Annotated in this window: 36 protein-coding genes, 5 tRNA genes and 1 pseudogene; 31 read left to right on the top strand and 11 right to left on the bottom strand. The window is 39.6% G+C overall.

Annotation, left to right across the window (positions count from 1 at the left end):
- From ATS71_RS16235 to purF, 7 genes are all read left to right on the top strand, one after another.
- Positions 1 to 3,094: FimV/HubP family polar landmark protein (locus ATS71_RS16235; RefSeq protein ID WP_327078263.1), on the top strand; the 3,094-nt coding region annotated here is incomplete at its 5' end.
- 158 nt (positions 3,095 to 3,252) lie between these two features.
- The gene (gene truA, locus ATS71_RS16230; RefSeq protein WP_058405743.1) at positions 3,253 to 4,047 is read left to right on the top strand and encodes a tRNA pseudouridine(38-40) synthase TruA; all 795 of its coding nucleotides are present in this window, start codon (positions 3,253 to 3,255) and stop codon (positions 4,045 to 4,047) included.
- Positions 4,048 to 4,200: 153 nt separating this feature from the next.
- Complete coding sequence (gene accD / locus ATS71_RS16225; RefSeq protein ID WP_058405742.1) at positions 4,201 to 5,076, top strand: acetyl-CoA carboxylase, carboxyltransferase subunit beta; 876 nt, start codon at positions 4,201 to 4,203, stop codon at positions 5,074 to 5,076.
- Positions 5,077 to 5,101: 25 nt separating this feature from the next.
- Complete coding sequence (folC, locus tag ATS71_RS16220; RefSeq protein ID WP_058405741.1) at positions 5,102 to 6,367, top strand: bifunctional tetrahydrofolate synthase/dihydrofolate synthase; 1,266 nt, start codon at positions 5,102 to 5,104, stop codon at positions 6,365 to 6,367.
- Positions 6,368 to 6,378: 11 nt separating this feature from the next.
- Positions 6,379 to 7,068: an SPOR domain-containing protein gene (locus ATS71_RS16215; RefSeq protein WP_058405740.1), complete on the top strand. Its 690-nt coding sequence runs from the start codon at positions 6,379 to 6,381 to the stop codon at positions 7,066 to 7,068.
- Between the two features lie 184 nt (positions 7,069 to 7,252).
- On the top strand, positions 7,253 to 7,747 hold the full coding sequence (locus tag ATS71_RS16210) for a CvpA family protein (protein ID WP_006793890.1): 495 nt from the start codon (positions 7,253 to 7,255) through the stop codon (positions 7,745 to 7,747).
- Positions 7,748 to 7,765: 18 nt separating this feature from the next.
- Positions 7,766 to 9,292: an amidophosphoribosyltransferase gene (gene purF / locus ATS71_RS16205; protein WP_058405739.1), complete on the top strand. Its 1,527-nt coding sequence runs from the start codon at positions 7,766 to 7,768 to the stop codon at positions 9,290 to 9,292.
- Between the two features lie 101 nt (positions 9,293 to 9,393).
- Here purF and ATS71_RS16200 read toward each other — a convergent pair whose 3' ends face one another.
- Positions 9,394 to 9,993 (bottom strand): Yip1 family protein, encoded by a 600-nt coding sequence (locus tag ATS71_RS16200; protein ID WP_058405738.1) that lies wholly within the window; start codon positions 9,991 to 9,993, stop codon positions 9,394 to 9,396.
- Positions 9,994 to 10,197: 204 nt separating this feature from the next.
- On the opposite strand from ATS71_RS16200, the gene miaE reads away from it, so the two are divergent.
- From miaE to ATS71_RS16185, 3 genes are all read left to right on the top strand, one after another.
- The gene (gene miaE / locus ATS71_RS16195) at positions 10,198 to 10,956 is read left to right on the top strand and encodes a tRNA isopentenyl-2-thiomethyl-A-37 hydroxylase MiaE (RefSeq protein WP_058405737.1); all 759 of its coding nucleotides are present in this window, start codon (positions 10,198 to 10,200) and stop codon (positions 10,954 to 10,956) included.
- A gap of 166 nt (positions 10,957 to 11,122) precedes the next feature.
- Positions 11,123 to 13,351: an EAL domain-containing protein gene (locus tag ATS71_RS16190; RefSeq protein ID WP_058405736.1), complete on the top strand. Its 2,229-nt coding sequence runs from the start codon at positions 11,123 to 11,125 to the stop codon at positions 13,349 to 13,351.
- On the top strand, positions 13,338 to 15,251 hold the full coding sequence (locus tag ATS71_RS16185) for a sensor histidine kinase (protein ID WP_058405735.1): 1,914 nt from the start codon (positions 13,338 to 13,340) through the stop codon (positions 15,249 to 15,251). Before ATS71_RS16190 ends, ATS71_RS16185 begins: the two co-directional genes overlap by 14 nt.
- Before the next feature lie 74 nt (positions 15,252 to 15,325).
- Here ATS71_RS16185 and ATS71_RS16180 read toward each other — a convergent pair whose 3' ends face one another.
- Both ATS71_RS16180 and ATS71_RS16175 read right to left on the bottom strand, forming a co-directional pair.
- Positions 15,326 to 16,063 (bottom strand): UDP-2,3-diacylglucosamine diphosphatase, encoded by a 738-nt coding sequence (locus ATS71_RS16180; RefSeq protein ID WP_058405753.1) that lies wholly within the window; start codon positions 16,061 to 16,063, stop codon positions 15,326 to 15,328.
- 90 nt (positions 16,064 to 16,153) lie between these two features.
- The gene (locus ATS71_RS16175) at positions 16,154 to 16,645 is read right to left on the bottom strand and encodes a peptidylprolyl isomerase (RefSeq protein ID WP_058405734.1); all 492 of its coding nucleotides are present in this window, start codon (positions 16,643 to 16,645) and stop codon (positions 16,154 to 16,156) included.
- A 132-nt stretch (positions 16,646 to 16,777) separates the two neighbouring features.
- Between ATS71_RS16175 and cysS the strand changes: the two genes are divergently transcribed.
- Positions 16,778 to 18,157 (top strand): cysteine--tRNA ligase, encoded by a 1,380-nt coding sequence (gene cysS / locus ATS71_RS16170; RefSeq protein WP_058405733.1) that lies wholly within the window; start codon positions 16,778 to 16,780, stop codon positions 18,155 to 18,157.
- Between the two features lie 67 nt (positions 18,158 to 18,224).
- On the opposite strand, the gene folD is transcribed toward cysS, so the two are convergent.
- Positions 18,225 to 19,079: a bifunctional methylenetetrahydrofolate dehydrogenase/methenyltetrahydrofolate cyclohydrolase FolD gene (folD, locus tag ATS71_RS16165; protein WP_058405732.1), complete on the bottom strand. Its 855-nt coding sequence runs from the start codon at positions 19,077 to 19,079 to the stop codon at positions 18,225 to 18,227.
- A 349-nt stretch (positions 19,080 to 19,428) separates the two neighbouring features.
- Between folD and ATS71_RS16160 the strand changes: the two genes are divergently transcribed.
- The 11 genes from ATS71_RS16160 (at position 19,429) to ATS71_RS16110 (ending at position 28,907) form a co-directional block, all read left to right on the top strand.
- Positions 19,429 to 19,505 (top strand) — tRNA-Pro (locus tag ATS71_RS16160).
- A 58-nt stretch (positions 19,506 to 19,563) separates the two neighbouring features.
- A tRNA-Arg gene (locus ATS71_RS16155) sits at positions 19,564 to 19,640 on the top strand.
- Between the two features lie 23 nt (positions 19,641 to 19,663).
- Positions 19,664 to 19,739: transfer RNA gene (locus ATS71_RS16150), tRNA-His, on the top strand.
- A 14-nt stretch (positions 19,740 to 19,753) separates the two neighbouring features.
- Positions 19,754 to 19,830: transfer RNA gene (locus ATS71_RS16145), tRNA-Pro, on the top strand.
- Positions 19,831 to 19,899: 69 nt separating this feature from the next.
- Positions 19,900 to 19,976: transfer RNA gene (locus ATS71_RS16140), tRNA-Pro, on the top strand.
- Positions 19,977 to 20,336: 360 nt separating this feature from the next.
- The gene (gene tig / locus ATS71_RS16135) at positions 20,337 to 21,641 is read left to right on the top strand and encodes a trigger factor (RefSeq protein WP_058405731.1); all 1,305 of its coding nucleotides are present in this window, start codon (positions 20,337 to 20,339) and stop codon (positions 21,639 to 21,641) included.
- Positions 21,642 to 21,806: 165 nt separating this feature from the next.
- Entirely contained in the window at positions 21,807 to 22,424 is a 618-nt protein-coding gene (gene clpP, locus ATS71_RS16130) for an ATP-dependent Clp endopeptidase proteolytic subunit ClpP (RefSeq protein ID WP_008126622.1), read from the top strand.
- 133 nt (positions 22,425 to 22,557) lie between these two features.
- Positions 22,558 to 23,841, top strand: coding sequence for an ATP-dependent protease ATP-binding subunit ClpX (gene clpX / locus ATS71_RS16125; RefSeq protein WP_058405730.1), 1,284 nt, complete (start codon positions 22,558 to 22,560; stop codon positions 23,839 to 23,841).
- A gap of 149 nt (positions 23,842 to 23,990) precedes the next feature.
- The gene (gene lon, locus ATS71_RS16120) at positions 23,991 to 26,351 is read left to right on the top strand and encodes an endopeptidase La (protein ID WP_058405729.1); all 2,361 of its coding nucleotides are present in this window, start codon (positions 23,991 to 23,993) and stop codon (positions 26,349 to 26,351) included.
- 192 nt (positions 26,352 to 26,543) lie between these two features.
- On the top strand, positions 26,544 to 26,834 hold the full coding sequence (locus ATS71_RS16115; RefSeq protein WP_157849304.1) for an HU family DNA-binding protein: 291 nt from the start codon (positions 26,544 to 26,546) through the stop codon (positions 26,832 to 26,834).
- Between the two features lie 171 nt (positions 26,835 to 27,005).
- Positions 27,006 to 28,907, top strand: a complete 1,902-nt coding sequence (locus tag ATS71_RS16110) for a SurA N-terminal domain-containing protein (protein ID WP_058405728.1) — start codon at positions 27,006 to 27,008, stop codon at positions 28,905 to 28,907.
- Between the two features lie 102 nt (positions 28,908 to 29,009).
- Here ATS71_RS16110 and ATS71_RS16105 read toward each other — a convergent pair whose 3' ends face one another.
- From ATS71_RS16105 to pspF, 7 genes are all read right to left on the bottom strand, one after another.
- Complete coding sequence (locus ATS71_RS16105; protein ID WP_058405727.1) at positions 29,010 to 29,492, bottom strand: VOC family protein; 483 nt, start codon at positions 29,490 to 29,492, stop codon at positions 29,010 to 29,012.
- 73 nt (positions 29,493 to 29,565) lie between these two features.
- Positions 29,566 to 30,327, bottom strand: coding sequence for an ATP-binding cassette domain-containing protein (locus ATS71_RS16100; RefSeq protein ID WP_058405726.1), 762 nt, complete (start codon positions 30,325 to 30,327; stop codon positions 29,566 to 29,568).
- Positions 30,327 to 31,319, bottom strand: coding sequence for a peptide ABC transporter ATP-binding protein (locus ATS71_RS16095; protein WP_058405725.1), 993 nt, complete (start codon positions 31,317 to 31,319; stop codon positions 30,327 to 30,329). Before ATS71_RS16095 ends, ATS71_RS16100 begins: the two co-directional genes overlap by 1 nt.
- Positions 31,320 to 32,213, bottom strand: a complete 894-nt coding sequence (locus ATS71_RS16090; protein ID WP_058405724.1) for an ABC transporter permease subunit — start codon at positions 32,211 to 32,213, stop codon at positions 31,320 to 31,322. It lies immediately after the preceding gene.
- Positions 32,200 to 33,234, bottom strand: a complete 1,035-nt coding sequence (locus ATS71_RS16085) for an ABC transporter permease (RefSeq protein WP_058405723.1) — start codon at positions 33,232 to 33,234, stop codon at positions 32,200 to 32,202. Before ATS71_RS16085 ends, ATS71_RS16090 begins: the two co-directional genes overlap by 14 nt.
- Positions 33,234 to 34,841, bottom strand: a complete 1,608-nt coding sequence (locus ATS71_RS16080; protein WP_058405752.1) for an ABC transporter substrate-binding protein — start codon at positions 34,839 to 34,841, stop codon at positions 33,234 to 33,236. Before ATS71_RS16080 ends, ATS71_RS16085 begins: the two co-directional genes overlap by 1 nt.
- 15 nt (positions 34,842 to 34,856) lie before the next feature.
- Positions 34,857 to 35,921 (bottom strand): phage shock protein operon transcriptional activator, encoded by a 1,065-nt coding sequence (gene pspF / locus ATS71_RS16075; RefSeq protein ID WP_058405722.1) that lies wholly within the window; start codon positions 35,919 to 35,921, stop codon positions 34,857 to 34,859.
- A gap of 186 nt (positions 35,922 to 36,107) precedes the next feature.
- On the opposite strand from pspF, the gene pspA reads away from it, so the two are divergent.
- The 9 genes and pseudogenes from pspA to ATS71_RS19235 form a co-directional block, all read left to right on the top strand.
- Positions 36,108 to 36,767, top strand: a complete 660-nt coding sequence (gene pspA / locus ATS71_RS16070) for a phage shock protein PspA (RefSeq protein WP_058405721.1) — start codon at positions 36,108 to 36,110, stop codon at positions 36,765 to 36,767.
- A gap of 66 nt (positions 36,768 to 36,833) precedes the next feature.
- Positions 36,834 to 37,067 (top strand): envelope stress response membrane protein PspB, encoded by a 234-nt coding sequence (gene pspB, locus ATS71_RS16065; protein WP_058405720.1) that lies wholly within the window; start codon positions 36,834 to 36,836, stop codon positions 37,065 to 37,067.
- Positions 37,064 to 37,465, top strand: a complete 402-nt coding sequence (gene pspC / locus ATS71_RS16060) for an envelope stress response membrane protein PspC (RefSeq protein ID WP_058405719.1) — start codon at positions 37,064 to 37,066, stop codon at positions 37,463 to 37,465. Before pspB ends, pspC begins: the two co-directional genes overlap by 4 nt.
- 55 nt (positions 37,466 to 37,520) lie before the next feature.
- Positions 37,521 to 38,945, top strand: coding sequence for a YcjX family protein (locus tag ATS71_RS16055; protein ID WP_058405718.1), 1,425 nt, complete (start codon positions 37,521 to 37,523; stop codon positions 38,943 to 38,945).
- A complete protein-coding gene (locus ATS71_RS16050; protein WP_058405717.1) occupies positions 38,942 to 39,970 on the top strand; it encodes a TIGR01620 family protein in 1,029 nt (342 codons plus the stop codon). Before ATS71_RS16055 ends, ATS71_RS16050 begins: the two co-directional genes overlap by 4 nt.
- 140 nt (positions 39,971 to 40,110) lie before the next feature.
- Positions 40,111 to 41,298, top strand: a complete 1,188-nt coding sequence (megL, locus tag ATS71_RS16045; protein ID WP_058405716.1) for a methionine gamma-lyase — start codon at positions 40,111 to 40,113, stop codon at positions 41,296 to 41,298.
- Between the two features lie 231 nt (positions 41,299 to 41,529).
- Positions 41,530 to 42,327: a phenylalanine 4-monooxygenase gene (gene phhA, locus ATS71_RS16040; protein ID WP_058405715.1), complete on the top strand. Its 798-nt coding sequence runs from the start codon at positions 41,530 to 41,532 to the stop codon at positions 42,325 to 42,327.
- Positions 42,328 to 42,365: 38 nt separating this feature from the next.
- On the top strand, positions 42,366 to 42,710 hold the full coding sequence (locus ATS71_RS16035; RefSeq protein WP_006793641.1) for a 4a-hydroxytetrahydrobiopterin dehydratase: 345 nt from the start codon (positions 42,366 to 42,368) through the stop codon (positions 42,708 to 42,710).
- Positions 42,711 to 42,914: 204 nt separating this feature from the next.
- Positions 42,915 to 43,124 (top strand): annotated as a pseudogene (locus ATS71_RS19235) (DUF2804 domain-containing protein); the annotation flags it as partial.

Genomic DNA, 43,124 nt, shown 5'->3' with positions numbered 1-43,124 from the left:
CACAGCCGATGCGTTAGTTGAAGAAAGCGATGACTTTGATTTAGACGACATTGATAGCTTAATTGATGACGCTGGTGATGATTCAACGCAAGAAATTACAGTCGATACGTTAGTTGAAGAAAGCGATGATTTTGATATTGATACTGCTCTAGCTGATTCCGTTGATGATTTAGCTGAGGCACAAGAAGAGTTAAATGTTGATGATGTCGAGTCTTTAGCAACCTCATTAATTGACGAGTCAGAATTAGAGAGCAAGCAAGATCTTTCCGATACGCCAGAGCTTGATGAAGAGCCTGAGCTTTTAGATGAGCCAGAACTTGAAGAAGAGCCAGAACTTGTAGAAGAGACAGAACTTGAAGAAGAGCCAGAGCTTTCAGATGAGCCAGAGCTTGAAGATGCGCCAGAGCTTGAAGAAGAGCCAGAGCTTGCAGAAGAGCCAGAGCTTTCAGAAGAGCCAGAGCTTGAAGAAGAGCCAGAGCTTGCAGAAGAGCCAGAGCTTGAAGAAGAGCCTAAACAAGTGCTTGAAGACCTTGGGTCAGATGATTTTACAGACACATCAGACACGCTTTTAGATCCAGAAGATTTACTAGATGAATATAACGATGATGCGTTGCAAAGTGTAGATGAGCTTTTAAATGAATTACAACAGCCTGAAGATCCAGAATATATAGAAAGCCCTGAATGGACATTGGACGATTTAGATAATGAAATCGAAGAAGTCGAGATTGATCTAGGTGATGATCCATTAGCAGAAGACACTGATTCTGATCTATCCCTTGAGGATGAATTACTAGAAACAGAATCAATAACGCCTAGTCAAGAATTAGACGATTACCCTGAGTTAGAAATAGCAGAAGATCAGAGCGCAGAAACAAACACAGAAGCTCTTTTAAATGAGGATGACTCAGAAACACGAGAGTCTACTAACAACAATGGCGAAAATGTTGTTAGTCAAACAGAAAAAGACTTAGCTGAGTCGATTTCTAAGGGCGCGGAGTTGGGTGACCTTAATGAGGAAATTGATGATGAGACTCATATTAATCCTGATTTTGATGCAACCTCAGTAATTGATGATAATGAACCATTGCAATCAGGCGATGATGACGAAGTAGCCTCAACAGAAGAGCATAATGAATTAGATGGTAACGAAGAACTTGCTGACCTCACAGCTAAAGAGGAGGTTTCAGACTTTTCGGATGATGATACTCAAGTGTCGGATGATGAAGAGCTAGAACCAGAGCTATCACTAAGCCAAACAGAGCAAGAATTATCACAAGCGCTCTCATCAAATATTGATTTAGATAGTTTGGAAGATGACTTTGATGATGAACCATTAATTGATAATGAGTTTGATGAATCACATTTAGAGCCTGAAATTAATGACGATGCTAACGTTTTAGTACCAGAGGGCACGGACGAAGATTCATTATTAGACACTGATTTAGACGTTGATTCAGTTGGTGAAGAAGGTATTGAAGAACTGATTTCAGATACGCCACAAAGCGACACTGAGAAAGCAGATAATAAGGAACTTGAACAAGACTTAGATGATGAAAGCGCCAGCGCGATTGATCAGGAGCTCGACGCTGAGCTTGAACCAAATTTATCATCAAGCCAAACAGAGCAAGAACTATCAGAAGCGCTCTCATCAAATATTGATTTAGATAGTTTGGAAGATGATTTTGATGATGAACCATTAATTGATAATGAGTTTGATGAATTAGATATAGAGCCTGAAACTAATGACGAACCTAGCTCTTTAGCTACTGACTTGGATGAAGTGCCTGTTTCAGGTGATGCAGTTGATAGCACAGATTTACCTGATAGCGCAGAGTTTGAATCATCTGATTTAGGTATCGAGCCAACCGTTGATAATGAGCTAGGTGAAGTAGATACAGAGCTTGCAACCAATGACGAGGTTGAAAGTTCAATTGCAGACATTAATGATGAGGTTTCAGCAGAAGAAGAGTTCGCAGAGCCACAAAACAATACAGTTGAATCAAATAACGATTTAGACCCTGACTCTGTTATAACCGAAGATGGTGAAGAGCTACTTCCTGATATATCGAATAACGACACTGATTTATCAGGTTTAGATGAAGTCGATAGTCAAATAACAAGTGACGAGGCGCTAGTTTCAGAGCTTGAAGCTGAACTATCATCAAATGACACTGAGGAAGCGTTTTCTACTGACGTTAATTTAGATAGTTTAGAAAATGACTCTGATAATGAGTTTGATGATTTAGAGCTCGATGCTAATGAAGTTGAGAATCAAAATTCAGCTGAAGATGATTTAGATAGCTCGGAAACGGACTTTAATGACGATTTGTTAATTGATGAGTTTAATGAACTGGATACTGAGCTCGACGATTTAAACGATGATACACTCGATGATTTACTCACAGAGTTGAATGACATTGATGAGGACTCTTTAGCGCTTGATAACAACGATGAGCTAAACAATCCAGCATTTACAACTGTATCGAACGATTTAATCAATGAACAAACCAATGTTGACCGTGAAGCCGAACTAACTCAAGTAGAGTCACAAGACGATACTAATCTTGTATCAGATGAAGCACTTGATGATGAATTCATGGCAGACTTAAGTGAAACCGATTTCGATTCATTGCTTAATGAGTTAGCCGCTCCCGATGAGCTTGATATAGAAGATAGCAGCGAGTTTGATGTTGACTTTGATTCTTTATTAAAAGAAGACTTAGTTGATGAAGAAGTGTTCAATCATGAAGAGCCAGCGCCTGAAGCCGAAGACGCTAGACCGTTAGGTGAAGATGATTTTGTAGATATTGATTCATTACTCGAGCAAAGCGACGATGCCGAGCTTGAGCATGAGCCTTACAATGATGTAAATATTGATTTGGGCTTAAGTGAGTTTGATGCGTTGCTTGCAGGTGATAACCCAACAGACGTTGATGCTGAAAGTGGAGGTTACTCTGCTAAGTTAGATTTAGCACGCGCATATATTGAAATTGACGATTTCGACTCAGCGCTTAAAGTAATTGAAGACGTAATAGCTAAAGGTCCTCAAGAGGTTCAAGAAGAAGCGCTCAGTTTGCAAGCCAAATTGCAATAATCGTTTTTATGTAAATTTAAATGCTATAAACCCATAATTAGTGATGCTAGTTATGGGTTTTTTATTGTTTTTATATGATTACATCACGGTTGCTTTTATTGCGCTGCGAGATAGCATAAAATGCGCCGTTAATTAGTACAGTAGGTAAAGCGATAAATATGCGAGTAGCACTTGGGGTTGAATATAATGGTGCACGTTATAGTGGTTGGCAGCGTCAATCACACGTAAATAGTGTACAGCAAGAAGTAGAAAAGGCATTGTCGAGTATCTGTAACCATCCAGTTGAAATTGTGTGTGCAGGGCGAACTGACGCAGGTGTTCATGGAACAGGCCAAGTTGTTCACTTTGAAACTAGTGCATCTCGTGAAATGGTTGCGTTTACTATGGGTATGAATACGTTACTGCCTAAAGATATTGCTATTCGATTTGCCCAGCCTGTTACAGAAGACTTTCACGCCCGTTTTAGTGCAACTGCTAGAAGGTACCGTTACGTTATTTACAACTATCCATACCGTGGAGCGGTTATGAATGAGGGGGTTACTCACTTTCATCACAAATTGGACGAGGTTGCCATGCAACAGGCTTGTCAGTACTTAATAGGTGAACATGACTTTACATCGTTTAGAGCTTTACACTGCCAAGCTAATACCGCAACCCGAACCATTCATCATTTATCGGTACAGCGCCAAGGTGATTACGTTGTAATTGATATTAAAGCCAATGCATTTTTACATCACATGGTACGAAACATAACCGGTTGTTTAATGGATATTGGCCTACACAAGCATCAGCCTATATGGTTAAAAGAACTTTTAGATGTAAAAGAACGTGCAAAAGCAAGCGCAACCGCAAAAGCCGCGGGCCTTTATTTAGTTGATGTTGATTATCCAGAGCAATTTAATATCCCTAAAACGCCCTTAGGGCCATTATTCTTGCCTGATGTTGAAATTTAGTTAGAATTATTAATTGCTTAATTTGAGTGCTTCTAACTACTAAGACCAGTTTTTTATACCGTGTTAGTCTGATTCATGTTTTAATTGAAAAAATCTGTCTGTTAATTGTAATTATCAGGCTCGCGACACAGAACAGCATTAAGAGAGTTGCAAATGAGTTGGTTAGAAAAAATCTTACCTAAAACGACGAAATCATCAGGTCGTAAAGAAATCCCAGAAGGTGTATGGGCTAAATGTACATCGTGTGATTCAATTTTATATAAAGCTGAATTAGAAAAATCTTTAAACGTGTGTCCTAAATGTGACCATCATATGCGCGTAAGCGGCCGTAAACGTCTTGAGCATTTTTTAGATGACGGCGAACGCCAAGAGTTAGGTACTGAGCACGAACCTAAAGATGTTCTTAAATTTAAAGATTCTAAAAAATATTCAGATCGTATTAGTGCAGCTCAAAAAGCTAGCGGTGAAAAAGATGCATTAGTTGCAATGAAGGGCCGCTTAAAAGGTATTCCTGTGGCAGCAGTGGCGTTTGAGTTCTCATTTATGGGTGGCTCGATGGCATCGGTTGTAGGCGCACGATTTGTTGATGCTGTTGACCAGTGTTTAGAGCATAACATGCCGCTTATTTGTTTTTCAGCCTCTGGTGGTGCACGCATGCAAGAAGCGCTAATGTCGCTTATGCAAATGGCTAAAACCAGTGCGGCATTAGCAAAAATGACTGAAAAAGGCCTTCCGTTTATTTCAGTGATGACTGACCCAACAATGGGTGGTGTTTCTGCTTCGCTGGCAATGCTTGGTGATATTAATGTTGCTGAACCTAAAGCCTTAATCGGATTTGCGGGTCCTCGTGTAATTGAACAAACCGTTCGTGAAACATTACCAGAAGGTTTTCAGCGTAGTGAGTTTTTACTTGAACACGGCGCAATAGACATGATTGTAGACCGCCGTGAAATGCGTGATACCTTGGCACGTATTTTAGCCAAGTTTATGAACTTGCCTTCTACTGAACAAGAGCATAGAGTAGCGTAAATTTAAGCTTTTCTGATTTAACGCTATGACAAAAACAATTCCTAGCCAATCATCAAGCCTTGATGATTGGCTTTTTTATTTAGAAAGTGTTCACCCAGCCAATATTGCAATGGGGCTAGAGCGAGTTGCCGATGTTGCCAATAATATCGGTTTATTAAATACCCCTAGTAAAATAATTCTAATTGGTGGCACAAATGGCAAAGGCACTACTGCCCGTTGTTTAGAGTCGCTACTTTTGGCACAAGGCTTTAGTGTTGGTACTTATGCGTCTCCTCATTTAATCCGTTATAACGAACGCGTGCGTATTAATGGCAGCGAACTTGACGATCAGTTTCATGTAGATGCATTTCATCAGTTAGAGCAAGGTCGTAAAGACACTCAGCTTACTTACTTTGAATATGGTACCTTGGGTGCACTCGCTATTTTTAAACGCTTTAGTGTTGATTATGTGTTATTAGAAGTTGGTTTAGGCGGACGTTTCGATGCTACAAACATAGTAACGCCTTACGCAAGTGTTATTACAACCATCGATTTAGATCACAAAGAATACCTTGGCGATACCAGAGAGCTGGTGGCGTACGATAAAGCAGGGATATTCCGTGAAGGTACCCCGGCAATTATTGGGGATTTAAATATTCCTCATACAATGACAGATTACGGTCATGAAATTAATGCTAATATGACATTATCAGGCACTGACTTTACTTTTAAAGAACATGACACAACGTTTAATTGGCAGTTTGAAACACATAACCTTACGCTTAATAAACCTGCAATACCCGCTCAGAATGTAGCAACGGCATTAACAGCGTTAAGCGTATTAAATTTATTACCGAGTGTTGAGGTAATACGCAATTGCTTAGCTAAATTAGTTGTGGAAGGGCGTTTTGAACAATTAAGCACAGAGCCATTGGTATTTACAGACGTAGCTCATAACCCTGAATCAGCCCGTTATTTAGCCAATAAGTTATTAAGTTACAAAGATAAAGGCTTTAAAGTTCACGCATTAGCCGCTATGCTTGCTGATAAAGATAAAGCCGCGGTGCTCAAAGAGCTAAGCCATTTAGTTGATAACTGGTTCCTTGCAAGCTTAGGTGGCCCTCGTGGTGATAGTGCTAATAATTTAAAAGAAGCCCTACAAAGCGTATCTACTAATAACAAGGTACAAAGCTTCGACAGCGTTGCGCAAGCACTTAGTGTTATTTTACCTAAGCAGCAAAGCAATGTTATTTTGATTGTATTTGGTTCATTTTTTACAGTAGCAGATGCTATTCATTATTTTAAAAAATAGAGAGGATATCGGTGAACTCAAGTTTTATTAATCGCTTAGTTGGAACAAGCATAGTGGTGATCGCAGCGATTGTGTTTATCCCGAACATACTTGATGGCGAAAAAGTGCATTACAAGGAAGGCTTTAAAGCGATCCCAGAACGACCTGAGTTCAAAACCATTGACTTGCAAGACTCAATTAATGATCAAGTAGCGATAGCTGAGCCATTAAAGCAAGACAAAATTGAAGATATTTCCCCCGATGATGACATTTTAAAACAAGACGATACGATTGCACAAAGCGATTATGCCAGCGAAGAGAAAATTGTTGAAGCGTCAGCCATACCATCAGCTATAGAAACTGAAGTTGTTGAACCGCAAGTTGCTAAAGCGAAAGAAGAGACTGAAGTTTCCGAACAAGTGGTTAAAGTGGCACCAAAGCCTATCGCACCGCGTAAAAGTGATGAAAACCTAACTGATATGGCTTACGTAGTGCAGTTAGGCAGTTTTTCTCATGCTGCAAATGTAAAAGCATTACAGGCAAAGTTAACTTCAAAAGGCTTTAATACGTTTACTAAACCTGTAAAAACACCTAACGGAACGCTAACAAAAGTGTTTGTTGGCCCGTCACTTGATAAAACGGAGTTGGAAAAACAATTACCAGAGCTTAAAAAGCTCACTAAGCTCAATGGTAAAATAACCCAATACGAAGTGACTAACTAAATAAAAAGGCCTTAAATAACAAGGCCTTTTCATTTGATATAACACAATTCCTTGAGCCACTTTATTACCAGCAGCAATGTTAATTAAATGTTTCATGCCCTCAGCGGTTATCTCCCGTTTAAACTTGCATATTTAGGATGTTTGGGTATAGAATGCGCCCCAAAATAGCGACTAATTGGTTATTATGATCTGGGTTGATTACGCCATTCTAGGCATCATTGCACTGTCTACCATCATCGGTTTAATACGCGGTTTTGTAAAAGAAGCCATGTCATTAGCGGTATGGGCAGGCGCCTTTATCATCTCAAGTTTATTTTACCAATATTTAGCTTCCTTCCTAACAAGTATTTCTGAACCCCTTTTAAGAAATGCGGCGGCCATTGCCATACTCTTCTTTGCGACGCTCCTGTTAGGCGGTTTACTAAACTATATTTTAGGTCAGCTTGTACTTCGTACTGGCTTATCGGGTACTGACCGTGTCTTTGGCATAGTGTTTGGTGCTCTACGAGGCGTGTTGGTCGTGAGCGCGTTACTCTTCTTTCTTGATGCTTTTACTGGTGCACCCAACACGCACTGGTGGGGTAATTCTATTTTGATTCCAGAATTTGGCTTTGTTGTTGAATGGTTTTTTTCATACCTTGAAAACAACTCCAGCTTTTTAAATTCAGTAAACCGTTAATCGGCGAGGATAAATTACATGTGTGGTATCGTTGGAATAGTCGGAACGTCTCCTGTGAATCAGGCGATATATGATGGCTTAACTGTTTTGCAGCATCGTGGGCAAGACGCCGCGGGTATAATTACCATTGAAAATAATACGTTTAGCTTACGTAAAGCAAACGGCTTAGTGAAAGATGTATTTCACACACGTCACATGAAGCGACTTCAAGGTACCATTGGTATTGGTCATGTACGTTATCCAACAGCAGGCTCTTCTAGCTCATCTGAGGCGCAGCCTTTTTATGTAAATTCACCATTTGGTATTGCCCTTGCGCATAACGGAAACCTTACAAATGCTGAAGAATTAAAAGAACAGTTATTTTCAGAAGCACGACGACATGTTAATACCACGTCTGACTCTGAGATATTGTTGAATATTATGGCGCATGAGCTTAGTCGCTCTGATAAATTGCATTTAGACCCTGAAGATGTATTTACAGCTGTTGCAGAGGTGAACAAAAAAGTAACGGGTGGTTATGCAGCGATTGCTATGATTATAGGCCATGGCGTTGTAGCGTTTCGTGATCCTAACGGTATTCGCCCACTTGTTTTTGGTAAACGCGAGACTGAAAAAGGCACCGAATACATGTTTGCTTCAGAAAGCGTAGCACTAAAACCAGATGGTTTTGAATTTATTCGTGATGTAGCCCCAGGCGAAGCCATTTTTGTAACTGAAGATGGACAATTTCACTCGTTAAACTGTGCTGATAAAGTGTCTTACTCGCCTTGTATTTTTGAATTTGTTTATTTTGCACGCCCTGACTCAACAATAGACAGAATGTCAGTGTATGCAACACGCGTAAACATGGGTACTAAGCTTGGTGAAAAAATAGCACGTGAGTGGGCAGATAAAGACATTGATGTGGTTATCCCTATTCCAGAAACTTCGTGTGATGTCGCGCTTGAAATTGCTCGCGTACTTGATTTACCGTACCGCCAAGGCTTTGTTAAAAACCGTTACATTGGCCGTACGTTTATAATGCCTGGTCAAGAAATGCGTAAAAAGTCAGTACGACAAAAACTAAACGCAATTGATCGTGAATTTAAAGGTAAAAATGTATTACTTGTAGATGATTCAATAGTGCGCGGTACTACATCAGCGCAAATTGTCGAAATGGCACGTGAGTCGGGTGCTAAAAATGTTTACTTTGCATCAGCAGCTCCTGAAATACGCTTTCCAAATGTTTATGGGATAGATATGCCATCTGCGGCTGAGCTTATTGCTCATGGCCGTGAAGTTGAAGATATAAACGCAAGTATTGGTTCTGACGGATTAATTTTTCAATCATTAAAAGATCTAATGGCTGCTGTAAGACAGGAAAACCCTGAAATAACACAATTCGAAACGTCGGTATTTGATGGGCAATATATCACCGGCGACATAGATCAAAACTACCTAAACCGAATTGATAAACTGAGAAATGATACCGCTAAAAGTACACGCGAAAGTGCCATGTCATCGGGTTTAGAAATACATAACCAAGAAGAAAACGAGACCGATTAATACTTAGTGTAAACAGGCCGCGTATCTTAATTATAAAAAAGGAGCTTGTTAGCTCCTTTTTTATTGGTTGAACATAGCTTAATTGGCTTGCTTAAAGCACATTATGTAAACATAGGGCTCACAATGCCGTTAGTCCAAAGAATTGCAGTAGCGGCTAAAATAATAACCAACAATATAAGCCCACAAGTCACTACTGAGCTTGCATAAATAAATCCGCGTTCTTGGGGTATATGCATGAGTATGGGCACGCCTGTATAAAGTAAATATACTGAATACGCGAGCGCAACAATACCAGCACACACAACGAACCAAAGTACCGGCCAAAAAGCAGCAAGCGCAGACATAAACACAGGTGTTGCCGTGTAAGCAGCTAGTTCAAGAGTTTGAGTAAAGGTTGGTTTCGAGCCAAAAGTAACCGCCATCCAATGTGCTAGGTATGCAAGTGCAAATACACCGATGATAAGTGCAACATACATGGCTATTGCAATCAGTAAGGCACTGTCGTGGGTTAAAAATACGAGATCTCCAGTACCAATGCTCCAGCCCAAGTAAACGGATGAGTAATAACCCATTACTGACGGGAATAATGCGATGAGTAAAATATGTGACAAGCTATAGGTTAAACTTTCGTGTCGGTTATCAATTGTTTGCCACTCTTCGAGTGGATGAGCATATAAGCCCCATAGGTGGTTTAATATCATAGTGTGCACTCCGTGTAGGAAGATATTACTGTTTTTGTTGTAGTGTGTTTTTTATACAGTTCATCTACAGTTATGAGCTACATAGTTTATAAAGTCAAGTTAACTAATTTTTAACAAATAAATGAAAGAAGGTTTGATTTAATCAACCTATTAATTCGTGTTAAAATATTTGCTCTGTAAATTTATTAGCAATGAGTATTAACCGTGCCATATAGCCAGCTTTTAGAGCCTATTCATAACTTTTTATTGTGTAAAACACCAACTGAGTGGGTAGATAAGGCAGTTGAAAAAGAAAATTTGCCAGTTATTTTGATAGATCACTTAATTTGTGAATTAAAAGCCGCTCAGTCAGCGATGTTTTTAATTCGTAAATATGCAGTAGATAAAGAAAGCGGTGATGAACTTTTGGCTTGGTTGAAGCCATTTGAAACACTTATTTATAAACGTGAAGGTAATTGGCGTGATTTAGCAGCAAAAAATAGGCTTACAAAATCAATCATTCCTAAGTCTAACTCGCCTTATGGACAAGACTTAATAGATAAAATGGTGTTGTTAATAAAAGAAGAGCTACATCATTTTTATCAAGTGTTAGAGATAATGGACGAGTATGGGGTTGAGTATCAAAGTATAACGCCATGTCGTTACGCAAAAGGGATGTTACGTAATGTAAAAACATTTGAGCCTAATGCACTCGTTGATAAATTAATTGTTGGGGCTTATATTGAGGCTCGCTCATGTGAGCGATTTGCAAAATTAGCACCGCATGTAGATAAACGTTTAGGTGACTTTTATATTTCATTACTGCGTTCTGAGGCGCGTCACTACCAAGATTATTTAGCCTTAGCCCAAGAAATTGCTGACTTTGATATTACAGAACGAGTAAAAGAATTTGGTGAAATTGAAGCTCAATTAATTTTATCAGCAGATGAAGACTTTAAATTTCACAGTGGTACCCCTGCATAACCCTCCTTGTCACACTACTTTCATGGCTGTAGTTATACAGTCATGAGGCTTAAAATTAGACGAATTTCAAACCAGCTTCTACTATATATAAAGTACTTTGGTACATACAAAAATATTAACTATATTTATTAATTTATCAGATGTTTTTTTATATAGGCGGTGAAGGATGTCCGACAGCAATAGTTTGTTTGTATTTGATGAAGAGCTGGAAATAGATGGTTCAAATATAGTAAAAAAAATCAAAGTGCTTACCGTTGAAGACGATCTTAATTATCAGCATGCTTTAACTAATAGTTTAAAAGAAATGACGCCAGAGGATAACTGTGAAATAGAAATACTCACGGCGAATTCAGTCTCTCAGGCTGCATTAGTGTTGAGCTTGCATCCAGATATAGCACTTACCTTTATAGATGTTGTTATGGAGGATGACGACTCAGGTCTTAGGCTTGTGAGTACCATAAGGGAAGCGATTGGTAACGCAGACATGCGTATTGTTTTGTTGACCGGTCAACCTGGATTTGCACCCGAACAGCAAATAATGAAGTCGCTAGATATAGACGAATACTGGAATAAATCGGACGTTTCGGCTGAAAAATTGCAGTCAATTGTGACCAGTAACCTTCGCACTTGGAAATACATCACACAAATTGCCTCAGCCAGAAAAGGCCTTCAATTAGTATTAGATGCCTCAAGAAGTATAAACAGCAAACACGATATGCGGTCTTTTTCTAAGGCTGTTTTAGAAGAAATAAGTAATATTTTAAACGTAACTGAGGGTGGGGGTATTATGTGTTCCACTCAAACTAATGGCGAGATTATTAAAGCGCATATCTCTACTGCTAACGGATGTTTTGATGGATTTGAAGGGAGGCTTGTTGACGAGAAAATTTTGCTTCCACAAATTTATAGTGATTTTGAACGTGCTTTAGATGAAAAAAGGCATATTTTTTCTGAACACCACACTGTATTTTATTTTTGTAACAAAGAAATAGCAGGCGAAAGTTACATAACTATTGTTCAGTCAGATAATGAAATATCTGAACAAAACGAGTATTTATTAAAAGTTTTTAGCGAAAATGTAAGTACGGGCTTTAGTAATATTGCCTTGCTTAATAAACTTACAGAGCTTGCGTATACCGATGTATCGTTAAACATGCATAACAGAAACTGGCTTACGCGTGAAATAAAAAATATGAACCTTCACGAGCAGTATCAAACACGTTTACTTGTTTTTGAAGTCGAACAGTTTGAAGAAAAAGCCTTTACGTTTGGTCACGACTTCTGTCAAAAACTCTTAAAAGAGGTTTACAATAATCTAATTACTATTTTTGATGGTTATTCAGCGCGCATAGCCATTATTAACAACAGTAGCTTTGGATTGCTAGTAAACGCTAATTTTGATATTACCGACGAAATGATAGCTAGCCTTATTAGGCAAAAGTGTGTAATTACCTCCGTAAAACAATATGCTGATTTGAGAATTCTCGATTTAGCGCTAAGTACTGTTTTAAACATTATACCTGAAAAAATAATAAGCATTGCTGAATCCAGCTTAAACGATAGCCAAAGCGCTTCTTTAAAATATATTAAGCATACCCAAGAAAAAACAGAGGCACTTACCAACCGTTACAGTTTAATGGCTCGATTACGGAGAGTGATTGGAGCAGGCTCTTTGCAAGTAGCCTTACAGCCTAAAATGGACTTAGTAAACTTAACCCCTGTGGGATTTGAAGCGCTAGCACGTTGGCAGGTGGATGACGGCAGTTTTATAAACCCAGACATATTTATTGAACTTGCTGAAACAGCGGGATTAATTAGTGAATTAGACAGCGTTATTTTTGATAAAATAATAGAAACTATTCATAAGCTCAGTGAGTTAGGCGTAAATTTACCTGTTGCCTTTAATGCATCGGCTTTTGATTTGGTAGACTCTGATTATTGTAAAAGCATTCTTCATAAATTAGATAAAGCGAATATCCCTCCTGAAATGCTTGAACTCGAAATTACAGAAACACAGGCAATCAGTAATTACGATTTAATTAGAGGATCGTTAGATCAGTTTATGGCGCTGGGTATAAAAGTAAGTATTGATGACTTTGGAACGGGTTATTCTTCTATTTCTCACATTACAGAAATACCTGCAAATACTCTTAAAATAGACAAGTGTTTTTTAAATAATATTGATGGTAATGATAATAACCAATATATTTTTGAAATGATTGTTAATTTAGCCAAACGATTTGAGTTTTCTATTATTGTTGAAGGTGTTGAAACGTCAGAGCAATGTGATTGGGTTAAAAAAATAGGTTGTGATGTTGCACAAGGGTACTACTTTTCAAAACCACTGTTTTTTGACGATTTAACAACATGGTTAAAGCAATATGGAAAAGTTTGATCATAAAACCTCACCAAGTTTAAATAACAAGCATATTTATATAAAAGCATTCTTTATTGTGTTTGCCGCTAGCGCAATTGCTGTTTTGGTTTATTGGCAAGTTTACCAAGCTAGGTTAGCAGTGGTTCAAGATAACCACGATGATAAGTTATCTTTAGTGCAAACGGAGTTTGTAAAAGAATTAAGCAGTATAAAAAAATTAACGCAAGTTTTAGCAGACAACAAAAACCTAAAAAGGGGTAATAAACTCAGGTATATGTTCAGAGACCGAAAATCCATACGAAGCATAAATGATTACTTCGTTAACTTTGGGTTATTATCGCCTATTATTTCGCAAATTCGCTGGATTGATATTACCGGGAACGAACGTTTTAGAGTTGACTTTAAAAACGGTGAGGCAAAAGTTGTTAAGCAAAAAGAACTGCAAAATAAAATGTCACGTTATTACTTTAGGCAAGGAATAGCCATTGAAGCACCTGATTCCTTTTTATCAAAAATTGATTTAAACATGGAGCATGGTTCAATTGTTGAACCCTACGTGCCCACCATGCGAGTAACCTATCGCACTAGCTCAAGTGATTATATTGTAGATGGACTAATCATAATTAACTTTGATTTATCCGCGTTTTTTCAGCGAATTAGAAGTTACTCCTCTGACAATAATCAGGTAAATATTGTAAACAAAGAGGGGTTTTGGCTTTTTAACAATGATGAGTCTAAACAATGGGGGTTTATGCTCTCAAGACCTGAACTAACACTGGGTAATAGCAACCCGCAGCTTTGGGAGTTAATGCTGAAGCATAAAGAAATTGCACAAAGGTATTATGACGAAAGTGTTTATACCATAGATACACTCCCGACTATTTTTTCAAAAAAGCACAACGAAACACTCAATGAGGTTATTTATATTTATATAAAAAGTAAAAATACCCTATTAACTAAAATTCAACTAACAGCACTGAGCTACGCTGGGTTGAGTGCTTTTGTACTTTTGGTTATTGGTGGCTTTATTTTGTATAGAGAACATTGCTACGCAAAAGTGCTGAGAAAGTTATTTGATGAGTTACGTGCCGAAAAATTGGAGTTAGACTCGGTAAATAATGAGTTGTCTAACACCATTAGGCAGCAGCAACTTTTACAAGACAGTTTTGTTGAAGCGCAAAAGCTATCTTCACTAGGAATGCTTGTAGCAGGCGTAGCACATGAGATGAATACACCCATTGGAGGCGCTATTATTTCGGTGACGAATGCCGAGTCTGTAATGAGTCGCCTGAATGAAGGCATTAAAACTGGGTTAACAAAGTCTTTGCTTGAAAGTAGTGTTTTAAGTTTAGATGATAATTTAGGATTAGCGAAGGTCAACCTCGATAAAGCCGCCGTGCTCGTTAAAAGCTTTAAAAAAATGGCTATTGATAGAAATAATGAAGAGTTTATTGAGTGTAATATTGAGGCAATAATAAAAGAGTTGTTGATAGCCCTGAATTCACGATTAAAAACATCTAAAATTAAAATTATTACTCGGTTTGATGATGATTACACACTAAAAAGCCGACCAGGCATTATTTCGCAAGTAGTAGAAAATTTAATAATGAATGCGCTTAACCATGCATTTGAAGAAAATCAGTCTGGTGAGATTGAGATTAGGGTTTATAAAAGTCAAAAAGGTGACGTGAATATTTCTGTATCTGATACAGGTTGCGGGATTGATAAGCAGCAGCAAACTGTTATTTTTGAACCTTTTCATACGTCAGCGCGCGGTAAAGGGAATATAGGGCTTGGGCTTTATATGGTCTCTCAATGGGTAACTCAAATACTGAAAGGGCAGCTGAGTTTAGACTCGGATCCACAGCGAGGTGAAAAATATAAAACGCGATTCACGATTACATTACCGGATAAATAACAAAAAATGGTTTATTACCTATGAAGCGATAAATGTTTATATTTTAAAATTCAAAAAAATTATGCTGTTTTAGTTTACATAAAAGGGGTATGAACTAGCTGTTGTCCATTAGGTGTTACGACGAGGTAAGAGCCTTGTTCGTACCAGTCACCTAAAACAGTGCGTGTAAGCGTTTGACCATTTAAAGAATACGTATGTACTTTAGGTCGGTGTGTATGGCCATGAATCATATTTTTTACATTATGCTTGTCAAAGGTTTCAAGTACGGCGCTATCTACCACGTCTAATATTTCTATGGGTTTATCGGCTTGGCTTAGTTTACTTTTTTCTCGTGCATTGCGTGCTATTTTTTTTCTGTACCATAGCGGCATCGCTAGCATTAATTTTGGCCACCACCAACCGCGGCTTTTTTTACGAAATTTTTGATATTCTACATCTTGGGTGCACATTTCATCACCATGTAAAATAACAGTAGCTGTACCGTAAAGATCTATAACGGTTTGTTCGTCTAACAATGTCATACCTGCTAACTCTGCATACTGTTCACGAAGAATAAAGTCGCGGTTACCATGAATAAAGTAGACTGGAATGCCTGAATCACTTACCGCTTTAAGCTGTGTAGCTACATTGCGCGCTAGTTCAGTGACGTAGTCATCACCTACCCACACTTCAAAAAAATCACCTAAAATATAAAGCGCATCAACGTTCTGATTTAAAATGTTAGACTCTAAAAATTTAAAAAAAGCAGCGCTAATATCAGGTCTGTTTTCAGTTAAATGTAAATCAGCAATAAAATACGTTTTTTGAGTCATAGGGGTGTCTTTTTGATAAAAATAAAGCGGGCGCATGCATTTTGCATAAACACCCGCTGATTCTCCAACATTACGTGGGTAAACGTACTATTAGCTAACAGTAACGTTTTCGATGATCACGTCTTCAAGAGGCACGTCTTGGTGAAAACCGTTGCTCCCTGTAGCTACACCTTTAATTTTTTCTACAATGTCCATGCCTTCAACAACTTCAGCAAACACACAGTAACCCCAGCCTTGAGATGTTTCGCTGCTGTGGTTTAAGAAATCGTTGTTGTTAACATTAATAAAAAACTGTGCTGTAGCAGAGTGTGGATCTGGCGTACGTGCCATTGCTAAAGTACCTACTTTGTTAGATAGGCCGTTGTTAGCTTCGTTTTGAATTGGATCGTTAACGTCTTTTTGCTCCATACCTGAAACAAAACCACCGCCTTGAACCATAAAGCCATCGATTACACGGTGAAAAATAGTACCGTTGTAAAAACCTGCGTTTGCATACTCTAAAAAGTTTTTTACAGTGTTTGGAGCTTCTTGGTCAAACATTTTAATGGTGATGTCACCAAAATTTGTGTGTAGAACAACCATGTGGTTTCCTATATCTGGTTTAAATAGTCGCACTATTTTATCTTAGTTAGCTAAGATTAACAAAGCGCTAGAGCCCATGCTTTTCAAGTGGTAACATACATTTTCTTGATAATAGTGAAGGACACCAACTAAATGGTACAAATATACAACACACTGACACGACAAAAAGAACAATTTAAACCCATGGTCGATGGTAAAATCGACATGTACGTGTGTGGTATCACCATTTACGATTACTGTCATATTGGTCATGCGCGCACATTTGTTGGGTTTGACGTCATTGTTCGTTACCTTCGTCATATTGGTTACAATTTAAAGTACGTGCGTAATATTACCGACGTAGACGATAAAATTATTAAACGTGCAAATGAAAATGGCGAGTCAATAAATGATTTAACACTTCGCATGACTAAAGCCATGCATGAAGATTTTGACAGCCTAAACATGCTGCGCCCTGATGTAGAACCAACAGTAACAGGGCACATGGATGAAATTATTGAAATGGTTGAGCGCTTAATAGCAAAAGGACATGCTTATGTTGCAGCCGACGGGGACGTGTTATTTGATGTATCAACGTTTGAGCAATACGGTGCGCTTTCTCAACAAGATTTAAGTATGCTGCAATCGGGTTCGCGTGTTGAAGTAGCTCAAGATAAAGACGACCCTCTTGACTTTGTTTTATGGAAGAAAGCGAAAGCTGGTGAACCATCGTGGTCATCGCCATGGGGAGAAGGACGCCCAGGTTGGCATATTGAATGTTCGGCAATGAGCTCTAAACATTTAGGTGAACATTTTGATATTCATGGTGGGGGCTCTGATTTACAGTTTCCGCATCATGAAAATGAAATTGCGCAGTCATGCTGTGCCAACAATGGTAAGTATGTAAATACGTGGATCCATACGGGTATGGTACAAGTAAATAAAGAAAAAATGTCTAAGTCGCTAGATAATTTTTTCACTGTTCGCGATGTGTTAAAAGAGTATGATCCTGAGTCGGTTCGTTACTTTTTAATATCAGGACATTATCGAAGCCAACTTAATTACTCGCAAGAGAACTTAGATCAGGCTCGTTCATCGCTTGAACGCATTTATACCGCTTTGCGTGACGTTAAACCAATCGAGTGTGAGCTTGAGGGTAATGAGTTTGTTGCCAAATTCAGAAAAGCGATGGACGATGATTTTAATACTCCAGAGGCTTTACCTGTTATGTTTGAGCTGGCAAAAGAGTTAAATCGCGTAAAAGAAAGCGATATCACATATGCAGGTCAACTCGCGTTTATATTACGTACCCTAGGCGAAGTGCTAGGCGTCGCACAACAAGCGCCAGAAGCGTTTTTACAAGGTGGGCAGGACGACGATGAAGTTGCAACAATAGAAGCGTTAATTGTAAAACGTAACGATGCTCGCGCCAGTAAAAATTGGGCTGCAGCCGACGAAGCACGCGATGCGCTTAATGCATTAGGTGTAATACTTGAAGATTCAGCCGGTAAAACAACCTGGCGTAAAGCGTAAGTGTTTTAAACAATAGCTTTAAAATAAAAAGGGTTGCCAATTGGCAACCCTTTTTATTTATATAAGCCTAGCTGTGATATTTTTCACATGCCTCTAGTGTATTTTCAATTAGGCTCGCAACAGTCATTGGGCCAACCCCGCCAGGTACAGGGGTAATAAAGTGAGCTTTTTGCTCTGCAATGCTGTATTCAACGTCGCCTACTAATTTACCTGTATCCAAACGGTTAATGCCAACATCAATAACAATGGCACCTTCTTTTATCCAATCTCCAGGGATAAACTCAGGCTTACCTACAGCCACTACAAGCAAGTCAGCACGGCGAACATGTGTTTCTAAATCTTGTGTAAATTTATGACATACCGTTGTTGTACAACCTGCTAGTAATAATTCGAGCGACATAGGTCGCCCTACAATATTGGATGCGCCAACCACGACCGCATGCATACCTTTATAACGTACGCCGGTAGAATCTAGTAAAGTAATAATACCCTTTGGTGTGCAAGGACGAAGAGCAGGCATACGCTGTGCTAAACGGCCTATATTGTAAGGGTGAAAACCATCAACATCTTTATGTGGTGTAATACGTTCTAAAATTTTCTCTGCATCGAGCCCGTCAGGTAGAGGTAACTGCACTAAAATACCATCGACTTCTGCATCATTATTTAGCTCATCAATTAAACTTAAAAGAGCATCTTCTTTTGTGTCTGCAGGTAAATCAAATGATTTTGAAATAAAACCAACTTCTTCACAGGCTTTACGCTTTGAACCAACATAAACTTGGCTTGCTGGATCAAGTCCTACAAGTACTACTGCAAGTCCGGGGGCGCGTAATCCTTTAGAAACGCGTTCACTTACGCGTTGTGCAACTGAACTACGTACTTGTTTTGCGATTGCTTTACCATCAATGATGTTTGCCGTCATGGGTGACCTTTAATTGGGGTTAATTAACTAGATACCGATACTTTAAAAATGAACGCATAATAAAAAGGGGGTATACGCTTATAAAGATAATAATAACTTTATTTTTTCATTTTATATTACCTGTGCTATTTTCGCAGAAAAGCATTGCAGCGCCAAGTTGCTTTTCATCTATATAGTACTAGAGTAATTAAATAGTTTAAATTTCAGGCTTCTATTATAATATTTAGCCATTGTGGACTAAAAATGACCACTTGATTTGTTTTCTTAAAAAAACGTTTGACCTAACCCCGTCAAATCACTATTATGCACCCCGTTGTCAACGAGGTCACTCGTAGATAATAGTAAGTAACGGCGATTAGCGCAGTTTGGTAGCGCACTTGGTTTGGGTCCAAGGGGTCGCAGGTTCAAATCCTGCATCGCCGACCATTTTTTTATAATTTAATTATAATCGAATAGCTTATTGGTAAACTATGAAGTTTTCGATGCGCCCATAGCTCAGCTGGATAGAGCAACGCCCTTCTAAGGCGTCGGTCGAAGGTTCGAATCCTTCTGGGTGCGCCATTTGAAAACACGTAAATATAGCGGTGATTGTAGCTCAGTTGGTAGAGCCCCGGATTGTGATTCCGGTTGTCGTGGGTTCGAGCCCCATCAGTCACCCCATTTACAAAGAATAACGGCGATTAGCGCAGTTTGGTAGCGCACTTGGTTTGGGTCCAAGGGGTCGCAGGTTCAAATCCTGCATCGCCGACCACTTTCTCAAAGTGGTTTTAAACCCTCAGTTTAATTATTCAGTATGAAAAAGAAGCTTAGTCTTCAATGTCGGCGATTAGCGCAGTTTGGTAGCGCACTTGGTTTGGGTCCAAGGGGTCGCAGGTTCAAATCCTGCATCGCCGACCATTTTCTCATCAATAACTCCTCTGTGTTAAATCTCAAAAATAGAATATTCTATTACAACAATTAAAGTCCGTTTAAAGTATTAAAAACACTGCATAGCCTGTTTTTTACTCGGTTAGGTACTGTAGTACCCAATCTACCCCAAATAATTGCCCCCCATACTCGACTATCATAAATATTAGGTTATAATGCCGCGTCTATTGTTTAACATAGTGCCCTAAGGGCAAAGCAACAATGGTATCTCATGGTAGCGACGGATGCTTTTAAGTGTGAAAAATCGCTTAAACTTTATCAAGACTCATGCAGATCACTTTGTTTGTAAGGAAGGCGAACAGTCGCCAAAATTGAATATTGAGGTAAATCATGCAAGTTTCTGTTGAGACGACCCAAGGCCTTGAGCGCCGTATAACTATCACCGTTCCTGCAGAGAACGTTGAGACCGAAGTAAAAAAACGCCTACAACAACTGTCAAAAACACAGCGTATAGATGGTTTCCGTGCTGGTAAAGTTCCTGTATCTGTAATTAACAAGCGTTTTGGCGCTGCAGTTCGTCAAGAAGTTGCTGGCGAAGTAATGCAACGTAACTACATTGAAGCAATCGTTGCTGAAAAAATTAACCCTGCTGGCGCGCCTTCATTCGCTCCTAAATCACTTGAAGCAGGTAAAGATTTAGAATTCTCAGCAACATTTGAAGTTTACCCTGAAGTTGAAGTTCAAGGTTTAGACAAAATTGCTGTTGAAAAACCAGCGGTAACAGTAACTGACGAAGATTTAGCAAATATGCTAGAAACACTTCGTAAGCAACATGCTGCGTGGGCTGAAGTTGAAGCTGCTGCTGGCGAGAACGATCGTGTAACGGTTGATTTTGTAGGTACTATTGACGGTGAAGTATTTGAAGGCGGTAAAGCTGATGACTTCCCATTAGAGCTTGGCCAAGGTCGTATGATCCCAGGTTTTGAAGATAATATCGTTGGTAAAAAAGCAGGCGAAGAAGTTGTTGCAGATGTAACATTCCCTGAAGATTACCATGCTGAAAACCTTAAAGGTAAAGCAGCTCAATTCACTATCACAGTGAAAAAAGTTGAAGCACAAGAACTTCCTGAATTAAGCGAAGAGTTTGCAACTAAATTCGGTGTTACCGAAGGCGGCGTAGACGCGCTTAAAGAAGAAGTTAAAAAGAACATGACGCGTGAACTTGACCAAGCGGTTAAAGCTAACGTTAAAGACCAAGCAATTAAAGGTCTTTTAGAAAATAACGAAATTGAAGTGCCAAAAGCACTTGTTGATCAAGAAGTTGACGCACTACGTCAGCAAGCAGCTCAACGTTTTGGTGGCGACGCTAAAAACATGCCTGAGCTTCCTGCTGAATTGTTCCATGAGCAAGCTGTAACGCGTGTTAAAACTGGCCTTTTATTAGGTGAAGTGATCAAAGCTAACGACATCAAAGTTGATGATGCTAAAGTTGAAGCATTAATCGCTACAGTTGCTTCTGCATACGAAGATCCAACTGAAGTAGTAGAATACTACAAAGCAAATGATCAACTTATGCAACAAATGCGTAATGTTGCAATGGAAGAGCAAGCTGTTGAAGCTATTTTAGCTAAAGCAAATGTTTCTGACGTTGAAAAAGCGTTTGATGACATCATGAATCCGCAGCAAGGTGCTTAATAAGTCATTGACTTAAGCTCTCGCTAACGATTAAATGGCTCGTGTTACACTGTTTAAACAGCGTGCCCGGGCCATTTTTAGTTTTTGGCTCTTAATTTGCGAAAAACGATAACTATGCTTCCTTATAATAAGGATAAGTATAAGCGCATAAGGAATTAAATAAGTATGAATACTGGTATTACAGATCCCCTAAATGCATTGGTCCCTATGGTTGTTGAGCAAACACCAAAAGGTGAGCGCTCGTATGATATTTATTCGAGACTTTTAAAAGAGCGTATTATTTTTTTAACAGGCCAAGTTGAAGACAACATGGCAAACCTGATTTTAGCGCAAATGCTGTTTTTAGAATCAGAGAACCCTGATAAAGATATATTTCTATACATAAATTCACCGGGTGGTTCAGTAACTGCAGGTATGGCAATTTACGACACAATGAACTTCATCAAGCCTGATGTAAGCACCATTTGTGTAGGACAAGCAGCGAGCATGGGCGCATTTTTGCTTACAGCTGGCGCTAAAGGTAAACGTTTTTGTTTACCTAACTCACGCGTAATGATTCACCAACCTTTAGGTGGTTTCCAAGGTCAAGCTTCTGACTTCGAAATACATGCTAAAGAAATACTATCTATAAAAGATAAGCTAAATCGCTTAATGGCAGAACATACTGGTCAGCCATTAGATGTGATTTCAAAAGATACTGATCGTGACAATTTCATGAGCGCGTCAGAAGCGGTAGAGTACGGCTTAGTTGACTCAGTATTTGCAAACCGCGATAAAAAGTAAGCGCTTGGTGAGCAGGGGACCTGTTAATCACTTTTAGTTACTATGCGAAAAACAATAAATTTTGTTATAGTTAAGCGTATTGAAATAGCCACCATCAATTTTGGTGGCCAACGTAATAAGATGAGGTAGCTGAATGTCTGACACTCCTACAGACGGCGACAAAAGTAATAAATTGTTATACTGCTCTTTTTGTGGCAAGAGCCAGCACGAAGTACGCAAATTAATTGCAGGCCCTTCAGTATACGTTTGTGATGAATGTGTAGAGTTGTGTAACGATATTATCAGGGAAGAGATCAAAGACATTGCTCCTAAGCATGACTCGTCTGATAAACTACCTGTTCCAAAAGAAATTCGTAAACACCTAGACGACTACGTAATTGGCCAAGACCATGCAAAAAAAGTATTGTCTGTTGCTGTTTATAACCATTATAAACGTTTACGTAATCAATCAACCAAGCAAGATATCGAGCTTAGTAAAAGTAATATTTTGTTAATAGGCCCAACTGGTAGTGGTAAAACATTATTAGCTGAGACGTTAGCTCGTTTACTTGATGTACCATTCACAATGGCTGATGCAACGACACTTACTGAAGCAGGTTACGTAGGTGAGGATGTAGAAAACATTATTCAAAAACTATTGCAAAAATGTGATTACGATGTGGAAAAAGCACAGCGTGGCATCGTGTACATTGATGAAATAGACAAAATTTCTCGTAAATCAGATAACCCATCAATCACACGTGATGTATCGGGTGAAGGTGTGCAACAAGCATTACTCAAGCTGATTGAGGGTACGATTGCTTCTGTTCCGCCACAAGGTGGGCGTAAACATCCGCAGCAAGAATTTTTGCAAGTAGACACTTCTAAAATATTGTTTATCTGTGGTGGTGCGTTCTCAGGGCTTGATAAAGTAATTGAGCAACGTAGCCATAAAAATACTGGTATTGGCTTTGGTGTTAGTGTTAAAGAGTCTGCAGAGGCACGTTCATTAAGCGAAACGTTTAAAGACGTAGAACCTGAAGATTTAGTAAAATACGGTTTAATACCTGAATTTATTGGCCGTTTACCAGTAGTTGCTACACTAACAGAGCTAGATGAAGCCGCTTTGGTACAAATTCTAAGTGAGCCTAAAAATGCTATCACTAAGCAGTTCTCAGTATTGTTTGGTATGGAAGATGTAGAGCTTGAGTTCCGTGATGATGCTTTATCTGCGATTGCTCACAAAGCCATGGTACGTAAAACGGGTGCACGTGGCCTGCGTTCAATCGTAGAAGGTATTTTATTGGATACCATGTACGAACTTCCATCTATGGACGATGTGAGTAAAGTGGTGATTGACGAAACGGTAATTAAAGGTGAGTCAGACCCAATCTTGATATATGAAAATAACAATCAAGATAAAGCTGCATCTGAATAGTTTTTAAGCTATTTGCATTAAAAAGGAGCCTAAGGCTCCTTTTTTTATAATTAATTTAAACGAGTCGGGGAAAATTGTTGAACTTTAATGTGGTTATCCCCATATACTTGAGTAATCTTTTAAATAAATGAAGTGCGAAGAGAAATATAATGACGCTTGAGAGAACCGACCAAGTCGAAATCCCAGTGCTAGCACTGCGCGATGTTGTGGTGTACCCACACATGGTGATCCCGCTTTTTGTAGGCCGTGAAAAATCAATAAAATGCCTAGAAGCGGCAATGGACAAAGACAAACAAATTTTCTTGGTTGCACAAAAAGATGCAACTGTAGACGAACCAGAGCAGGATGATATTTATCGCATTGGTACTATTGCCACTGTACTTCAATTATTAAAACTTCCCGACGGGACAGTGAAAGTATTGGTAGAAGGTACCCAGCGCGCTGAGATCAAAGATTTTGTTGATAATGATGATTTTTTTGTTGCCAATGCTCAATTCATTGAATCTGATTTAATTGATGAACAAGAGCAAGATGTATTTATTCGAAGCGCAATTAGCCAATTTGAAGGTTACGTAAAGCTCAATAAAAAAATTCCACCGGAAGTACTCACTTCGGTATCAGGTATCGATGAACCTGCGCGCCTCGCAGATACGATGGCTGCGCACATGCCTTTAAAAGTACCTGAAAAACAAAAGGTGCTAGAAATTTCAAGCGTGACAGAGCGTTTGGAATACTTAATGGCGCTCATGGAAGGTGAAATCGACTTATTACAAGTTGAGAAAAAAATCCGTACCCGCGTTAAAAAGCAGATGGAAAAATCCCAGCGAGAGTATTACCTCAACGAGCAAATGAAAGCTATTCAAAAAGAGCTTGGCGAGCTTGATGATGTTCCTGATGAGTTTGAAGCGCTGAAAAAGCGTATTGAAGAATCGGGCATGTCATCAGAGGCGCAAGAAAAAGCCACGACAGAACTTAATAAACTTAAGATGATGTCGCCAATGTCTGCTGAGGCAACGGTTGTGCGTTCTTACATCGATACATTAATTAATGTGCCATGGAAAAAACGTTCAAAAGTTAAAAAAGATTTGGCTGGTGCACAAAAAATACTAGACAGTGAGCACCATGGCCTCGATAAAGTTAAAGAACGCATTTTAGAGTACCTCGCGGTACAACAACGTACCAACAAGCTTAAAGGTCCTATTCTGTGTTTAGTTGGGCCTCCTGGTGTTGGTAAAACATCACTTGGTCAGTCTATTGCGCGCTCCACTGGACGTAAATATATTCGTATGGCACTAGGTGGTGTTCGTGATGAAGCCGAAATTCGTGGCCACCGTCGAACTTACATTGGTTCTATGCCAGGTAAGTTGATTCAAAATATGACAAAAGTGGGGGTTAAAAACCCATTATTTTTATTAGATGAAATTGACAAAATGTCTTCAGACATGCGCGGCGATCCTGCTTCAGCATTGCTAGAAGTGCTCGATCCTGAACAAAACAGTCATTTTGCTGATCACTACTTAGAGGTCGATTTTGATTTATCGGATGTTATGTTTGTCGCTACTTCAAATAGCTTTAACATCCCGGGTCCTCTTTTAGACCGTATGGAAGTTATTCGTTTGTCAGGTTACACCGAAGATGAAAAGCTTAATATCGCCAAAGAGCACCTGATCACTAAGCAAGTAAAGCGTAACGGTTTAAAAGAGCATGAGATTGAAATAGACGACAGTGCCATTATCGGCATTATTCGTTATTACACCCGTGAAGCCGGTGTGCGCAATCTAGAGCGAGAAATTTCTAAGCTGTGTCGTAAGGCAGTTAAAAATATTTTAATTGAAAAAGACACCAAAACGGTGACTATCAATCAAGATAACTTAGAAGAGTATTTAGGCGTACAACGTTTTGACTATGGTAAAGCCGAAGACGGTGATCGTATTGGTCAAGTTACGGGTCTTGCTTGGACCGAGGTTGGTGGTGATTTGCTAACCATCGAATGTGCTGCCGTGCCAGGTAAAGGTAAACTGACTTACACGGGTTCACTTGGCGATGTAATGCAAGAGTCGATTCAAGCAGCAATGACCGTTGTGCGTAATCGTGCTGATACATTCCGTATTAATAGCGATTTTTACGAAAAACGCGACATTCATGTTCATGTACCTGAAGGTGCAACACCAAAAGATGGCCCAAGTGCTGGTGCAGCCATGGTGACTGGTCTGGTGTCGAGCTTAACAGGTAACCCAGTTAAAGCTGATGTTGCTATGACTGGCGAAATAACGCTTCGTGGTGAAGTTTTGCCTATTGGTGGTTTAAAAGAGAAATTACTCGCGGCACACCGTGGTGGAATAAAAACCGTTATTATTCCAAAAATTAACGAGCGTGACTTAAAAGAGATACCTGAAAATGTGCTTGCAGGTCTTGATATTCACCCCGTTACATGGATAGATGAGGTACTGAAGCTTGCTTTAGTGCATCCTGTTGAGAGTTTTTCAGTCGAAACAGAAAAAAAGCAGTAAAAAACGCAAAAAAAGTACTTTTTAGGGCTTTTCAAATCTAAACGGTATGATAAGTTAAGCACTGGTTTTCAAGCCTAGGCCTTATGTGGCCTAGGCTCAAGAAAAATATAATCATGTGAGCATTACAAGTTTGCTCTAAAATTTTCAAAAAAGTGATGTTAGTTTAAAAAACCATCGCTCTTGATAATAACAATGAAAGAGGATGATATTGTGAATAAATCTCAATTAATCGATCAAATCGCAGCTGACGCTGACATTTCTAAAGCGGCTGCAGGTCGTGCACTTGATTCATTCATCGAATCTGTATCTGGCGCGCTAAAAGACGGCGATTCAGTTGCACTTGTTGGTTTTGGTACTTTCTCAGTGCGTGAACGTGCTGCACGAGCTGGCCGTAACCCACAAACTGGTGAAACTATTCAAATTGCTGCTGCAAACATTCCAGCTTTCAAAGCCGGTAAAGCGCTTAAAGACGCAGTAAACTAATCATTTTTTTAAACAGATTAGTTATGGCGAAAGTAAAGTTACTTAATCAGCCTAACCGTTGAATTGGGTAACTTTACCGCTAGTTACTTCAAGTGAAAAAGCGTATCTGGTAAGATACGCTTTTTTTACATGTGACAAGGTATTAAACCTTGATCAAAAAGAGATAAACAAATGCTTGAGAAAATCAGAGAAGGTTCGCAAGGACCTGTAGCCAAAATAATTTTAGGCGCGGTGATTTTATCTTTTGCTTTAGCAGGGATCGGTAGTTACCTAGGTCAAACCACGGAACAACCTGTTGCTGAAGTAAACGGAGTTAAAATTAGCCAAACGGAATTTAACCGTGCGTATCAAAACGAACGTAATCGATTAGAGCAACAATTTGGTGAGTACTTTACACAAATTGCTGCGGATCCAAATTATATGGCACAAATTCGTCAAGGTGTCATTGACCGCTTAGTACAACAAGAATTGCAATCACAGCTAGCGGCAGAATTAGGCCTTCGCGTAAGCGATGACACAGTTCGTAAAACAATTTTAGAATTACCTTATTTCCAACTTGGTGATAAATTTAATAACGATCGTTATTTACAAGTAATTCGCCAAATGAACTTCCAACCGGATACATTTCGTGAGTATCTTCGCGAAGACATGACGCGTAGCCAACTAGTATCTGCGGTTGCAGGCACAGACTTTGCGCTTGAAAGCGAACTTAAAAGTGCTATTGCTCTTCAACAACAAACTCGTAGCATTGATTATTTAGTAATAAATAAAGAAGCGCTTGCAGCGAGTGTTGAAGTATCAGAGCAAGAAGTTTCAGATTACTACGACCTAAACGCATCACAGTTTTTATCACCAGAGCTTATTTCTGTAAATTATGTTGAACTAAAAGCTGAGAACATCACGGTTGCTTCGGTTATGGAAGAAGATGTTAAAGCATACTACGAGCAAAATAAGGCACAATATGTTGAGCCTGAAAAACGCCGTGTATCGCATATTTTAATAGATAACAGTGAAGACGATGATGCTGCAAAAGCAAAAGTCGATGCTCTTTACGCTAAACTTCAACAAGGTGCTGACTTTGCACAGCTAGCAGAATCTTCATCTGATGACATCGTTAGCGCTGAGATGGGCGGCGATCTTGATTGGATTGAACGTGATGTAATGGACCCAGCATTTGAAGACGCAGCATTTTCACTTGAAGCGAAAGGCGACTTTTCAGAAGTGGTTACATCAGAATTTGGTTACCACATCATTAAACTTACTGATATTCAGCCACAGCAAGTTAAAGCATTTGATGACGTGAAAGCTGATCTACGCGCTGAACTAGAGCGTGCCGAGAAAATAGACGCGTTTTACGATAAGCAAACAGAAATGGGTGCAATTGCGTTTGAAATTTCAGACCGTTTAGATGATGCAGCAGAAGTTGCTGAACTAGAAGTTAAGTCAACTCCTCTTTTAGCATTAAACGCCTTACCTGAGCCGCTAAACACTCCAGCTGTAGTTGCAGCTCTTACATCAGTTGATCTACTGGAAGACAAAGTGAACTCTGAGGTTATTGAGTTAGGTGATGAGCACATTGTTATTGTGCGCATAAACGAGCATCAACCAGCTTCAACTAAACCGCTAAGTGAAGTAAGCGAGCAAATTAAAACACGCCTAGTTAATGAAAAGTCGTCTGAGCTTGCAAAAGATAAAGCGCGTAGTTTGTTTGCTGAGCTACAGTCGGGTAAGAGTTTGAACGATATTGCTACTGAACAAAGTTTAACGCTTCGTCAAGAGCCACAACTAAATCGTCAAAGCTTTGCTGTATCGCCTGCGATTGTTACTCAGGCCTTTAAAATGGCTCACCCAGCAGATACTGCAGTGGTTGATGTTGTTGATTTAAATAACGGTGATGCAGCCATTGTTGCACTTAACTCAGTAACAGATGCTGCCGTGACCGCTGACATTGACCCACAAGCTAAACAAAGTATTACAATGGCACAAGCGAACAAAAACTATATGGTATTTATAGAGTCGCTTAAAGCTAAAGCTGAGCTTAATTTACCTGTAGTTGAGCAAGCTGCTGAATAAATTAATTTAAGTTATTTGAAAGGCGCCTTGAGCGCCTTTTTTATTGTTTTGAATTCGGATGTGCTTTTACCATTGCGTAATAATACTCATCATTTTATGGGGCTAGATAGGCCTCGCAATAAATTCAATACGATTACCGCTATGCTCTCTTATCATCATGTGTTGCGCAGGGCCTTTCCCTAAATTCTCTGGTGCAAATTCTATAGTAATATTATTTTGCATTTTTAAGTGTTTGTGCAGCTTGCTTAACTTTCGGTGTTTTTCAATACTGAGTGCTAAATGGTGTAGGCCTACATTTTCTGATTGATTAAACGCTACACGTTTTTCATCATTCTTAACTCGCCACAATGTAACGATTGTTTTTTTATTAGATAAAAAGTAAGCAGGGTAAGTCGCATCATTTCCCATCACTTTAAAACCAAGCACATCAGTAAAAAACACCTTAGATGAATCTAAATCTGAAACTGTTAAACCTAAATGATCGATTCCGCCAACCCAGTTTTTAACTTTGTTAGGGGTATCGGCAATAGCAGAGGTAGATAAAAGCAGTAGGGGAGTAATGCTAAGTAGTGTGTGTTTGAGCATGGAGTGGCCTTGTTAAAAAGCAAAAGTTAATAACAAGGCCCTTCTAAAACGCACTTACATTACAAAAATTGCATTAACAGCTTAATAGCCGCTGCGTTATTTTTGATTGAGGGTTATTAAATACACTTTCGGTCAAACCATATTCAACCACTTCGCCTTTATCAAGCACAATTACTTGGTCACTAATATGGCGTACTAAACTAAGATGGTGGGTGATCATGACATACGTTAAACCTGTTTCACGTTGTAACTTAAGTAATAAATTTACTATTTGGGCACGAATAGATGGGTCTAATGATGATACAGCTTCATCAAGTACCATTACTTTAGGGTCTAAAATAAGTGCTCTGGCAAAAGCCACACGTTGTAATTGACCAACGCTGAACATATGCGGGTAATAATGTTGGTGATCAACTAATAACCCCACTTTAGAAAGTGTTAAATTTATTTTTTCTGCCCGTTCTTCTTCATCAAAGTCAGTATTATACTGCAAGCAATCATCAAGCATGTCGCCAATAGTGAGACCAGGGTTTAACGACGCTCCCGAGTCTTGGAAAATCATTCTAATGTGACGACATTGGTTATCTCGAATACCGTTGTCTTCGATTATATTGCCTTCTAATAATATTTGCCCTGAGTTAGCATTATCTGCACCAGCAAGGAGTTTTGCGAGGGTACTTTTACCCGACCCGGTTTCGCCAATTACAGCAATGGTTTCACCTTTGCCAATACAAAATGAAATATTTTTTAGTACTTCAAACTTTTTCCGTTTAAATAAACCAGCCCGCACATCAAATGTTTTAGATAGCGCTTGTACCTTAAGAGTAGGTTGCATTACTTCATCTCCTTTATGAGCGGAAAATGACATGCATAACTGTGACCACTGTGTTTAGTTAGTGTAGGAGTTACCACACATTCTTTTTGTGCCTGTGGGCAGCGAGGTCCAAGGCGACAACCAATTGGTAAATGTTGTAAGGTTGGAATAGTGCCTTTAAGTGCATAAAACGGTTCTTTATGTGCCAAACCTTGTTCGTAATCGGGTAAGCTTTTTAACAAGGCCTGGGTATAAGGATGGCGAGGCTGCTTAAATATTTTATGGGTAGGGCCTGCCTCAACCATTTGGCCGCAATATAAAACGTGAATACCATGTGACCAATCGGCAATTTCTTCAAGCTCATGTGAAATCATTAAAATAGACATATTTTTTAGCTGATTAAGACTTTTTAATAATCTAAATACTTGTGCCCGAGTTGTACTCTCTAGCGCTGTAGTAGGCTCGTCAGCAATTAAAAGCTTAGGTGTGCGAGCTATCGCCATAGCAATCATTACCTTTTGACACACACCTTCAGAGAGCTCGTGAGGGTAACTATCAAGTACGGCTTCATGATTTTTTATGCCGACTTTGTGAATAAGCGCCTTAACTCGGTCTTTTCGGTCTCTATTACGTTTTAAAAAGAACCCTTTGCGAGCAACTTCTGGCAGTGTTTCAGCAATTTGATTAAAAATTTTCGCCGTAGGGTCTAGGCACCGACTTGGATCTTGGTAGATCATCGCAATGTCTTTGCTCACAGTTTGCCTGCGTTGTTCAGGAGTTAGGCGCATTAAGTCAACACCCCGCCAATGGATTCGGTCAGCGGTTATATTCCAGCGTTCATTTAAAACACCAACAATGGCTTTTGCTATAAGGCTTTTACCTGAACCAGATTCACCTACAAGCGCATGTACTTCACCTTCTTTTAAACTAAAGCTGACCCTATCTACCGCTCTTATAACGGTTTCTGAAGTACGCAGTTCAATGGTTAAGTTTCTTACATCAAGTAATTGCATTTAATCGGCCTTACGCTCTTTTAGCACTTGTCTAAGTCCATCGCCTACTAAATTGGTTGATAATACCGCTAAAAATAATAATACCCCTGGCAAAGCAACCGTCCAAGGAGCCAAATAAATTAAGCCAAGATTTTCTGCCAAAATAGCCCCCCACTCGGTGGTAGGAGGTTGTGCACCGAGCTTTAAAAAACCCAACGCAGAAATATCTAGTATGGCCGTAGACAGTGCCATAGTAAAAATAACCACAATATGTTCGTAAATATTGGGGAAAATACCACGAGATATAATATGCCAATTTGAAGCGCCGTCGAGCTTAAACGCGGTGATATAGTCTTTGCTCAGCTCTTCTACTATTAGGTTTCTGATTGAATGAATAAACTGGGGTAATAACGCTAAAATAATTGCCCATACGGTATTCATTAAGCCAGGGCCAAGCACTGCGATAATAATAATAGCTAACAACAATGAGGGTATTGAAAGAGTGATATCAAGTAGGTGATTTAAAAAGCTTGAACGGATACCACGGCTAATGCCTGCAAAAGTACCGACTAATACGCCTATTATAGTCGTTAGTAACGCGGCGACCACTGATAAACCAAAGGTATAAGTTGCGCCGTTCATTAATCGCGACAACACATCACGCCCTAAATCGTCTGTTCCTAAAATAAAGCGCACGTCGCCCATTTCATGCCATGAAGGCGGAATAAGTAGTGCATCGCTGTGCTGCTGGTTTACCCCATAAGGCGCTAAAAATGGTGCACTGGCAGCAAGTAAGGCAAATGCTATAAACACCCATAAACCAACAAGGGCAGGGTGATTGTTTTTAAATTTTCGCCAAAATCGCGCAAGTGGCGATTTATTCGACTCTTCAGAAAATACTTTAAACTTTGCCATGGGCTTGGTTCCGTGAGAGTGGGTCGAATAAACTGTAAAGAAGTTCGGTTACAATGGTGGCTAAAATTACAAACAATGATACAGCCATTAAGCCGCCTTGAATGGCAGGAAAATCTCGTTGGTAAATACTGTCTATTAACCAGCGGCCAATACCAGGCCATGAAAAAATAACCTCGGTGATCATAGCAAGCGTAATTAATGTACTAAATTGCAAACCAATTTTTTTTATGACCGGTAAAAGTGCATTACGCAGTGCGTGGTGCAAAATTAACTGACGTCGGTTCAATCCTTTTGCTCGCGCTGTTTTTATGAAGTTTTGATCCATTATTTTTAACATTGACTCTCGGGTAAAGCGCACAAGTACAGTTGTTGGGTACATGGCAAGTACTATGGTTGGTAATGTTAAATGATGTAATGCGTCAGTAAATGCCATGCCTTTATATGGAAAACCTGCTAACGCAATATCAATCAACATAAACCCAGTAGATGGCGGAATTTCATAAAGAAGCCCCATTCTGCCCGACATTGGAAACCACCCCAATTTGAGAGAAAAAATCATAATTAGTAATAAAGCCAACCAAAATACAGGCATAGAATAGCCCACAATGGTCGTTGAATTAATGAGCTTATCGGGCCAGCGATTGTAATATGCTGAACCTAAAATTCCTGCAGGCACACCAATAAAAATAGACACAATAAGTGCATAAACACTAAGCTCTAGCGTTGCCGGTAATAGATCAAGAATATGCGAGAACACATTGTCGCCAGAGGCAAACGATAAGCCCCAATCGCCTTGAAAAACACGGCCCAAAAAAGCGATGTATTGAGTGAAGTAATTGCTGTTATATAGATATTTATCTTCCAGTTGAGTATTTTGCGAGAAGTTATTACTTGGCACACCACTTAAATTACTTAACGGATCTCCAGGGAATAAATAAGCGAGAGAAAACGTAAATATGCTTAGCATTAATAGCATAAAAAGTAATAAACCAAGGCGGCGTAAAATATAATCAAGGATCATTACTTTTTCCTCGCATTGGCTAACGAAATAGCACCAAATGGACCAAGTGTTATGCCTTCAACATCGGCACTACTTGCTTGAAACCGTAGGCCATGAGCAATTGGTAGCAAGGGTAATTCATCCATAATGAGCGATTGCACATCGGCATAATATTTTTTTCGCATTAATATATCGGTGGTATCGAGTGCTTGCGCTAATAATAAATCAAATTTTGGGTTGCACCAATTAGCGGGGTTTTTACCACTAAATGTTGCAGAGCAACTTAATAAAGGGCTAAAAAAATTATCTGGGTCAGGCGTGTCTGCTGCCCAGCCAAGTAACACGCTATCGTGGCGGTGCTCACCAATGCGTTGAATAAACGTATTCCACTCGTACTCTACAATATTTACGTTAACGCCTATTTTGCGCAAATCACTTTGCATCAGCTCAGCCATTTTACGCGCATTTGGATTATAAATACGGCTTACCGGCATAGCCCAAATATTCATATCAAACCCATCTTTTAAGCCTGCTTCTGCAAGCAAACTTTTGGCAAGATCGGGGTCAAACAATGGCATCGATGTTTGGGCATCAAATGCCCAAGACGTTGGTGGTAACATCGACTCGGCTCGTGTTCCGTTGCCGTAATACACCGCTTGCATTATTTTATCTGTATCGATTGCATGTGCAAGCGCCTTGCGAACTCGAATATCGTCAAAAGGTGGGCGTTCTGTGTTAAAAGCCCAATAGCCAACATTAAGGTTCGTTTCTTTTTCAATATTAATATCTTCACGCTGGGCTAAAATACTCAACTGAGCACTACTAGGGTGAGCGGCTAAGTCGCATTCTTTAGTAAGTAGTTTTGCGATTCGGGCTGTGCCATTAGGGGTAATATCGTAAACAAGTTGTTCAAGAGCGACGTCGTGTTTCCAATAATCAGGATTACGGTAAAAGCGGACTAAATTATCTCGGCGATATTCACGATAAATATAAGGACCAGTGCCTACAGGGTATTGATCAAATAACCCTTCTTGCTCGGCTGCTTTGCGTTTCATTGCATATTCTGCCGATAAAACTACCGCAAAATCTGTTGCCATATTGGCTAAAAAGCTGCTTTCAGCATTAAATAACTCAAACCTGACTTGGTAGTCAGATACGCGAACAATTTTTCGGATGAGCTGATCAACGCCTACACTTTGAAAATAAGGGTAACTTGCATCACCCACAAAATGATAAGGGTTGTAAACGTCAAATAATCGGCTAAAGGTAAAAATAACGTCATCGGCATTAAATGTGCGTGTAGGAGTAAAGTACGCAGTCGTATGAAACGGCACGTTTTGTCGTAAAGTAAATGTGACAGACTTACCATCTTTACTTACTCTCCAATCTGTAGCGAGTTCACTTTGAAACTCTGCAGTAACCGGATCAATACTTATTAAACGGTCATAAAGCTGATTTGCAATAATATCAATAGTTGAGCCTGTGGTTGTTACTTGTGGGTTAAACGACACAGGGTTTGCTTCGGCGCAATATACCAAGCCTTGGCTTTTTTCTTCAATGACGCGTTCTTCACTATCTAAGCAGCCAGCTAAAGTGACGGCTAGTAAAGTAAGTAAAAATTTATGCACACGCATAACCTCTAACTATTGTTGATCCAACAAATTGTATTTTTTTAGATACCCACGTAATTGATGATACGTTAAACCAAGTACTTCTGCAGTTTTCTTTTGATTAAATTGGCTGTGCTCAAGCGCTTTATTAATCATATTTATTTCAAACTCATTTGAGCGCTCTTTTAAGCTACAAGGAAATTGAATATCAGCGTCTACTTTTTGCTCAGAAATGCTTACAGGCGCGGCAACAGAAATAGGCTCAGCACTTACATGCTTCGGAGTTATAGGAGCTTTAATACGTGCTTTTGGCCTAAATGGACTCTCGAATGGGTCTAAAATAATCTGGTGAACGGGAATATGTTCACTACCGTGGCGATACAAACTACGCTCAACCACATTTTTAAGCTCACGAATATTTCCCGGCCAATCATACGATAAAAGTGTTTCTGTAGCGCTTCGGGTAAAGCCACTGAATAACTCCCACTCTAAATCGCGTGCCATGTTCATCGCAAACTGCTCTGCAAGCAACATAATATCGTCTTGACGTTCACGCAGTGGAGGGAGGGTAATTACATCAAATGCTAATCGGTCCAACAAATCGCTTCTAAATTCACCTTGTTCTGCAAGATATGGTAAGTCTTCATTGGTGGCGCATACTAAGCGGGTGTCAACTTTAACAGTTTGCTTACCGCCAACGCGTTCAAACTCACCATACTCTATAACGCGAAGAAGCTTTTCTTGTACCATGGCAGATGTATTTGCTAATTCATCCAAAAATAGCGTACCGCTGTTAGCGCGTTCAAAACGGCCTTCGTGGCGTTTACTGGCCCCGGTAAATGCACCGCTTTCGTGACCAAATAATTCGCTTTCGAGCAGGTTTTCGTTCAAGGCTGCACAGTTTAGCTTTACGTAGTTTTGATCCCAACGCTTAGATAAAAAATGTAAGCGAGCAGCAATAAGCTCTTTACCTGTGCCTCGTTCGCCAATAATAAGCACCGGCTTATCTAAATTAGCGAGTTGCGATACTTGATCCAATACCGATAAAAAGCTGTCTGATTGGCCTAGTAAATTGTCTTGTTGGCGATATTGGCTCATATTCCCTAAGTCTTGGTCATTTTTACTAACTGTTAGTGTATTTCATAATTATGAATAACTAAAGTAATTTGTATATTTAGTTTAACTTAATGAAAATAAAGTGTATTTTGTTTTTTAAAAAGTTGGCAAGCATATTGATACTAGTTAAAGCAGACTAACTAAGTTTTAATTACAGAGGTAAATGTTATGGGAATTTTTTCACGTTTTGCAGATATTGTTAATTCTAATATCAATGCCATTTTAGATAAAGCAGAAGACCCAGAAAAAATGGTGCGTCTGATTATCCAAGAAATGGAAGATACACTGGTAGAGGTGCGTTCTACATCAGCTAAAACTTTGGCTGAGAAAAAAGAAATTGTTCGCCGCCTTGATACACTTAAAGTTCAAGTAAGTGACTGGCAAGAAAAAGCTGAGTTAGCACTTAGTAAAGACCGCGAAGATTTAGCACGTTCAGCATTACTCGAAAAGCAAAAGTCGGCAGATGCAGTGAGTGCCGTTGAAGGTGAACTTGAGCATGTAGAGTCTCATATTGAGAAGCTTCAGCAAGAAGTGACCACACTACAAGAAAAGTTAGCTGATGCTAAATCACGTCAAAAGGCAATAATTCTTCGCCAGCGTTCAGCTGAGTCGCGCCTAGAAGTGAAAAAAGCACTTGATAGCTCTAAAGTAGAAGACGCACTTAATCGCTTTGAACGTTACGAAACTAAAATTGATGGACTAGAATCTCAAATAGAGTCTTACGATTTAGGTAAGCAAACGTTAGCAGACGAAATTGCTGATTTACAAAAAAATGAAAAAATTGATGATGAGCTAGCTGAACTTAAAAAGAAGCTTGCTGATAAGTAATTTATACAGGGGCATGTAATGTGCCCCACTGCTTAACATATTTGAACGGATTGTCAGGAGAGGATTATGTTTGATCCAGAGATACTAGTTGCACCATTTATCTTATTTATGATTTTTGTTGCGCCACTGTGGTTAATTTTACACTACCGTAGCAAAAAGCAAGTCAGCCAAGGTTTAAGTGAACATGAACACCGCCAATTACTCGAACTAGCACATAAAGCTGAACGCATGGCTGATAGAGTAGAAACACTTGAAGCATTGCTTGATCAAGAGTCACCACAATGGAGACGCAAAATATGAATGCCAAACGCGAATTATTAAGAGACCCACAGCGCGGTAAAATAGCCGGTGTGTGTGCGGGATTAAGTGACTACTTTAATATGGAGTTATGGTTAGTTCGCATTATATTTGTTAGTGCGGTACTGCTAGCAGGTGGCCCATTATTTGTGGTAGCGTATATTGCAGCGTGGTTTATTTTAGACAAAAAAGAGCCAACGACTGCACATACCAATAGTTCAACAAAAGCTGACGATCCGTTAGAAGTAAAATTTAAAGTATGGCAAAAGGGTGAGCCACCGCGCCGCGCTTTACAAGATTTAAAAGAGCGTTTAGCGCGAGTAGATACACGCCTTCAAGATATGGAACGCCACGTTACCTCTAGCGAGTTTACGGTAAGCCGTGAAATCAATAAACTTTAAAGGATTTAATGGCACTTTATTAGGTGATTAAGCATCAATGAAGTGCTAGCCCATTATGAGTAGTACTTCATTTGCTAAAAAGACCTTTAAAAGTATTAAAGGCAGTGCACAAAAAGCCCTTCACCGAAGTTTAGATCAGCATGTGAAATTGGCTGTTACCGGGTTAAGTGGCAGCGGTAAAACCGCCTTTATTACAGCCTTAGTAAAGCAATTAACGACACAAGCTAACGATAAAAACCTCCCGTTTTTTGACGTAATGCGAGAGCATCGCCATATTGCTACCAAAGTTGTACCGCAAGAGGCGCTTAACGTTCCCACTTTTGATTATACGCGTGCGCTTAATTCTCTTTTACCAAGTGACGGCGAACCAAAATGGCCCGCATCGACTGAGCGCATTAATACACTTCGTTTGGCAATAAAATATCAGAGCAATACGGGTTTACGTGGGCATTTTTCACCGCAATCCACGTTGTACTTAGATATTATAGATTACCCCGGCGAGTGGTTACTTGACTTACCCATGCTTGAGCAAAGCTATGAGCAGTGGTGTGATCTTCAATACCCTTTATTACTGCAACACCCGCGCGTAAATACGTCTAATGATTTTTTAAATGCGCTTGAGCAGCTTGACTTAAACGCACCTGTTGATGAGAGCTTACTTTCACACATTGCTGAGCTTTACCAACATATGCTGTTGGGTCTTAAAAAAGACACCAAACTAGCTATGCTACAACCTGGGCGAATGCTAATGCCTGGTGACTTAAAAGGTGCGCCGCTATTATTATTTTTCCCTGTTAATTCTCAGCAGTTTAATAGAGGTGATATTATTGCGGGATCTAATTTAGAGCACCTTATTAAGCGCTTTAATGCTTATGTAAAAGAAGTGGTTAAGCCTTTTTACAACGAGCATTTTAAACATTTTGACCGTCAAATAGTGTTAGTCGATGCATTAAGCGCTTTAAACGAAGGCCATGCAACACTTCAAGAGCAAAGTAGCGTAATAAACCAATTGCTTGCCCACTTTAATTACGGCGAGTCAGGGTTTTTCAAACGTTTATTTAAACCCAACATAGATAAAATACTCTTTGCAGCAAATAAATCAGATCACATCAGTGCCAAGCACCATAAAGACTTGGCATTACTGCTCGATTCGCTAGTGCATGAGCAAACTAACTATTTAAAATTCGATGGTGTGCAAATAGAAACCATGGCTATGTCGTCAATAACGGCTACGCAACCGCGCCAAATAAATGATAAAGGCCAAACGCTTGATTGTATTTATGGTAAACCTTTAAACGAGCAAGACTGGTTAACTTATTTACCGCCACAGCCGCCGAGGCGCATGCTTAGTAAAGCTGAATGGCCCGCACAAGGTTTTGAGTTTTTATCGTTTACGCCCATGCCATGCCCAGATAAACAACTAAAACACATTCGCCTTGATCATGTAATGCAGTACTTGTTAGGAGACAAATTATCATGAATGAGACACAACCTCAGTTTCAAGCTGGTCGCCGAATAGACACACAAGATGTTGAACAAATTGAACCCGCTTTAGTTCCTGCAAAAGTGATTGAGCACGGGCAAAGTAATGATAGCGATGACTTTGATGACGAAACACTTGAGCCTGAAATTGACCTAACTCCAGTTTATAAAAAATCAAAATGGCAAACCTTAAAAGGTATTTTTACGATTAGCTTTATTGTGCTTGTACTTTTAGAGTTTGCGTTTTCGTTAGTATTTACATTTCAGCAATCTATTATTTTAGGCAGTGTTTATTTAACCGCCGTCGTCAGCGGTGTACTGTTAATTGGACGAATGTTGTGGCGAGAATATTCAATGTTGCGCAGTTTAAAACGTAACCAGTTGCATAGAGTTGAAGCCGATAGACTTTTAAATAGTGAGCAAGTAGGCGGGGCATTGCCTTGGCTTGAAAAGTTAAATAAACACCAACAGCTTGATAACTTCGACACTTTTAAAAGTCAAGTTGCAGAGCATCACAGCGATAAAGAAATAATGACACTATACGCAAATAGTTTATTGGTCACCCAAGATACTCAAGCGAAAAAGCTTATAAATCGTTTCGCAACCGAGTCCGCATTATTGGTTGCACTGAGCCCAATTGCGCTAGTGGATATGATGGCAGTATTGTGGCGTGGCACCAAGCTAATAGAGCAAATTGGTAAAATTTATGGCATTGGATTTGGCTATGCTAGTCGAATTAAGCTTTATCGCATGCTGATAAAGCAAGTCATGTTTGTAGGTAGTGCTGAGCTGGTATCTGATTTAGCGGCAACGGCGCTAAGTGCTGAGTTATTGGGTAAACTTTCTGGGCGAGCAGCACAAGGCGTCAGCGCTGGTATTTTTACAGCGCGTATAGGCTACAAAGCAATGGAGCTAAGTCGCCCTTTACCAAGGCTCGAGCACAAGCGGAGCTTGCTAAAAGAGACCGTACAAAGTATTGCAGGTAAAATTATAAAACGAGGAAAAACAGAGCCTACACAATAGCATGGAAATATTTGTGTACAGCTAAGCGGGTAAACTTTGCACAAATAGCCATCTGAGCATCCGGCATGCTTGTGATTTAAACTGTGGTACGTTTTTATCTATGTCACTAACAACACATAATAAAAATGAGCACAAAGATAATGACCAAGCATCATCTTCATACACAATGTATTCATGGCCCGCAAAAAGCAAACGATCCTCATGGCGCATTAACCTCTCCGTTATACCAAACATCAACCTTTCATTTTGAAAATGCAGCACAAGGTGCCGCACGTTTTGCAGGGGATGAACCAGGCTATATTTACACTCGTCTAGGTAACCCAACAACCACCGAGCTTGAACAAAAAATAGCACAGCTAGAAGGCTGTGAAGCGGCTGCGGCAACGGCTACCGGTATGGGCGCTGTGTCTGCATCGGTATTGAGCTTTTTATCACAAGGCGACCACCTAGTGGCCTCAAGTGCATTGTATGGATGTACATTCGCATTTTTTGCGCACATGTTACCGCGTTGGGGAATCGAAGTGACGTTTGTTGATATGACCAATGAAGCCGAACTTCGCGCTGCGATTAAACCAAATTCAAAAATGATATTTGTAGAAACACCTATAAACCCAACAATGGCTGTAATTGATTTAGCACTTATTGGCGCTATTGCTAAACAGCACAACTTAATTAGCGTGGTCGACAACACCTTTTTAACGCCGCTGCTGCAATCACCAAAACAATATGGCATTGATATAATTATGCACAGTGCCACCAAATACATAAATGGCCATGGCGACGTAGTGGCAGGACTTGTGTGTGGATCGCTCGAGCATATCACCCTAATTAAAATGACCGTACTAAAAGACATTGGTGCCACCATAAGCCCACACGACGCATGGCTTATAAATCGCGGATTAAAAACCTTAGCCATACGCATGGATCGTCACTGTCAAAGTGCCCAAACAGTAGCCGAATACTTAGAGGCGCACCCGCAGGTTAATATTGTTTATTACCCAGGGCTTAAATCTCACCCAGGGTATAAATTTATTGGTAATCAAATGAAAGCTGCAGGCGGCGTAATTGCGTTTGAAATAAAAGGCACCTTACAACAAGGCGCCCAATTTATTGATAGCATGAAGCTTTGTACACTTGCTGTCAGTCTCGGCGATGCCGAAACACTCATTCAGCACCCAGCTTCTATGACTCATTCTCCTTATACACCAGAGGAGCGAGCTGCTGCTGGAATAAGTGATGGGCTGATCAGGCTTTCGGTTGGGCTCGAAGATGTTAACGACATTATTAGCGATTTAGACCAAGCATTTGCTCAAATAGTTTATGTGTAATTTTTTATATACATATTAATGTAGCCTAAATGCCTTTAAATTTGGGTTTGTACATTAAAAGTGCCATCACTGTAATTTTTAATTTACAGTTTGTGTAATCGTGCCAAGCACAGATGTTAGCCTATCTATTAAACTTTTGTTCACTTTTGCATAGTATGGCTGCATTAGATATTCATTAATCTTGAGTATCACACTGACACACATTTAGGGTACACACCCAAGAAGGTACTTATGGCTAAATCAAGTAAATACACCTCCAAAACACCAGACGAAAATGGCGTCATACACTGGAGCGAAGAAGAAAATAAAATTTGGTCAGAGCTAGTGGCACGTCAACTTGAATGCATTGAAGGCAAGGCCTGCGATGAGTACATGGATGGGCTTAAAAAAATAAACCTGCCTCACGATCGTATACCGCAATTAAGTGAGCTTAATGAGGTACTTCTTGCCACTACTGGCTGGCAGGTTGCGCCAGTGCCAGCACTTATCGATTTTGATGAGTTTTTTAGGTTGTTGGCAAACAAACAATTTCCGGTAGCGACGTTTATTCGTAGCCGTGAAGAGTTTGACTATCTCCAAGAACCAGATATTTTTCATGAAATATTTGGCCACTGCGCCATGCTAACAAACCCAGATTTTGCCAAATTCACACACAAATACGGCCAACTAGGTTATGCGGCGCAGAAAAAAGATCGCGTATACTTAGCTCGTATGTACTGGTTTACCGTTGAGTTTGGTTTAATGCAAACCGAAAACGGCCTGCGGATTTACGGCGGCGGTATTTTATCAAGCCCGGGTGAAACGCAATACGTGTATTCAGATACACCAGAAATAACGCCAATGAGCGTCATTGATGTGCTGCGTACGCCGTACCGTATTGATATTATGCAGCCACAGTACTTCACCATTAATTCTATTCATGATCTGTTTGATATATCGCAAATGGATATTATGACTTTGGTAGAGCAAGCTAAAGAGCTTGGTTTGCACGACCCAAAATTTCCACCAAAAGAAAAATTAGCTAGTTAACTTTAATTTAAAAAGAAACGCTAAAGTAAGGATTTAAGATGTCTTCATTAAGTGAACAAAAATGCGAAGCTTGCCACGTAGATGCTCCAAAAGTGTCTGACGAAGAGCTTGCACAATTAATTACTAAAATCCCAGACTGGGTACCTGAAGTACGCGACGGCATTATGCAGCTTGAACGTGTTTATAAATTTAAAAACTTTAAGCAAGCTATCGCGTTTACCAATAAAGTTGGCGACATGGCAGAAGATGAAGGCCACCACCCAGGTTTATTGACCGAGTGGGGCAAAGTAACCGTTACATGGTGGAGCCATTCAATTAAAGGCCTGCACAAAAACGACTTTATTTGCGCAGCTAAAACAGACGACGTGTTTAACGCACTGTAATAAAAAATTAATTGAGCAAACTAAAAGCACTTATTTTTATAAGTGCTTTTTTATTGGCTTTGGTAAATTATCACCTTCTACAATTAAAATTGTTACAACAAAAAGCATATGGATAACAAAACAAATATATGCCATGTAGTTATATTCTAGGTTGATTATTTTGTGTCCGAGAATAATATAGGCTGTATAAAAAAGGATGGTTACATGGCAACAAAACTGCAGCTTATTAACCCTGATGGACAGGCTAACTTTGGTTTATTCCCGCAAGGGATTAAACATATTAATTACTTGGATTTTGACTTAAGAAACTCAATGGATAAACCATGCGGTATGCTTGCAAAAAAACTTAAGTTTAACCAGTTCCAATTTATAAGCATTACTTGCGAAGAATTAGTCGTTGGGCTTGCGATCGTT

Origin of the sequence: Pseudoalteromonas sp. H71, from assembly GCF_001468485.1 — a bacterium.
GTDB lineage: Bacteria > Pseudomonadota > Gammaproteobacteria > Enterobacterales > Alteromonadaceae > Pseudoalteromonas.
The sequence above is the reverse complement of the archived record's forward strand: the minus strand, read 5'-3'. Positions and strand labels throughout refer to the sequence as shown.

Coding starts and splice junctions, on each gene's coding strand:
- ATS71_RS16180 (WP_058405753.1), bottom strand. CDS start 16,063: ATGACTCAAAAAACGTATTTTATTGCTGATTTACATTTAACTGAAAAC.
- purF (WP_058405739.1), top strand. CDS start 7,766: ATGTGTGGTATCGTTGGAATAGTCGGAACGTCTCCTGTGAATCAGGCG.
- truA (WP_058405743.1), top strand. CDS start 3,253: ATGCGAGTAGCACTTGGGGTTGAATATAATGGTGCACGTTATAGTGGT.
- ATS71_RS16085 (WP_058405723.1), bottom strand. CDS start 33,234: ATGATCCTTGATTATATTTTACGCCGCCTTGGTTTATTACTTTTTATG.
- megL (WP_058405716.1), top strand. CDS start 40,111: ATGACCAAGCATCATCTTCATACACAATGTATTCATGGCCCGCAAAAA.
- pspA (WP_058405721.1), top strand. CDS start 36,108: ATGGGAATTTTTTCACGTTTTGCAGATATTGTTAATTCTAATATCAAT.
- ATS71_RS16190 (WP_058405736.1), top strand. CDS start 11,123: ATGTCCGACAGCAATAGTTTGTTTGTATTTGATGAAGAGCTGGAAATA.
- ATS71_RS16115 (WP_157849304.1), top strand. CDS start 26,544: ATGAAAGAGGATGATATTGTGAATAAATCTCAATTAATCGATCAAATC.
- ATS71_RS16035 (WP_006793641.1), top strand. CDS start 42,366: ATGTCTTCATTAAGTGAACAAAAATGCGAAGCTTGCCACGTAGATGCT.
- tig (WP_058405731.1), top strand. CDS start 20,337: ATGCAAGTTTCTGTTGAGACGACCCAAGGCCTTGAGCGCCGTATAACT.
- ATS71_RS16185 (WP_058405735.1), top strand. CDS start 13,338: ATGGAAAAGTTTGATCATAAAACCTCACCAAGTTTAAATAACAAGCAT.
- ATS71_RS16095 (WP_058405725.1), bottom strand. CDS start 31,319: ATGCAATTACTTGATGTAAGAAACTTAACCATTGAACTGCGTACTTCA.
- folC (WP_058405741.1), top strand. CDS start 5,102: ATGACAAAAACAATTCCTAGCCAATCATCAAGCCTTGATGATTGGCTT.
- ATS71_RS16090 (WP_058405724.1), bottom strand. CDS start 32,213: ATGGCAAAGTTTAAAGTATTTTCTGAAGAGTCGAATAAATCGCCACTT.
- folD (WP_058405732.1), bottom strand. CDS start 19,079: ATGACGGCAAACATCATTGATGGTAAAGCAATCGCAAAACAAGTACGT.
- ATS71_RS16175 (WP_058405734.1), bottom strand. CDS start 16,645: ATGGTTGTTCTACACACAAATTTTGGTGACATCACCATTAAAATGTTT.
- ATS71_RS16110 (WP_058405728.1), top strand. CDS start 27,006: ATGCTTGAGAAAATCAGAGAAGGTTCGCAAGGACCTGTAGCCAAAATA.
- cysS (WP_058405733.1), top strand. CDS start 16,778: ATGGTACAAATATACAACACACTGACACGACAAAAAGAACAATTTAAA.
- clpP (WP_008126622.1), top strand. CDS start 21,807: ATGAATACTGGTATTACAGATCCCCTAAATGCATTGGTCCCTATGGTT.
- phhA (WP_058405715.1), top strand. CDS start 41,530: ATGGCTAAATCAAGTAAATACACCTCCAAAACACCAGACGAAAATGGC.
- ATS71_RS16050 (WP_058405717.1), top strand. CDS start 38,942: ATGAATGAGACACAACCTCAGTTTCAAGCTGGTCGCCGAATAGACACA.
- ATS71_RS16200 (WP_058405738.1), bottom strand. CDS start 9,993: ATGATATTAAACCACCTATGGGGCTTATATGCTCATCCACTCGAAGAG.
- accD (WP_058405742.1), top strand. CDS start 4,201: ATGAGTTGGTTAGAAAAAATCTTACCTAAAACGACGAAATCATCAGGT.
- pspF (WP_058405722.1), bottom strand. CDS start 35,921: ATGAGCCAATATCGCCAACAAGACAATTTACTAGGCCAATCAGACAGC.
- clpX (WP_058405730.1), top strand. CDS start 22,558: ATGTCTGACACTCCTACAGACGGCGACAAAAGTAATAAATTGTTATAC.
- ATS71_RS16100 (WP_058405726.1), bottom strand. CDS start 30,327: ATGCAACCTACTCTTAAGGTACAAGCGCTATCTAAAACATTTGATGTG.
- ATS71_RS16210 (WP_006793890.1), top strand. CDS start 7,253: ATGATCTGGGTTGATTACGCCATTCTAGGCATCATTGCACTGTCTACC.
- ATS71_RS16055 (WP_058405718.1), top strand. CDS start 37,521: ATGAGTAGTACTTCATTTGCTAAAAAGACCTTTAAAAGTATTAAAGGC.
- pspC (WP_058405719.1), top strand. CDS start 37,064: ATGAATGCCAAACGCGAATTATTAAGAGACCCACAGCGCGGTAAAATA.
- pspB (WP_058405720.1), top strand. CDS start 36,834: ATGTTTGATCCAGAGATACTAGTTGCACCATTTATCTTATTTATGATT.
- lon (WP_058405729.1), top strand. CDS start 23,991: ATGACGCTTGAGAGAACCGACCAAGTCGAAATCCCAGTGCTAGCACTG.
- ATS71_RS16105 (WP_058405727.1), bottom strand. CDS start 29,492: ATGCTCAAACACACACTACTTAGCATTACTCCCCTACTGCTTTTATCT.